Origin of the sequence: Roseovarius albus (assembly GCF_900172335.1) — a bacterium.
Taxonomy (GTDB): domain Bacteria; phylum Pseudomonadota; class Alphaproteobacteria; order Rhodobacterales; family Rhodobacteraceae; genus Roseovarius; species Roseovarius albus.
On the sequence record NZ_FWFX01000007.1, the window covers coordinates 55,502 to 110,512 of the forward strand.

60 protein-coding genes (2 of these 60 only partly in view) are annotated in these 55,011 nt (G+C 54.9%); 35 read left to right on the plus strand and 25 right to left on the minus strand.

The annotated features are described in order from the left end of the window. The 15 genes from ROA7450_RS12055 to ROA7450_RS12125 form a co-directional block, all read left to right on the plus strand. A protein-coding gene (locus ROA7450_RS12055; RefSeq protein ID WP_085806078.1) for a hypothetical protein crosses the window boundary here: on the plus strand, positions 1 to 74 show its 3' end. 256 nt of this gene lie to the left of the window's left edge; only the last 74 of its 330 coding nucleotides appear in the window; its start codon lies beyond the left edge, outside the window; the stop codon is at positions 72 to 74. Between the two features lie 127 nt (positions 75 to 201). After that, positions 202 to 603 carry a DUF5333 domain-containing protein gene (locus ROA7450_RS12060; protein WP_085806080.1) on the plus strand — a complete coding sequence of 134 codons (402 nt, stop codon included), beginning with the start codon at positions 202 to 204 and terminating at the stop codon, positions 601 to 603. 6 nt (positions 604 to 609) lie between these two features. Next, on the plus strand, positions 610 to 2,628 hold the full coding sequence (gene nuoG / locus ROA7450_RS12065) for an NADH-quinone oxidoreductase subunit NuoG (RefSeq protein WP_085806082.1): 2,019 nt from the start codon (positions 610 to 612) through the stop codon (positions 2,626 to 2,628). 111 nt (positions 2,629 to 2,739) lie between these two features. Continuing rightward, complete coding sequence (nuoH, locus tag ROA7450_RS12070; protein ID WP_085806084.1) at positions 2,740 to 3,777, plus strand: NADH-quinone oxidoreductase subunit NuoH; 1,038 nt, start codon at positions 2,740 to 2,742, stop codon at positions 3,775 to 3,777. Between the two features lie 3 nt (positions 3,778 to 3,780). Then, on the plus strand, positions 3,781 to 4,275 hold the full coding sequence (gene nuoI / locus ROA7450_RS12075) for an NADH-quinone oxidoreductase subunit NuoI (protein ID WP_085806086.1): 495 nt from the start codon (positions 3,781 to 3,783) through the stop codon (positions 4,273 to 4,275). Beyond that, positions 4,272 to 4,685, plus strand: a complete 414-nt coding sequence (locus ROA7450_RS12080; protein WP_085806088.1) for a carboxymuconolactone decarboxylase family protein — start codon at positions 4,272 to 4,274, stop codon at positions 4,683 to 4,685. Before nuoI ends, ROA7450_RS12080 begins: the two co-directional genes overlap by 4 nt. A 2-nt stretch (positions 4,686 to 4,687) precedes the next feature. Then, on the plus strand, positions 4,688 to 5,290 hold the full coding sequence (locus ROA7450_RS12085; RefSeq protein ID WP_200812958.1) for an NADH-quinone oxidoreductase subunit J: 603 nt from the start codon (positions 4,688 to 4,690) through the stop codon (positions 5,288 to 5,290). Positions 5,291 to 5,292: 2 nt separating this feature from the next. After that, a complete protein-coding gene (locus ROA7450_RS12090) occupies positions 5,293 to 5,682 on the plus strand; it encodes a hypothetical protein (RefSeq protein WP_085806092.1) in 390 nt (129 codons plus the stop codon). 4 nt (positions 5,683 to 5,686) lie between these two features. After that, positions 5,687 to 5,992 (plus strand): NADH-quinone oxidoreductase subunit NuoK, encoded by a 306-nt coding sequence (gene nuoK, locus ROA7450_RS12095; RefSeq protein WP_073032336.1) that lies wholly within the window; start codon positions 5,687 to 5,689, stop codon positions 5,990 to 5,992. A 10-nt stretch (positions 5,993 to 6,002) separates the two neighbouring features. Next, positions 6,003 to 8,153, plus strand: coding sequence for an NADH-quinone oxidoreductase subunit L (gene nuoL, locus ROA7450_RS12100; protein ID WP_143534443.1), 2,151 nt, complete (start codon positions 6,003 to 6,005; stop codon positions 8,151 to 8,153). Continuing rightward, complete coding sequence (locus ROA7450_RS12105; RefSeq protein WP_085806096.1) at positions 8,153 to 9,703, plus strand: NADH-quinone oxidoreductase subunit M; 1,551 nt, start codon at positions 8,153 to 8,155, stop codon at positions 9,701 to 9,703. The genes nuoL and ROA7450_RS12105 overlap by 1 nt, the downstream gene beginning before the upstream one ends. 14 nt (positions 9,704 to 9,717) lie before the next feature. After that, positions 9,718 to 11,151: an NADH-quinone oxidoreductase subunit NuoN gene (gene nuoN / locus ROA7450_RS12110; protein WP_085806098.1), complete on the plus strand. Its 1,434-nt coding sequence runs from the start codon at positions 9,718 to 9,720 to the stop codon at positions 11,149 to 11,151. Then, positions 11,141 to 11,893, plus strand: a complete 753-nt coding sequence (locus ROA7450_RS12115; protein WP_085806100.1) for a biotin--[acetyl-CoA-carboxylase] ligase — start codon at positions 11,141 to 11,143, stop codon at positions 11,891 to 11,893. The genes nuoN and ROA7450_RS12115 overlap by 11 nt, the downstream gene beginning before the upstream one ends. 11 nt (positions 11,894 to 11,904) lie before the next feature. Next, on the plus strand, positions 11,905 to 12,675 hold the full coding sequence (locus tag ROA7450_RS12120; protein WP_085806102.1) for a type III pantothenate kinase: 771 nt from the start codon (positions 11,905 to 11,907) through the stop codon (positions 12,673 to 12,675). A gap of 6 nt (positions 12,676 to 12,681) precedes the next feature. Then, the gene (locus ROA7450_RS12125) at positions 12,682 to 14,352 is read left to right on the plus strand and encodes a ribonuclease J (RefSeq protein WP_085806104.1); all 1,671 of its coding nucleotides are present in this window, start codon (positions 12,682 to 12,684) and stop codon (positions 14,350 to 14,352) included. 2 nt (positions 14,353 to 14,354) lie between these two features. Here the strand turns inward: ROA7450_RS12125 and ROA7450_RS12130 are convergent, their stop codons facing one another. The 6 genes from ROA7450_RS12130 to ROA7450_RS12155 all read right to left on the minus strand — a co-directional run bounded on the left by ROA7450_RS12130 (position 14,355) and on the right by ROA7450_RS12155 (position 21,957). After that, a complete protein-coding gene (locus ROA7450_RS12130; RefSeq protein WP_085806106.1) occupies positions 14,355 to 15,902 on the minus strand; it encodes a phospholipase D family protein in 1,548 nt (515 codons plus the stop codon). Between the two features lie 107 nt (positions 15,903 to 16,009). Then, complete coding sequence (locus ROA7450_RS12135; protein ID WP_085806108.1) at positions 16,010 to 17,362, minus strand: DEAD/DEAH box helicase; 1,353 nt, start codon at positions 17,360 to 17,362, stop codon at positions 16,010 to 16,012. A gap of 174 nt (positions 17,363 to 17,536) precedes the next feature. Beyond that, on the minus strand, positions 17,537 to 18,520 hold the full coding sequence (locus tag ROA7450_RS12140) for a glycosyltransferase family 2 protein (RefSeq protein WP_085806110.1): 984 nt from the start codon (positions 18,518 to 18,520) through the stop codon (positions 17,537 to 17,539). An 85-nt stretch (positions 18,521 to 18,605) separates the two neighbouring features. Further along, a complete protein-coding gene (locus tag ROA7450_RS12145) occupies positions 18,606 to 19,265 on the minus strand; it encodes a hypothetical protein (protein ID WP_085806112.1) in 660 nt (219 codons plus the stop codon). 31 nt (positions 19,266 to 19,296) lie between these two features. After that, the gene (locus ROA7450_RS12150; protein WP_085806114.1) at positions 19,297 to 20,904 is read right to left on the minus strand and encodes a peptide chain release factor 3; all 1,608 of its coding nucleotides are present in this window, start codon (positions 20,902 to 20,904) and stop codon (positions 19,297 to 19,299) included. A gap of 45 nt (positions 20,905 to 20,949) precedes the next feature. Then, entirely contained in the window at positions 20,950 to 21,957 is a 1,008-nt protein-coding gene (locus ROA7450_RS12155; protein ID WP_085806116.1) for a Hint domain-containing protein, read from the minus strand. Positions 21,958 to 22,122: 165 nt separating this feature from the next. Between ROA7450_RS12155 and ROA7450_RS12160 the strand changes: the two genes are divergently transcribed. Both ROA7450_RS12160 and ROA7450_RS12165 read left to right on the plus strand, forming a co-directional pair. Further along, positions 22,123 to 22,902, plus strand: a complete 780-nt coding sequence (locus ROA7450_RS12160) for an SDR family oxidoreductase (RefSeq protein ID WP_085806117.1) — start codon at positions 22,123 to 22,125, stop codon at positions 22,900 to 22,902. A 3-nt stretch (positions 22,903 to 22,905) separates the two neighbouring features. Then, the gene (locus tag ROA7450_RS12165; RefSeq protein WP_085806118.1) at positions 22,906 to 24,024 is read left to right on the plus strand and encodes a YhaZ family DNA alkylation repair protein; all 1,119 of its coding nucleotides are present in this window, start codon (positions 22,906 to 22,908) and stop codon (positions 24,022 to 24,024) included. Between the two features lie 10 nt (positions 24,025 to 24,034). On the opposite strand, the gene ROA7450_RS12170 is transcribed toward ROA7450_RS12165, so the two are convergent. Continuing rightward, entirely contained in the window at positions 24,035 to 24,622 is a 588-nt protein-coding gene (locus ROA7450_RS12170; RefSeq protein ID WP_306372432.1) for an SGNH/GDSL hydrolase family protein, read from the minus strand. Positions 24,623 to 24,930: 308 nt separating this feature from the next. Between ROA7450_RS12170 and ROA7450_RS12175 the strand changes: the two genes are divergently transcribed. Continuing rightward, the gene (locus ROA7450_RS12175) at positions 24,931 to 26,301 is read left to right on the plus strand and encodes an SLC5/6 family protein (RefSeq protein WP_085806120.1); all 1,371 of its coding nucleotides are present in this window, start codon (positions 24,931 to 24,933) and stop codon (positions 26,299 to 26,301) included. Between the two features lie 41 nt (positions 26,302 to 26,342). Here ROA7450_RS12175 and ROA7450_RS12180 read toward each other — a convergent pair whose 3' ends face one another. Continuing rightward, a complete protein-coding gene (locus ROA7450_RS12180; RefSeq protein ID WP_085806121.1) occupies positions 26,343 to 27,017 on the minus strand; it encodes a cupin domain-containing protein in 675 nt (224 codons plus the stop codon). Between the two features lie 11 nt (positions 27,018 to 27,028). Then, positions 27,029 to 27,649, minus strand: coding sequence for a glutathione S-transferase (locus tag ROA7450_RS12185; RefSeq protein ID WP_085806122.1), 621 nt, complete (start codon positions 27,647 to 27,649; stop codon positions 27,029 to 27,031). Between the two features lie 98 nt (positions 27,650 to 27,747). Here ROA7450_RS12185 and ROA7450_RS12190 point away from each other — a divergent pair, with 98 nt between their 5' ends. Together ROA7450_RS12190 and ROA7450_RS12195 are read left to right on the plus strand one after the other, a co-directional pair. After that, positions 27,748 to 28,278, plus strand: a complete 531-nt coding sequence (locus ROA7450_RS12190; RefSeq protein ID WP_085806123.1) for a TetR/AcrR family transcriptional regulator — start codon at positions 27,748 to 27,750, stop codon at positions 28,276 to 28,278. Between the two features lie 182 nt (positions 28,279 to 28,460). Continuing rightward, a complete protein-coding gene (locus ROA7450_RS12195; protein WP_085806124.1) occupies positions 28,461 to 29,138 on the plus strand; it encodes an outer membrane protein in 678 nt (225 codons plus the stop codon). A 72-nt stretch (positions 29,139 to 29,210) separates the two neighbouring features. Here the strand turns inward: ROA7450_RS12195 and ROA7450_RS12200 are convergent, their stop codons facing one another. Continuing rightward, positions 29,211 to 30,518: an HlyC/CorC family transporter gene (locus ROA7450_RS12200; protein WP_085806125.1), complete on the minus strand. Its 1,308-nt coding sequence runs from the start codon at positions 30,516 to 30,518 to the stop codon at positions 29,211 to 29,213. A 70-nt stretch (positions 30,519 to 30,588) separates the two neighbouring features. On the opposite strand from ROA7450_RS12200, the gene ROA7450_RS12205 reads away from it, so the two are divergent. Further along, the gene (locus tag ROA7450_RS12205) at positions 30,589 to 31,407 is read left to right on the plus strand and encodes a metallophosphoesterase family protein (RefSeq protein WP_085806239.1); all 819 of its coding nucleotides are present in this window, start codon (positions 30,589 to 30,591) and stop codon (positions 31,405 to 31,407) included. Here the strand turns inward: ROA7450_RS12205 and ROA7450_RS12210 are convergent. The 3 genes from ROA7450_RS12210 to ROA7450_RS21180 are packed head-to-tail and all read right to left on the minus strand — an operon-like array spanning position 31,344 to position 33,983. Continuing rightward, positions 31,344 to 32,315 (minus strand): site-specific tyrosine recombinase XerD, encoded by a 972-nt coding sequence (locus tag ROA7450_RS12210; RefSeq protein WP_143534440.1) that lies wholly within the window; start codon positions 32,313 to 32,315, stop codon positions 31,344 to 31,346. The genes ROA7450_RS12205 and ROA7450_RS12210 overlap by 64 nt on opposite strands. Beyond that, the gene (locus ROA7450_RS12215) at positions 32,312 to 33,847 is read right to left on the minus strand and encodes a hypothetical protein (RefSeq protein WP_085806127.1); all 1,536 of its coding nucleotides are present in this window, start codon (positions 33,845 to 33,847) and stop codon (positions 32,312 to 32,314) included. Before ROA7450_RS12215 ends, ROA7450_RS12210 begins: the two co-directional genes overlap by 4 nt. Then, complete coding sequence (locus tag ROA7450_RS21180) at positions 33,834 to 33,983, minus strand: hypothetical protein (RefSeq protein ID WP_200812959.1); 150 nt, start codon at positions 33,981 to 33,983, stop codon at positions 33,834 to 33,836. Before ROA7450_RS21180 ends, ROA7450_RS12215 begins: the two co-directional genes overlap by 14 nt. Before the next feature lie 175 nt (positions 33,984 to 34,158). Between ROA7450_RS21180 and ROA7450_RS12220 the strand changes: the two genes are divergently transcribed. The 3 genes from ROA7450_RS12220 (at position 34,159) to ROA7450_RS12230 (ending at position 36,199) form a co-directional block, all read left to right on the plus strand. Beyond that, positions 34,159 to 34,668: a shikimate kinase gene (locus ROA7450_RS12220; protein WP_234999510.1), complete on the plus strand. Its 510-nt coding sequence runs from the start codon at positions 34,159 to 34,161 to the stop codon at positions 34,666 to 34,668. Next, a complete protein-coding gene (gene aroB, locus ROA7450_RS12225) occupies positions 34,665 to 35,780 on the plus strand; it encodes a 3-dehydroquinate synthase (RefSeq protein WP_085806129.1) in 1,116 nt (371 codons plus the stop codon). Before ROA7450_RS12220 ends, aroB begins: the two co-directional genes overlap by 4 nt. A gap of 212 nt (positions 35,781 to 35,992) precedes the next feature. Next, positions 35,993 to 36,199 carry a cold-shock protein gene (locus tag ROA7450_RS12230; RefSeq protein ID WP_085806130.1) on the plus strand — a complete coding sequence of 69 codons (207 nt, stop codon included), beginning with the start codon at positions 35,993 to 35,995 and terminating at the stop codon, positions 36,197 to 36,199. 56 nt (positions 36,200 to 36,255) lie between these two features. On the opposite strand, the gene arsH is transcribed toward ROA7450_RS12230, so the two are convergent. From arsH to tyrS, 6 genes are all read right to left on the minus strand, one after another. Then, entirely contained in the window at positions 36,256 to 36,972 is a 717-nt protein-coding gene (gene arsH / locus ROA7450_RS12235; RefSeq protein ID WP_085806131.1) for an arsenical resistance protein ArsH, read from the minus strand. Continuing rightward, positions 36,969 to 37,388, minus strand: coding sequence for an arsenate reductase (glutaredoxin) (arsC, locus tag ROA7450_RS12240; RefSeq protein WP_085806132.1), 420 nt, complete (start codon positions 37,386 to 37,388; stop codon positions 36,969 to 36,971). The genes arsH and arsC overlap by 4 nt, the downstream gene beginning before the upstream one ends. 4 nt (positions 37,389 to 37,392) lie before the next feature. Then, a complete protein-coding gene (locus ROA7450_RS12245) occupies positions 37,393 to 38,061 on the minus strand; it encodes an MIP/aquaporin family protein (RefSeq protein WP_085806133.1) in 669 nt (222 codons plus the stop codon). 5 nt (positions 38,062 to 38,066) lie between these two features. Then, complete coding sequence (locus ROA7450_RS21285) at positions 38,067 to 38,564, minus strand: arsenate reductase ArsC (protein WP_085806134.1); 498 nt, start codon at positions 38,562 to 38,564, stop codon at positions 38,067 to 38,069. Positions 38,565 to 38,591: 27 nt separating this feature from the next. Beyond that, a complete protein-coding gene (locus tag ROA7450_RS21290; protein WP_085806135.1) occupies positions 38,592 to 38,924 on the minus strand; it encodes an ArsR/SmtB family transcription factor in 333 nt (110 codons plus the stop codon). A gap of 117 nt (positions 38,925 to 39,041) precedes the next feature. After that, entirely contained in the window at positions 39,042 to 40,292 is a 1,251-nt protein-coding gene (tyrS, locus tag ROA7450_RS12260) for a tyrosine--tRNA ligase (protein ID WP_085806136.1), read from the minus strand. A 63-nt stretch (positions 40,293 to 40,355) separates the two neighbouring features. On the opposite strand from tyrS, the gene ROA7450_RS12265 reads away from it, so the two are divergent. From ROA7450_RS12265 to ROA7450_RS12275, 3 genes are read left to right on the plus strand one after another with little or no spacing between them, the layout of a single operon-like run. Next, the gene (locus ROA7450_RS12265) at positions 40,356 to 41,465 is read left to right on the plus strand and encodes an anhydro-N-acetylmuramic acid kinase (RefSeq protein ID WP_085806137.1); all 1,110 of its coding nucleotides are present in this window, start codon (positions 40,356 to 40,358) and stop codon (positions 41,463 to 41,465) included. Beyond that, positions 41,465 to 42,196 (plus strand): maleate cis-trans isomerase family protein, encoded by a 732-nt coding sequence (locus ROA7450_RS12270; RefSeq protein WP_085806138.1) that lies wholly within the window; start codon positions 41,465 to 41,467, stop codon positions 42,194 to 42,196. The genes ROA7450_RS12265 and ROA7450_RS12270 overlap by 1 nt, the downstream gene beginning before the upstream one ends. Further along, positions 42,193 to 43,335 (plus strand): trans-sulfuration enzyme family protein, encoded by a 1,143-nt coding sequence (locus tag ROA7450_RS12275; RefSeq protein ID WP_085806139.1) that lies wholly within the window; start codon positions 42,193 to 42,195, stop codon positions 43,333 to 43,335. Before ROA7450_RS12270 ends, ROA7450_RS12275 begins: the two co-directional genes overlap by 4 nt. Before the next feature lie 5 nt (positions 43,336 to 43,340). On the opposite strand, the gene ROA7450_RS12280 is transcribed toward ROA7450_RS12275, so the two are convergent. Further along, positions 43,341 to 43,790 (minus strand): nucleoside deaminase, encoded by a 450-nt coding sequence (locus ROA7450_RS12280; RefSeq protein WP_085806240.1) that lies wholly within the window; start codon positions 43,788 to 43,790, stop codon positions 43,341 to 43,343. 61 nt (positions 43,791 to 43,851) lie between these two features. On the opposite strand from ROA7450_RS12280, the gene ROA7450_RS12285 reads away from it, so the two are divergent. Beyond that, positions 43,852 to 44,649 carry a pseudouridine synthase gene (locus ROA7450_RS12285; RefSeq protein WP_085806140.1) on the plus strand — a complete coding sequence of 266 codons (798 nt, stop codon included), beginning with the start codon at positions 43,852 to 43,854 and terminating at the stop codon, positions 44,647 to 44,649. Here the strand turns inward: ROA7450_RS12285 and ROA7450_RS12290 are convergent. Further along, on the minus strand, positions 44,646 to 45,644 hold the full coding sequence (locus ROA7450_RS12290; protein WP_085806141.1) for a GlxA family transcriptional regulator: 999 nt from the start codon (positions 45,642 to 45,644) through the stop codon (positions 44,646 to 44,648). The genes ROA7450_RS12285 and ROA7450_RS12290 overlap by 4 nt on opposite strands. 100 nt (positions 45,645 to 45,744) lie before the next feature. Here ROA7450_RS12290 and dtd point away from each other — a divergent pair, with 100 nt between their 5' ends. Both dtd and ROA7450_RS12300 read left to right on the plus strand, forming a co-directional pair. Then, positions 45,745 to 46,182 carry a D-aminoacyl-tRNA deacylase gene (gene dtd / locus ROA7450_RS12295; protein WP_085806241.1) on the plus strand — a complete coding sequence of 146 codons (438 nt, stop codon included), beginning with the start codon at positions 45,745 to 45,747 and terminating at the stop codon, positions 46,180 to 46,182. 18 nt (positions 46,183 to 46,200) lie between these two features. Next, positions 46,201 to 46,704: a DUF2244 domain-containing protein gene (locus ROA7450_RS12300; protein WP_085806142.1), complete on the plus strand. Its 504-nt coding sequence runs from the start codon at positions 46,201 to 46,203 to the stop codon at positions 46,702 to 46,704. Between the two features lie 3 nt (positions 46,705 to 46,707). Here ROA7450_RS12300 and ROA7450_RS12305 read toward each other — a convergent pair whose 3' ends face one another. Then, positions 46,708 to 47,175, minus strand: a complete 468-nt coding sequence (locus ROA7450_RS12305) for a GatB/YqeY domain-containing protein (protein WP_085806242.1) — start codon at positions 47,173 to 47,175, stop codon at positions 46,708 to 46,710. Between the two features lie 184 nt (positions 47,176 to 47,359). Between ROA7450_RS12305 and carA the strand changes: the two genes are divergently transcribed. Continuing rightward, positions 47,360 to 48,508, plus strand: coding sequence for a glutamine-hydrolyzing carbamoyl-phosphate synthase small subunit (gene carA, locus ROA7450_RS12310; RefSeq protein WP_085806143.1), 1,149 nt, complete (start codon positions 47,360 to 47,362; stop codon positions 48,506 to 48,508). Positions 48,509 to 48,575: 67 nt separating this feature from the next. Next, a complete protein-coding gene (locus ROA7450_RS12315; protein ID WP_234999506.1) occupies positions 48,576 to 50,525 on the plus strand; it encodes a glycosyltransferase in 1,950 nt (649 codons plus the stop codon). Here ROA7450_RS12315 and ROA7450_RS12320 read toward each other — a convergent pair. After that, the gene (locus ROA7450_RS12320; protein WP_085806145.1) at positions 50,466 to 51,110 is read right to left on the minus strand and encodes a GntR family transcriptional regulator; all 645 of its coding nucleotides are present in this window, start codon (positions 51,108 to 51,110) and stop codon (positions 50,466 to 50,468) included. The genes ROA7450_RS12315 and ROA7450_RS12320 overlap by 60 nt on opposite strands. A 119-nt stretch (positions 51,111 to 51,229) precedes the next feature. On the opposite strand from ROA7450_RS12320, the gene ROA7450_RS12325 reads away from it, so the two are divergent. The 3 genes from ROA7450_RS12325 to ROA7450_RS12335 all read left to right on the plus strand — a co-directional run bounded on the left by ROA7450_RS12325 (position 51,230) and on the right by ROA7450_RS12335 (position 53,418). Further along, the gene (locus ROA7450_RS12325) at positions 51,230 to 51,877 is read left to right on the plus strand and encodes a pyrimidine 5'-nucleotidase (protein WP_085806146.1); all 648 of its coding nucleotides are present in this window, start codon (positions 51,230 to 51,232) and stop codon (positions 51,875 to 51,877) included. Positions 51,878 to 51,957: 80 nt separating this feature from the next. Beyond that, complete coding sequence (locus tag ROA7450_RS12330; protein ID WP_085806147.1) at positions 51,958 to 52,206, plus strand: hypothetical protein; 249 nt, start codon at positions 51,958 to 51,960, stop codon at positions 52,204 to 52,206. Between the two features lie 9 nt (positions 52,207 to 52,215). Next, positions 52,216 to 53,418, plus strand: a complete 1,203-nt coding sequence (locus ROA7450_RS12335) for a UbiH/UbiF family hydroxylase (RefSeq protein ID WP_085806148.1) — start codon at positions 52,216 to 52,218, stop codon at positions 53,416 to 53,418. Positions 53,419 to 53,450: 32 nt separating this feature from the next. Here the strand turns inward: ROA7450_RS12335 and ROA7450_RS12340 are convergent, their stop codons facing one another. Further along, a complete protein-coding gene (locus ROA7450_RS12340; protein WP_085806149.1) occupies positions 53,451 to 54,578 on the minus strand; it encodes an aminotransferase class V-fold PLP-dependent enzyme in 1,128 nt (375 codons plus the stop codon). A 123-nt stretch (positions 54,579 to 54,701) separates the two neighbouring features. Then, positions 54,702 to 55,011 carry the 3' portion of an Lrp/AsnC family transcriptional regulator gene (locus tag ROA7450_RS12345; RefSeq protein WP_085806150.1) on the minus strand. 149 nt of this gene lie beyond the right edge of the window, so 310 of the gene's 459 nt are visible here — the last part of the coding sequence; its start codon lies off the right edge, out of view; its stop codon occupies positions 54,702 to 54,704.

Consider the following 55,011-nt stretch of genomic DNA (forward strand, 5'->3'; position numbering starts at 1 on the left):
CGGATGCGGAGAACGGGACGCTGAATTTGTCCGGTAGCGATCTGAAGCTGACGGGGTCTTGTGTGACGTGGTAAGAAATGTTGCGATATCAGGAGGATACATGCGTTGTTATTGCATAACCAACGTATGTTACACCATCTGCATGTCAGCAGAAGGGCGGAACTCACCGTTACCTTCTGCCTGTCATATAGGAGATATCAAATGCGTATGATTGCACCACTCGTTTTCGCAGCTATGTTGAGCAGCACAGCGGTTCAGGCGCAGGCCGGACTAAAGAATGAAGATGACATAAATCACGGGCTGCTGATTGTGGCAGTGGCAGAAAAGATCAACCGTGCCTGCGACAGCATTGGCGTGCGTGTGTTTGCTGCTCGGGGCTATGTCAATGACCTTAAGGACATCGCGCGCGAGCGCGGGTACAGCGAGAAAGAGATCCGCTCGTACCTCAATAACAAGCAGAACAAGGCCGAGATGCGTGAGCGCCGGAATGCGTTCTATAAAAGCCGGGGCGCCAGCAATCTGGACCATGCGTCCTTGTGCAAACTGGGGCACGGAGAGATCAAAAAGAACAGCCAAATTGGCGTGTTACTGAGAGCAAAGTGAGAACCGATGACTGACCTTCGCAAAATCATCATCGACGATAACGAGATCGAAGTGGACGGGGCGATGACCCTGATTCAGGCGTGCGAGCAGGCGGGCATTGAAGTGCCGCGCTTTTGCTATCACGAGCGGCTGTCGATTGCGGGAAATTGTCGGATGTGCCTTGTTGAGGTCGTTGGCGGGCCGCCGAAACCGGCGGCCTCTTGTGCTATGCAGGTGCGCGATTTGCGCCCCGGTCCCGAAGGCCAGCCGCCTGTGGTGAAGACCAATTCACCAATGGTCAAAAAGGCCCGCGAAGGGGTGATGGAATTTCTGCTGATCAACCATCCGCTGGATTGCCCGATTTGCGATCAGGGTGGCGAATGCGACCTGCAGGATCAGGCGATGGCTTATGGCGTGGATTTCAGCCGCTTCCGCGAAGCCAAACGCGCGGTGGATGATCTGGATCTGGGGCCGCTGGTCGAAACCCATATGACACGCTGCATTTCCTGTACACGCTGCGTGCGGTTCACGACCGAGGTCGCAGGTATTACCCAGATGGGCCAGACGGGTCGTGGCGAAGATTCTGAGATCACGTCTTACTTAGGTGAAACGCTGGATAGCAACCTGCAGGGCAACATCATTGACCTGTGCCCTGTTGGGGCGCTGGTTTCAAAACCCTATGCCTTTACCGCGCGCCCGTGGGAGCTGACCAAGACCGAAACCATCGATGTGATGGACGCTTTGGGAAGCAACATTCGTGTGGATTGCAAGGGCCGCGAAGTGATGCGGATCGTGCCGCGCAATCATGATGGTGTGAACGAGGAATGGATTTCCGACAAGACACGTTTTGTCTGGGATGGTCTACGCCGTCAGCGTTTGGACCGGCCATATGTGCGTGAAAATGGCAAGCTGCGCCCTGCAAGCTGGGGCGAGGCCCTGTCGAAAGCAGCTGAGGCGATGACCGGCAAGAAGATTGCCGGTTTGATTGGTGATTTGGTCCCGGTTGAAGCGGCCTTTGCACTGAAGCAGATGGTTGAAGGGCTAGGAGGTAAGGTGGAATGCCGCACTGATAATGCGCGCCTGCCGATAGGCAATCGCTCGGGCTATGTCGGCACCGCCAGCATCGAAGAGATTGATGATGCCAAGTACATCATGTTGATCGGCACGGATCCACGGATTGAGGCACCGGTTCTGAATGCACGCATTCGCAAGGCCTGGACCAAGGGGGCCACGATTGGCCTGATCGGCGAAGCTACTGATCTAACCTATGATTACGCTCACGTCGGCTCGGACCGTGCGGCGCTGTCTGGCCTGCTGGGCAAGGAACATGGTGCAGTCATGGATCAGCCTTCTGCCGTGATTGTCGGGCAGGGTGCCTTGCGGGAAGCGGACGGGCTCGCCGTTCTGGCAGCAGCGCAGCAATTGGCAACGGAAACAAATTCCGAGCTGATGGTCTTGCACACAGCCGCCTCACGTGTGGGCGCGATGGATGTGAGTGCGGTGACCGAGGGTGGCATGGAGGCGGCGATTGAAGGCGCTGAGGTGATCTATAACCTTGGTGCAGATGAGGTCGAAATCGATGCCGGTAGCATTGTCATTTATCAAGGTAGCCACGGTGACCGGGGTGCCCATCGCGCTGATGTGATCCTACCGGGGGCTGCTTATACCGAGGAATCCGGATTGTTCGTCAACACTGAAGGGCGGCCACAGTTGGCCTTGCGCGCGGGGCATGCGCCGGGTGAGGCCAAGGAGAATTGGGCCATCCTGCGGGCGTTGTCGGGTGAACTGGGCAATGCATTGCCGTATGACAGCATGGCGCAGCTGCGTCAGGCGCTGGTGACCGAAGTGCCACATCTGGCAAAACTGGATACGGTGCCAGAAAACGAATGCCAGGCGATCGAAGCGGATAATCTGGGTGATGCCGATTTCCGCAGTGCGGTGAAAGATTTCTATCTGACCAACCCAATCGCGCGATCCAGCGCGCTGATGGCAGAGTTGAGCGCCGGTGTGAAAGCGCGCGGTGGTAAACCACTGGCGGCGGAGTAATCTGCGCCAGCACTGATATGAATACGCCAAAGCCGGGCGGCGACCGGCTGGGCAAATGAACACAAGCCGCATAACAAGCGGCAAACGATTGATCGAGGGTGCGAGGACCTGATGGCTGAATTCTTGACGACCCCATTTGGGATTGCGGTACTGATCGTGGCACAGTGCTTGGCCGTGGTTGCGTTCGTGATGATCTCGCTGTTGTTCCTAGTTTACGGTGACCGCAAGATCTGGGCGGCTGTTCAGATGCGCCGCGGCCCCAATGTGGTAGGGGTCTACGGCCTGCTGCAATCGGTGGCTGACGCGCTGAAATATGTGGTCAAAGAGGTAGTGATCCCAGCGGGAGCCGACAAACCGGTGTTCATGCTGGCCCCAATGACCAGCTTTGTTTTGGCCATTATGGCTTGGGCTGTCATTCCGTTCAACGAAGGCTGGGTGCTCAGCGATATCAATGTTGCCATTCTGTTTGTGTTCGCGATGTCCTCGCTCGAGGTTTACGGCGTGATCATGGGTGGTTGGGCGTCAAACTCCAAATACGCTTTCCTTGGCTCGCTGCGCTCTGCCGCGCAGATGATTTCTTATGAGGTCTCGCTGGGTTTGATCATCATTGGTGTGATCATTTCGACCGGTTCGATGAACTTCGGTGCCATCGTAGCCGCGCAAGACGGCGATTGGGGGCTTTTCAACTGGTATTGGCTACCGCACTTCCCGATGGTGTTCTTGTTCTTCATCTCGGCATTGGCTGAAACCAACCGTCCGCCGTTTGACCTGCCAGAAGCGGAGTCGGAACTGGTGGCGGGCTATCAGGTGGAATACTCCTCGACACCCTTCCTGTTGTTCATGGCCGGGGAATATATTGCGATCTTCCTGATGTGTGCGCTGATGTCGCTGCTGTTCTTTGGTGGCTGGCTGTCACCCATTCCGGGGCTGCCCGATGGCGTGTTGTGGATGGTGGCGAAGATGGCGTTCTTCTTCTTTATCTTCGCCATGGTCAAGGCGATCACCCCGCGCTATCGCTATGACCAGTTGATGCGGATCGGCTGGAAAGTGTTCCTGCCGCTGTCCATTGGCTGGGTGGTGATCGTGTCGTTCCTGGCAAAATTCGAGGTGCTTGGCGGCTTCTGGGCCCGCTGGGCGATTGGGGGATAATCCATGACACAGATCGATTATAACCGGGCCGCGGGCTATTTCCTGCTCAAGGATTTCATCAAGGGCTTTCAACTGGGGCTGAAATACTTCTTTGCTCCCAAGGCGACGCTGAACTACCCCCATGAAAAGGGGCCGCTGTCACCACGTTTTCGGGGTGAACATGCGCTGCGCCGCTATCCCAATGGCGAGGAACGCTGTATTGCCTGTAAACTGTGCGAGGCGATCTGCCCGGCGCAGGCGATTACCATCGATGCCGAGCCGCGCGATGACGGCAGCCGCCGCACCACGCGCTATGACATCGACATGACGAAATGCATTTATTGCGGATTCTGCCAAGAGGCCTGCCCAGTAGATGCCATCGTCGAAGGGCCGAACTTTGAGTTTGCCACCGAAACCCGCGAAGAGCTGTTTTACGATAAGGAAAAACTGCTCGACAACGGAGAACGTTGGGAGGCCGAGATTGCCCGCAATCTGGAAATGGATGCACCGTACCGATGACCGATCCTAAAAACCCTTTTGAACAAATGATGGCGCAGGCGCAGGAGATGGCGAAAAGCCTGAACCCGACGCTCGAGTCGTTTTCACCCAAAGGGTTTGAAAAGCTGTGGCCCACCATGCCCAAGGAATTCATGGAAATGAGTTTCGGCAAAGGGGTCAACAAGGACGGTCTGGACGCCAAGACGCGCATGCTTCTGACGCTTGCTGGTCTGACCATGCTGGGGGCGCAGAGCGACAGCCAGATCCGCCTGACAGTGCGCCACGCCCTTGAGGCTGGTGCCACCAAAGATGAAATTGCTGAAACCATTGCCCATATGGCGATGTTTGCTGGCATCCCATCCATGAACCGCGCGATGGATTACGCGCGCGAGGTTCTGGATGAGGCCGAGCCAAAAGACAAAGAGGGATAACCATGGCCGCATTCTGTTTCTATCTGTTTGCGATCTGTCTGTTGACCGGGGGGCTCTTCACCGTGATCAGCCGCAACCCGGTGCATTCGGTGCTGTGGCTGATCTTGTCCTTTTTGAGCGCGGCGGGGCTGTTTGTCCTGCTTGGGGCGGAATTCGTCGCGATGCTACTGATCATCGTTTACGTTGGCGCGGTCGCGGTGCTGTTCCTGTTCGTGGTGATGATGCTGGACATCGATTTTGCCGAACTCAAAGCTGAGATGGCGAAATACATGCCGCTGGCGCTACTGATCGGGATCGTATTGCTAATGCAGTTTGGCATGGTCTTAGGTGCGTGGCACGAATCCGAGGGGGCAGACGCCGCACGTCAGGCCATAGTACCAGAAGGCGTGGAAAATACCGCCGCACTTGGATTGCTGATCTACGACAAATACTTTCTGCTGTTTCAGCTGTCAGGTTTGATCCTGCTGGTGGCAATGATTGGTGCGATTGTACTGACTCTGCGCCACCGCAAGGATGTCAAACGTCAGGATGTGCTGGCGCAGATGTACCGCGATCCGGCCAAAGCGATGGAGTTGAAAGACGTCAAACCGGGGCAGGGGCTGTGATCATGAGAGCTTATCTGAACATCACAAATAAGATTGTCGCGGCGCTTTCTGCCCTACTGATAGCAAGCCATGTGTCTGCCGCGGAAGATGAGATTTTGAACCCGCTCGATGTTGTGAACCAGCATTTCGAAGCGGCGAGTAAGGATTTCGGTGATGGCATGGTGCAATTGCACAGCCGCAAAGAGGGGGCCGAAGGCACTGAGCATCTGATTTATCATTTTGACTGCTCAGAAAAGAAATATGGGCTGGCTTATGAGGGCGCTGATGCCCCCACCAGCTTGCCCGAACTGCCCGATGAGCCACTTTCGCATGGCTTCGCGGCGGATGATGCGGTTGCGCCACTGGCGCAACATACTTGTAGGAAACACGGATATCCCGGGCTGGAGTGGTAAGACGATGATCGGACTTGAACATTACCTGACGGTGGCGGCGGCCCTGTTTGTCATCGGGATTTTCGGGCTCTTTCTGAACCGCAAGAACGTGATCATCCTGCTCATGTCGATCGAGCTGATGCTACTGTCGGTGAACATCAATCTCGTCGCCTTTTCGGCGCATCTTGGTGATCTGGTCGGGCAGATCTTTACCCTGTTTGTCTTGACGGTTGCCGCGGCTGAGGCGGCGATTGGCCTGGCGATCCTTGTCTGTTTCTTCCGCAATCGGGGCACGATTGCCGTGGAAGACGTGAATGTGATGAAAGGCTGAGCATCCGATGATTTACAAGATTATCCTCTTTGCGCCTCTCATCGGGGCCATCATCGCGGGCTTTGGCTGGCGGGTGATCGGCGACAAGGGTGCGCAGTGGCTAACCACGGGCCTGCTGATGCTGGCGGCTTTGCTGAGCTGGGTTGTGTTCTTGCAGGGTGCAACCGAGGCCGAGGCCGTGCATATCATGACGTGGGTGCAGTCGGGCACGCTTGATACGTCATGGTCCATCCGTGTGGACCGGCTGACCACGATTATGTTGATTGTAATCAATACCGTGTCGGCCTTGGTGCATCTCTACTCTATGGGCTACATGGCGCATGATGAGAATTTTGGCGACAACGAGAGCTATCGGCCCCGGTTTTTCGCCTATCTGAGCCTCTTTACCTTTGCGATGCTGATGCTGGTGACCGCTGACAACCTGCTGCAGATGTTCTTCGGCTGGGAAGGGGTTGGTCTGGCTTCATATCTGTTGATCGGCTTTTATTTCCGTAAGCCTAGCGCCAACGCGGCCGCGATCAAGGCTTTTGTCGTCAACCGTGTGGGTGACTTTGGTTTTGTTCTGGGTATTGCTGGTCTCTATTTCATGACCGACTCGATCAAGCTCGACGAGATCTTTGCCATGGCGCCGGAATTGGCGAACATGACATTGACGTTCTTGTGGGCTGACTGGAACGCTGCAAATGTGCTGGCCTTCCTGCTGTTCGTCGGAGCGATGGGCAAGTCGGCACAGCTGTTCCTGCACACTTGGCTGCCGGATGCGATGGAAGGCCCAACGCCGGTATCGGCGCTGATCCACGCGGCGACCATGGTCACGGCCGGGGTTTTCCTTGTCTGCCGCATGTCTCCACTCATGGAATACGCGCCTGAAGCCACGGGATTCATCACCTTCATCGGTGCGTCAACTGCGTTCTTTGCCGCCACCGTTGGTCTGGTGCAGAACGATATTAAGCGTGTGATCGCCTATTCAACGTGCTCGCAGCTGGGGTACATGTTCGTGGCCGCCGGTGTTGGGGTCTACTCAGTCGCGATGTTCCACCTGTTCACCCACGCGTTTTTCAAGGCGATGCTGTTCCTTGGGGCCGGTTCGGTCATCCACGGGATGCACCACGAGCAGGACATGCGGAACTATGGCGGGCTGCGTAAAAAACTGCCCTATACCTTCTGGGCGATGATGATCGGTACATTGGCTATCACCGGGGTCGGCATCCCGCTGACCACCATTGGCTTTGCCGGTTTTCTATCCAAGGACGCGGTAATTGAAAGCGCCTATGCCGGCACAAACGGCGGCTATGCCTTCTGGATGCTGGTGATCGCGGCGTTGTTCACCAGCTTCTATAGCTGGCGTTTGATGTTCCTGACGTTTTATGGCGAGGCGCGCGGCGACAAGCATACGCATGAGCATGCCCATGAAAGCCCAACTGTAATGTTGGTTCCGCTTGGCGTGTTGGCAATGGGTGCGGTGTTTGCGGGGATGCTTTGGTACAACGATTTCTTTGGCAAAACCGAGAAAGTCGCCAAGTTCTTTGATGTGCCTTACCACGCGGAGGAGCATCATGGGGAAGAGCACGGTGATGATCATGCTAAGGCGGATGATCATGGAGACGATGCCGGGCATGATGATCATGCTGAAGAAACCAATGTTGCTGATAAAGCGGATGATCACGGCAAGGACGCCAAGCCCCACTATGTGCTGGCAGGTGAGCCCGGCGAAGGCGCGATCTATGCGGCGATGGGTAATGATGTTTTGAATGAAGCTCATTACGTACCCAAGTGGGTCAAAACGAGCCCGTTTATTGCCATGTTGATCGGGTTTGTCATTGCCGTCTGGTTTTACATCTGGAACCCATCTCTGCCCGGTCGTCTGGCCGAGGTACAGCGGCCGCTGTACCTGTTCCTTTTGAACAAATGGTACTTTGACGAGATCTATGACTTTTTGTTTGTGCGTCCGGCCAAGCGTATCGCTCATTTCCTATGGAAACGCGGGGACGGAACAGTCATCGATGGCACGTTGAACGGCGTGGCCATGGGCATTGTGCCGTTCTTCACCCGTCTCGCTGGGCGGGCACAGTCAGGATATATCTTCACCTATGCCTTTGCGATGGTGATCGGAATTGCGGTCTTTGTGACCTGGATGACGCTCAGCGGAGGGGCGCACTGATGGAATCTCATCTGCTGTCATTTGTTACGTTCATCCCGCTGGTCGCAGCCGCCATTCTGGCGATATTTCTGCGTGGTGAGGATGCAGCGGCGCAGAGCGTTGCCAAATGGGTTGCCCTTATCGCGACTTCGGCAACATTTCTGATCTCGCTGTTTATCCTGTTCGACTTTGACCCCAACAACACCGGTTTCCAGTTTGTCGAAACCCATGCGTGGATCTTTGGCTTGCAATACAAGATGGGCGTTGACGGGATCAGTGTGCTGTTTGTGATGCTGACGACCTTCATGATGCCGTTGACGATCGCCGCATCTTGGCATGTCGAAAACCGCGTTAAGGAATACATGATCGCGTTTCTCATGCTGGAAACGTTGATGCTGGGCGTGTTCATGGCATTGGACTTGGTGCTGTTTTACCTCTTCTTCGAGGCGGGGCTTATTCCGATGTTCCTGATCATCGGGATCTGGGGGGGCAAAGAACGTATTTATGCATCGTTCAAATTCTTCCTCTACACGTTCCTTGGCTCAGTTTTGATGCTGATCGCCATGGTGGCGATGTATTTTGATGCACAGACCACTGATATTGTGAAGTTGATGGGGCATGAGTTCGATTCAGAGAGCTTCAGCCTGCTGGGAATACAGATCATCGGTGGCATGCAGACCATGATGTTCGTCGCCTTCTTCGCAAGCTTTGCAGTTAAGATGCCGATGTGGCCTGTGCACACTTGGTTGCCAGATGCGCACGTGCAAGCTCCGACGGCGGGTTCGGTTGTGCTGGCGGCGATCCTGTTGAAGATGGGCGGTTATGGCTTCCTGCGGTTCAGCCTGCCGATGTTCCCGGTGGGGGCGGACGTGATGACGCCGCTGGTGCTCTGGATGTCAGCGATTGCGATTGTTTACACCTCGCTTGTTGCTCTGGCACAAGCAGATATGAAAAAGCTGATTGCCTATTCCTCGGTTGCGCACATGGGGTATGTTACCATGGGAATCTTTGCCGCAAACCAGCAAGGGATTGATGGTGCAATCTTCCAGATGCTGAGCCACGGGTTTATTTCTGGCGCGCTCTTCCTTTGTGTGGGAGTGATCTATGATCGGATGCACACACGCGAGATTGATGCTTATGGCGGGTTGGTCAATCGAATGCCGGCCTATGCACTGATCTTCCTGTTCTTCACCATGGCTAATGTTGGCTTGCCGGGCACATCCGGATTCATCGGTGAATTCCTGACCTTGATGGGGATTTTCCAGGTCAACACTTGGGTAGCTTTGGTGGCGGCGTCCGGTGTGATTTTGTCGGCGGCATATGCGCTTTGGCTCTATCGTCGGGTCGTGATGGGCGATCTGATCAAAGAAAGCCTGAAGTCGATCACCGATATGGGTAAACGCGAGCGCTCGATCTTTGCGCCGCTGGTGGTGATGACCTTACTGCTGGGGGTCTATCCCAGCCTGATCACCGATATCATTGGCCCCTCGGTCGAGGCGCTGATTACAAACTATGACACGGCACTGGAGGCAGCAGGCGCTGCCAACCAGGTTGCCGAAGCGTCGCACTAACGGAGGGCGTGACAATGCAGGCGGATCTGAATGTTATCCTGCCCGAGATCATTCTCTCGGTTTATGCGATGGCGGCGCTTTTGGTCGTGGCCTATACCGGCAAAGACAAGTTTGCCGGGTTTCTAACCTGGGTCACGGCGGGGTTGTTTGTGGTCTTGGCACTTTGGATTGGTGTCAATGGCGACGGCGCGCGCTCGGCCTTTGATGGTATGTTTTATGACGATGGGTTTTCACGTTTTGCCAAGATTGTGATCTTGGTGAGTGCTGCTGCAGTTCTGCTGATGGGGCAGGAATACATGCAGCGTCGCGATATCCTCCGGTTTGAGTATCCGCTGCTGATCGCGCTGGCGACCGTCGGCATGATGGTAATGGTCAGCGCAGGTGATCTGATGGTGCTGTACATGGGGTTGGAACTGCAATCTCTTTCGCTCTATGTGGTCGCCAGCTTGCGTCGCGATAGCAGCAAATCGACCGAAGCAGGACTGAAGTACTTCGTGCTGGGTGCGCTGAGTTCAGGCCTATTGCTGTACGGAGCTTCGCTGACTTACGGCTTCGCCGGAACAACGCTGTTCTCGGGCATTCTTCAAGCGGCTGAGGGGCAAGCGCCGATTGGGTTGCTGCTGGGATTGGTTTTCGTCATCTCGGGGCTGGCGTTCAAGGTTTCTGCCGTGCCGTTCCACATGTGGACACCTGACGTCTATGAGGGTGCCCCAACACCGATCACAGCCTTCTTTGCTACCGCACCAAAAGTGGCGGCGATGGCTTTGTTCGCCCGCGTTGTGCATGACGCATATGGTGGCGTTGTTGGGGATTGGCAGCAGGTCGTCGCGTTACTGAGTGTGCTCTCAATGTTCCTGGGGGCCATCGCTGCGATTGGCCAGCGCGATATCAAGCGCCTCATGGCCTATTCATCGATTGCACATATGGGATACGCATTGATGGGACTGGCTGCGGGGTCGCTTTTTGGTGTGCAGGCCATGTTAGAATACATGGTCATCTATGTGACGATGAATATTGGGGCCTTTGCATTCATTCTGACACTAGAGCGGGATGGGCAACCCGTAACGGATATCGACAGCTTGAATATGTATTCGCGCACGCATCCGGGGCGGGCTTTGGCGATGCTGGTTCTGATGTTTAGCTTGGCTGGTGTGCCGCCGATGCTTGGTTTCTTTGGTAAAATCTTTGTGCTTAAGGCGGCCTTCGATGCTGGTTTAGCCTGGCTGGCAATCGCTGGCGTCATCGCTTCGGTTATTGCCGCATTTTACTACCTGCGCATTGTCTACTTCATGTACTTTGGTGAAGAACGTGAGCCACTGGGGGCAGGGCGGTCACCGGTGCTTTGGGTGTTCTTGATGGTCCCTGCTGCAATCATGGTTGTGGGCATCGTTAACTTCTTCGGCATTGAGGGAGTGGCGGAAGCCGCTGCGGCATCTCTTGTCAAATAACTGGCCCGATGGCTATGGCCGACGTGTTCTGGCCGAGGTGGACAGCACCAACGCCGAGGCAGCACGTATCGCTGCTGATCTGAGTGGACCTGAGTGGATCCTTGCACTGCGGCAAACTGCCGGGCGGGGCCGTCGAGGGCGCGTCTGGGCAAACCCAGAGGGTAACTTTTCAGCAACCTTGGTGATGCGCCCAAGTGAACGACCAGACGTGATTGCTCTGCGGTCCTTTGTAGCCGCGCTGGCCTTGCATGATGCTTTGGTCGCCGCGACGGGGCGGGTCGAGATTTTTAGCCTGAAGTGGCCCAATGATGTGTTGCTGAATGGCGGTAAGCTGGCGGGCATCTTGCTGGAAAGCTCAGGTTTTGGTGAACAACTGACTCATTTTGCCATCGGAATCGGTGTTAACCTAATGTCTGCTCCAGATGTGCGTGACCTTGAAGCAGGGGCAACCCGGCCTGTATCACTGATGTCCGAAGCGGGTGCAAAGGTAACGCCAGAAGAGTTTCTGGACCTTCTCGCGCCGGCCTATGCACGCTATGAAGCGCAGTTCACGACCTATGGGTTTGAGCCCATTCGCACCGCATGGCTGGACCGCGCTGCACGGTTGGGTGAGGTGATAACAGCACGCACCACGCGCGAAACACATACCGGCACGTTCGAGACGGTGGACGCCACCGGCAATCTTGTACTATCCACGGCAAAATCCCGCATCGCCATTCCGGCAGCGGATGTGTTTTTCTGACGGGGGTTGCCATGCTTCTGGCGATTGATTGCGGCAATACGAATACGGTGTTTTCGATCTGGAACGGAACGGAGTTCCTGTGCACGTTGCGCACCTCGACCCACCATGCGCGCACGGCGGATGCCTATTTTACCTGGTATTCGACGCTGGTGAAGCACTATGGCATCGACGTGGACATCACCGATGTAATCATCTCGTCCACCGTGCCGCGCGTGGTATTTAACCTGCGTGTCTTCGCTGACCGATTTTTCGGCTGCCGCCCGTTGGTCGTCGGCAAGCCCGAGTGCGACTTGCCGGTGGAGCCGCGCGTGGACGAGGGCACACAGGTGGGGCCGGACCGGCTGGTGAATGCGGCAGGCGCCTATGACCGCCATGGTGGTGATCTGATCGTCGTGGACTTTGGCACGGCGACAACTTTTGATGTTGTCGCTGGTGACGGGGCCTATATCGGTGGCGTGATTGCCCCAGGCGTGAACCTTTCTCTAGAAGCCTTGCACACCGCAGCTGCAGCATTGCCTCATATCGATGTGACGATGCCCCAACATGTGATCGGGAAGAATACTTTGGACTGCATGCAATCGGGTGTGTTCTGGGGCTATATCGGATTGGTCAACGGAATTTGCGAACGTATCCGCGCCGAACATGACGCACCGATGCGCATCGTTGGTACAGGTGGGCTGGCACCACTCTTTGCGCAGGGCGATGCGCTGTTTGATGTGATCGAAGATGATCTGACAATGCATGGACTGACGGTAATCCATGCCCATAATTCGAAAGGCTAAAAAGCCATGAGTAACGAGCGGTTGATTTATCTGCCTTTGGGCGGAGCAGGCGAAATTGGCATGAATGCCTATGTTTACGGCTATGGTAAGCCGGGCAAAGAGCGGCTGATATTGGTCGATCTGGGCGTGACCTTTCCCGATATGGATGGTACCCCTGGGGTAGATCTGATCTTGCCAGACATTCAGTGGTTAATTGAGCGCAAAGACCAGCTTGAGGCCGTCATTGTCACTCACGGTCACGAAGACCATATCGGTGCAATCGCGCACTACTACGGCCAGTTGGGCGCCCCCATTTATGCACGGGCTTTCACGGCCAATCTGGCACGCCGCAAAATGACGGACCAAGGTCATTCTGAGCAGGCGGTTAAGACAGTCTCGGCTTGGCCTGAGGTCGTGGAATGCGGGCCTTTCACGGTGGGTTTTGTGCCGATCTCTCATTCCATCCCGGAAAGTTCGGGGTTGGTAATTGATACACCCAATGGGCGTTTGGTGCACTCGGGTGACTTCAAGATGGACCGAGATCCGATTGTCGGTGAGGCTTTTGATGAAGATCTGTGGCGCAGTCTAGCGGAGCCGGGTGTTCTGGCTCTGATGTGCGATTCCACCAACGTATTTAATCCGCATCCGGGCCGCTCGGAAAGCGAGATCGGTGGGGAAATTGAAGGGCTGGTTGCTGGGGCGACTGGTATGGTCGTGGCGACGACATTTGCCAGCAACGTTGCGCGTGTCAAAACACTGGCTGAGGCTGGCGCGCGGGCTGGGCGTTCTGTCTGTCTTCTGGGTCGGGCAATGCGGCGAATGATTGAAGCCTCGATTGAAACTGGCGTTCTGACAGATTTCCCCAAAACCATCAGCCCTGAAGATGTGACAGCGATGCCGCGCAGCAATGTCATGTTGATTGTTACCGGTAGCCAAGGCGAGCGCCGCGCAGCGAGCGCGCAGCTGGCGAATGGAAAGTACCGGGGCATCACGTTGAAGGATGGCGATACGTTCCTGTTTTCCTCGAAAACCATTCCGGGCAATGAGCGTGGTGTGATCCGCATCATCAATAGCTATAGCGAAATGGGTGTTGATGTCGTCGATGACAGCAGTGGCAAATACCATGTGTCCGGGCACGCGAATCGCCCCGATCTAAGTGCATTGCATGAGATGATACAGCCGACCTACGTTGTGCCGATGCACGGTGAACACCGGCATTTGCGCGAGCATGTAAAGCTGAGCCAGAGCAATGGGTTCAAAGGCGTGCTGGCGGTCAACGGCACGATGGTCGAGCTGTCCGAGGACAAGGCCGGGATCGTTGACTATGTCGAGACTGGTCGCACCTATCTGGATGGCACAGTGAAAATTGGTGCTTTAGATGGTGTGGTGCGGGATCGCATTCGCATGGCGTTAAACGGACATGTCATGGTTAACGTCATCCTTGACGAGGATGATGAACCACTAGGAGAACCCTGGTGCGAGGTGAAGGGCCTAGCCGAAGAGGGTGCCAGCCGTGCGCCGCTTGTGGACGTGCTTGAAGAAGACCTGAGCCAGTTTATTGGCCGGGCAGGGAACAAGACCCTGCTGGACGATGACAAACTGGAGGAAGGCCTGCGCCGGGTGGTACGCAACACCACTCAGGCTGAGATCGGCAAACGCCCTGAGGTGACGGTGATCATCAGTCGGCTAAGCGCCTAGTCTCAGAGCAGCCATTCAATCGGTAGAAACCCAATCATCACCAGCGCGATCTGGTCAAACCAACTTGCGCCGGGTTCTTCCTGATAGATAGTGACATCACCGTTCTCGAGCGGTTCACGCCAGATCATTTTACCTTCGGGCGTCAGTTCAGGCTCATAGGTGAGGGTGGTCAACCGATTGTCAAACTCCATGCTGACAAGTTGCGCCATGGTGGGGCTATCAATCAGGAAGCCCATTTCGCAATTGAGGATGGCCGAACGAGGGTCAAAATTGAACGAGCCGATAAAGATGCGTTTACCATCCACCGCAAAGGTTTTAGCGTGCAGGCTGGCACCTGAGAGACCAAAAGGCGGCATTTTGCCACCCTTTTCGGGCGGGTCGCCGCGGAGTTTTAACTCCAGAAGCCGTGTGTCGGATTCAAGTAAATCACGCCGGTACTTGGTATAGCCCGAATGGACTAGAAGCACATCGGTGGTATTCATCGCATTGGTCAGCACCCGGACATCGATCCCGGATTGCGATAGGTTCGACAGGTATTCCGTGCCTTTTTTGCCGGGCACAAAATAAGCTGAGACCAGATCGAGCCGCATGCCGATATCACCTAGTATGGCGCCCAGGCGGGTGATCATCAGTTGGTCTTTGCTCGCCCCGCCAAGCCCCTTGGAGGGGTCGTCCACAACCAGCTTTACATCAGTCCATTCCAGGCGTGCTTCACCTTTGATATATTTTGTTGTGCTGTTTTCGTATTTTGACAGGAAGTCCTTAGCTGCGGCGCTGTCTTTTACTTCCGCGATGCGGGCCTCGAACTTGCCGATGTCGCCAAGGTAGGGGACGATGGTTTTCACGTCGAATACCGACTGGCTGTTCCAGTAAAGGTCAAAGGCCGCTGCTGTTTCGAGCACGATTGCGCCAGTCGCCAGAACATCCAGGTCGATATAGAACTGGTCGTCGCCAACCTGAAAATATTCATCACCAATGTTGCGCCCACCGATGATCGTTGCTGCCCCATCGACGATCAGGGATTTGTTGTGCATCCGGCGGTTCATACGGAAAAAGTCGAAACTATAGCCCACCAGTTTGGGGCTGCGGATGGTGGATGGATTGAACAGACGGATTTCAAAATTGTCCCGTGCGTTCAGGGCGCTCATAAATGAATCCAGCCCCGGCACGCCGTTGTCATCCAGCAAAAGGCGTACTCGGACGCCACGTTTTGCGGCCCGGTAAAGCGCATCCAACATCAAGATGCCGGACGTGTCATCATGCCAAATATAATACTGTGCATCGACGGAACGCTCTGCCGCATTGATCAGCGCCAGACGGCTTGCAAGGGCGTCATGATTATTGAGCAGTTGAGCCACGCCGGATTTGTCTGGGTGTAATGCCTGATCGGCCAGCATATGTTGACCCAAAGTGGTATCGAGCTGAGCAGGAATAGAAAGGCTTTCGGTGCGATCCGAAATGTCGGGCAACGGAAATATCGCTCGTGCAATGAAAATGGAAACCGCACAGAGTGTGATCAGGATGAGCAGCCGTTTGACAAATCTATTCATAGAAGCAGCTTACGCGGGAAGCGCCGCTGCGCACACCTAATAATTGCAAGCTTTCCGGTGATCGCATATCGAAATATACGATCCACCATAAACTTCACAACTAGAGCTTAACTCGCGCGGCGCTCTTCAAAGCTAAGAGCGATGAACTGGGGCAGGTGATCGCCCATGCCAATGACTTGATTTCCACCCGAACGGTCCGGCTTGCGTGGGGTGCGCTTTGCCGGTTTATCGTGCTTCGCATTTGGCCGAGGTTTTTCCGCTGCCTCTTCGACGGGGGCTTTAGCCTCTTTGCGTGGCTTGGGTTCCTCGGGTTTGACAGGATTGTCGATCCGAGGGATCTGTTTCTGGATCAAGTTTTCGACAGCGGCCAATGCTTTTTCGTCACGCGAATTGCAGATGGTAATTGCCTTGCCTTCACGGCCCGCTCGTCCGGTGCGACCAATGCGGTGCACGTAATCCTCAGCGTGTCCAGGGACGTCAAAGTTGAACACGTGGCTGACCGAGGGCACATCTAACCCGCGTGCTGCAACATCGGAAGCTACCAAGATGCGCAGTTCCCCGTTCCGGAAAGATTCAAGCGTTCTTGTTCTCTGAGACTGATCCAGATCACCGTGAATGGCGGCAGCATCATAGCCGTATTTCTTCAAGCTCTTGGTGCAAATATCAACATCGGTTTTGCGGTTGCAAAAGATGATCGCGTTTGTGCATTTGTCACCTTCGGTATCGATCAGCGCGCGCAAAACCTTGCGCTTTTCGCTGTCGGCGCGATCACGGCGCTTGTGTTTGAAGATCACTACGTTCTGTTCGATGGTCTCGGATGCGGTGGCCTGACGGGCAACCTCGATCCGTTCGGGCGCAGAAAGGAAGGTATTAGTGATACGTTCAATCTCAGGCGCCATGGTAGCCGAGAAAAACAGGGTTTGACGGGTGAATGGGGTCAGTCCAAAGATGCGCTCAATATCGGGTATGAAACCCATATCCAGCATCCGGTCGGCTTCGTCCACAACCATGACCTTCACGTCTGACAGGATCAGTTTGCCACGTTCGAAATGATCCAACAGGCGACCTGGCGTGGCGATCAGGACATCCACACCTTTGTCGATGATGGCCTCTTGTTCTTTAAAGCTGACCCCACCTATGAGCAGTGCTTTGGTCAGTTTGAGGTGCTTTGAATAGGTGTCAAAGTTCTCTGCCACTTGGGCTGCCAGTTCGCGCGTGGGGCAAAGTACGAGGCTTCTCGGCATACGCGCGCGCGCGCGGCCACGGGCCAGCAATGAAAGCATAGGCAGGGTAAAACTGGCGGTCTTGCCGGTGCCAGTTTGGGCAATGCCCAATACATCGCGGCCTTCCAAAGCCGGAGGAATGGCGCCCGCCTGAATGGGGGTCGGTATTTCATATCCTGCTTCACCAACAGCTTTAAGCACCTTGGGATTCAGGTTCAAATCAGTAAACTTGGTCATAAGTGTCCGTTTGTTGCGGACACTGCTCTGGCCCGCGCGTCTGGTCAGGGTCAGGCCCGTATGGCCTACGCATAATCACGATTTGTGACCCATCGTGAAGCACCATTTAGCCCAACTAAAGGCTTGGGTCAATGGAAGGAGCCTAAACCCCATTATTTCAAGGAAACTGGTGGTTTATTGGCCATTGCTGACCACTTGGGCGATCTTGGGGAAGTGATGATTTCGCTTCGAATCTAAATCCAGAGAGATGGCGTGAAGATGATCAAGGGTTTCCAATTTTTCGCGCAATTCTGGCGTTGCAACGCAGACTTCCGTAAAAAACTCCTGCAATGCTGCTTCTCCACCGGATTCTTCTATGGTTGAAAACAGCTCGTTCATTGTGATTTTTTGCTGGCTTTGGCGTGCATTGCTGGTCAATTCAGCGCGATAAGATCCCTTTTGCAGTCGAAAGCGATAGCTGCGACGCCAATGGGCCCAACTAGGGGCATGCAAGTGTAGCAAACGCATCCCAGTCAGTTCGTGGGCGTTTGCCATCCGTTTGCCGTTCACGAAGGCGTTGTGAATTCTTATTCGAATCCCGGGTCGACCGGTGCGCACAAAGATTTTTCCGGCAACATGGCTCAGGAATCCGCCATTTAGCTGTTCGCCAAAGTTTGGATAAATTTTCAGTGTTTCTTTACGGCGTAAGGCTGGGCGGGTATTGCAGCCTTTCGCCCATATTTGTCCTTCTGGGGGAGGATTGAACGGATCGGGAGCCAGAGCTTCGATTGGGCGCACCTGTGCGGTGGTGACCCCGTCTGGAAGCTGCGCAAGCTGCTCTGAAATGGAATGAGTGGACGATAGAAATTCATCAACATCTATATGCGCCAGCCAGTCGACATCTGTCGCGCGCCGGTAGCAATGCGTTGCGTTAATCGATTGACGGGGCTGGTGTTGGTCAGGTCGCCCTTTACGTTGGTGCCAATAGGCATCGTCACAAAAAATGGCGCTGCAATTGGGGTGCTCACTCAATGCGGTACGCGCGACGGGATCATCTTCATCCAGATAAACGTGAACCCGGCTGGCTCCCAGGTCGAGATGATAGGCGGCGAAATTCAGGATATCTTTTGTCGGGGCTTTGATCGTCGCGACGACGCCCCAGCTTGGATTACTGCTCATGCGGGAAAAATGCCTGTCATATTGGGCATGTGCAAGCCGGATATTGGATTTCTTGGCAGGTTGTCACAAATTTAGTGACTAGACTCTAGGTTTTGCTGGATAGAGTTTTGCTCATCGCATGAGGCGCGGCTGGCATGTAACCGGCTCGCAACACGTGTAGAGTCGCTAGAGGGGTTAAGACTGTAACTTCCCCACCTCTTGGGCGAATAAAGGTCCTGTCATATCCGCGCGGAGTATACCGTAGCAGACTGTCATCCCAAACCAAATGAGGGTGGCCCTCAAACAGTATGAAAGCGCCGTTTGGCAAATTATCCAGTACTGCAGTGTGCCGGACCTGTTCACGCCTACGATTGACCCGATCACGGTGCATTTGTTGGTCAATTGATTTCAAGTCAGTTGCAGGGCCGTGAGCGATATCCCAGTATTTCCGGAAACGCCGGTAATCCTCAAGACGGCACTCTCCGCAGGGGCGATGCCCTGCTGCGAGTGCAACTGCCTCGTCCAAGAAGAACAATTCGGTGTATCGGCGTGGCGCCATGATCTCGCGGTGGCGGTTCTTGAATTCCAAGACACAAGTGACCCACGCTTGATGGGTCCAACGCGAGACTCCAAGGCACCGGTCCCAATCGTGCAAAATGCCACGATTACCCATCAGTGTTCCACGGGCCGAATTGACCACGATCTCGCCCGTAGGTAAGACGCGGTTTTGCAGCGGTTTTTGCCGATCCTCGTGGGGCTGTGTCATAGCCCCATGTTAATCAGCACGAGTGCAAAGTTTAAACCATCATTTCCTTGGTCGCGGACAGGGTCACGTCCGGGTAGTCCCTGGCGATGCGGTCAATGTCCCACTGCAGTCTTGTCAGATAAACTGTGTCGCCATCGTGATCATGAGCGATGTGCTGTTTGTTCGCGTTGATGAAGGCATCAAGCGGTTGTTTTTCACCTGTGGCCCAGCGGGCCGAGGTGAATTGTGACGGCTCAAACCGCACGGGTAAACCGTATTCCAGCTCAATCCGCGAGCCGAGGACCTCGAATTGCAACGCGCCAACGACGCCGACAATAAAGCCAGAGCCAAAGGTAGGTTTGAAGACCTTGGCGGCCCCCTCCTCAGCAAACTGCATCAGGGCTTTTTCCAAATGCTTGGCTTTCATGGGATCACCCGCGCGACAGCTTTGCAGCAGTTCTGGCGCAAACGACGGAATGCCCGTGGCGCGCAGAGCTTCGCCTTCAGTTAGCGTATCGCCAATACGCAGCTGTCCGTGGTTTGGAATGCCGATAATATCGCCGGCCCAGGCTTCTTCGGCCAATTCTCTGTCAGACGCGAGGAATAGAACAGGGTTTGCAATCGCCATGGGCTTTTTTGTGCGCACGTGCGTCAGTTTCATTCCACGTTTGAAGTGGCCTGATGCCAAGCGGACAAACGCCACTCGATCGCGGTGCTTGGGATCCATATTGGCCTGCACCTTGAAGACAAAACCAGTGACTTTCTTTTCTTCGGGTGCCACATGTCGGGGATTGGCTTGCTGGGGTTGAGGCTCAGGGCCGTAGGTGCCAATACCATCCATCAGTTCCTTGACGCCGAAAGAATTGATGGCCGAACCGAACCAGATCGGCGTCATATGCCCTTCCAGAACGGCCTGCGGGTCAAGCGTTGGCAGCAGTTCACGGGCCATTTCCAGCTCTTCCTTGAGCTGGTCAATCAGTTCTGCGGGGACATGTTCGGCCAGTTTCGGATCATCCAGGCCATTAATCTCAATGCTTTCAGCAACCTTGTTGCGGTCGGCCCGGTCCATCAGTTCCAGCCGATCATTGAGCATGTCATAACAACCAATGAAGTCGCGTCCCTGACCAATCGGCCAGCTGGCAGGGGTAACGTCAATGGCCAGATTTTCCTGAATCTCGTCAATAATCTCAAAGGTATCGCGGCTTTCGCGGTCCATCTTGTTACAGAAGGTCAGGATCGGAAGGTCGCGCAGTCGGCACACCTCGAACAGCTTTTGTGTCTGGCTTTCTACACCTTTCGCCCCGTCGATGACCATGACAGCGGCGTCAACGGCTGTTAGTGTGCGATAGGTGTCTTCGGAAAAGTCCGAGTGGCCAGGTGTGTCGACAAGGTTAAAACGAAATTCGCGAAAATCGAACGACATCGCCGAGGCGGATACGGAAATGCCGCGGTCTTTTTCCATCTGCATGAAATCGGATCGGGTGCGGCGTGCCTCACCCTTGGCGCGAACCTGGCCGGCCATTTGAATAGCCCCACCAAACAGCAGGAACTTTTCAGTCAGGGTTGTTTTCCCGGCGTCGGGGTGCGAAATGATCGCAAAGGTCCGGCGGCGAGCGATTTCTGACGGTAGATCGGGGCGGTTTGAGGCTGTATCCAACATGCGCGCCGTATAGAGCGAGAGAGGCTAAGGTGCAATAAAGATTGCCTACATGGTCGAGGCACGTTTGAGCATATTTGCAGCGTCGGGATGTGACAGCAGGTCTTTCGCAATTTCAAAATCGAGATGTGGCCGGTGTTCATGCACAGCACAAGGTAAGGCATCATCCAGATCTGCAGGCAGGGCCGCGCGTGTGCGTGGATCCATCATCAGCGTTTCTGCGGCAATTCCCTCGGCGAAAATAATCTGATGTTCATCAAACAAGAGTTGGAAATACTCGATAAATCCGCCGTCATGTTGCACCACAGTTGTGCCATTGATCAGATGCCGGGCCCGCACCAAAATTTCGGCTCGGCCCGCACCGATTGTATCAGAGCGTTGATAGATGAATAGGCGATGGTCCGGGCTGACAATCAGGTCATTTGAATTGTGTAAGGCACCTGCTTTGATCCGAACCGGTGCAAATTCGCCTGCAGCACGTACGGTGGTTTGGCCAATCCAACGTATGGGTTGCACTCCGTCATAACGTGTCAATACTCGGTCGCCTGCTTTAAGATCTTGAACAGATTTCTGCGCGCCACTTGCCAAGGTGATGCGTGTATCACGGGCAAAAGAAACACAAGAAAGCTCAGCAAACTTCCGGATCGCCTTGTCGCGATCAATGCCGATCAGGGTATATCCGGTTTTCGTTATGAATGGGGCCAACGGCATTACATAGATTTCGGCGATGTGCCCTTGAGCATCTACTTCAACCCAGATCAAAGCTTCGATAACATTTCCCGTCGCGCACATTAATGTCAGGCAACTGTCCATGCACACCTGTGCACCGGGTTGGCCTAATGCGCTGTCTGCGCTGACCTTGAAATTCAGTTCGCCGTCGGTTGACAAATTGAGCTGAGACAAAGTTGCATTCGTACCCAATTCGTAAGTGTCATCGAGATCGAGTTCATTTGCGAAGGAGATCGGGTCACCGACATTTGCGCCTGCAACAACAAAAAAATCCTTGGAACGATATACAGGAAGCGCTTGTTTTGGATTGTGGGTACTATAATTCATACGGATAAGAGCTTTACACATTGAGAAGGTACTAACGTAGCACGTTAATATTAGTTAAATTCGTCACAATTAGGGGTCAATTGTGACGTGGCGGATTTTCTCATTTGTGAGGCAGAAGCCAGAACTTGTGGCACAGAAACACCCGAATACACGGTGAGGAAGAACATGGATCTTGGAATTAACGGAAAGCGGGCTTTGGTCTGCGCATCAAGTAAAGGTTTGGGGTTGGGGTGCGCTCGTGCATTGGCGCAAGCGGGTGTGCATCTGGTGATGAATGCACGCGGCTCTGAAGCACTCGAGGTTGCAGCGCAGCAAATTCGTGATGAATTTGATGTAGACGTTCGGACGGTTGCTGCGGATGTGACCACACCTGAAGGGCAAGAGGCTGTTTTGGATGCCGCAAAAGATGCCGATATCTTAGTTAATAACGCTGGTGGGCCCCCTCCAGGTATGTGGACCGATTGGGACCGGGAGGATTTCATCAAGGCACTGGATGCCAATATGCTGACGCCAATCACTTTAATCAAAGCATTGGTGCCTGGCATGATGGAGCGAGGCTGGGGGCGGGTGGTGAACATCACCTCGCAGTCCGTGAAGGCACCTATTCCTGTTTTGGGCTTGTCAAACTCAGCGCGCGCAGGCCTAACCGGATATGTTGCGGGTACGGCGCGCCAGGTTGCGGGACACGGCGTGACAATAAACAACTTACTACCGGGAATTCACGCGACTGATCGTGCTGTTTCGTTGGATAGCGGCGTGGCGCAGGCTCAGGAGATCAGCATGGAAGAGGCAAAGGCACAACGGTGCAAGACGATTCCAGCGGGAAGGTATGGTACGGCCGAAGAATTTGGTGCCGCTTGCGCATTCTTGTGCAGCCAGCATGCCGGGTTCATTGTTGGTCAGAACATTCTGCTGGACGGCGGCGGCGTCAACGCGACGTTGTAATCCATGGCCGAGCGGTTTTCTCTCAAGGATCATCTGTTTAATCCGCAAAGCTTGTCGGAATTGGCCGCCGAATATGCGGCTGCTTTGCCGGATTTCGATTCCAAGGCGTTTATGACGACGGTCATACCGGGGCTGGACAGTCGGGAGCTATTGGAGCGGTTGGAGTGGATTTCGGACTGCATTCAGGGGCAACTGAATGCGGATTTTTCAGGGATGGCAGACCAGCTTGAGGTGGCTATGCCGGTAGAGTTGAATCCCGACCTGACCGATGATGATTTCGGTCGTTTCATCCATGCGGTCCCCGGCATACTTGCTGTCCGTCATGGGCTTGAGGAGCACCGCGAACGTGCGTTGGACTTGATCCATGAAGCAACCAAGCGGTTTTCAATGGAGTTCTATATTCGCCCGTTCCTGAACCGGTGGCCCGATGAAACCTGGGAGCGTCTGATAGGCTGGGCAAAAGATCAAAACTACCATGTCCGACGTTTGGTGAGCGAAGGCACGCGCCCTAAGTTGCCTTGGGCAAAGGGAATCACGATTGACCCGCTTCGACCTTTGGAACTGCTCGACATACTATATACAGACCCGACCAGATATGTGACGCGGTCCGTTGCAAATCATCTGAATGATATCTCAAAGATTGAACCAGACGCTGTGCTTGCACGTCTAAAGTCTTGGCGAAAGGAGGCAAGGCAGACCAAGGTTGAGTTCGATTGGATCGAACGCCATGCCTTGCGCACCTTGATTAAACAAGGGCATGCAAATGCGTTGGCACATTTGGGATATCGCAATGATTTGGATTTCGAGGCCGCGTTGCAGCTTGATGCAAGGCAAGTTGCCATTGGCGATGCAATTGAGTTGTCATGTGAGGTTTTCTGTAAGGAGACCGTGCCGGTTCTTATAGACTATGTCATGTATTTCCACAAACCGGGTGGCGCTGAAAGACGCAAGGTTTTCAAGTGGAAGCAAGCGCAATGCGAGGCAGGGACCCCCCTGCAATTGCGCAAACAGCACCGGTTGAAAAAAGATGCTTCGACTTTCACTATTTACCCCGGCCCGCACCGGGTCGAATTGCAGATCAACGGGCAGATTGTTGCGGATACCGTGTTCACTGTTCGGTAAAGCGGCGTATTCACTGATTTGAAATCAACGTGGCGATCCGATGAGCGATCGCCTTGCTGGCCTTCGCTGATGGATGAACCATGTCCAATCCATGATAGCTTCGGTCCCCGTAGGGAACCATATCGGCGATGGACAAAAAGTGGATGCCGTCATCAGTTTCAGAGAGAAGCGCGATCCGTCGTTCCAACTCGTCGCCTTCATTCTTACATCTTTCGATTGGGGAACCTAAACCCGGACTGCGCAAGTATCCAACATAAACCACCTGTGCACCTGTGGCGCGCAGTTTGCGGACAAGGGTGGTGATTTTTCCGGAACTTCCATCTTCAGTAATCAGCTGATTCATTTTTCGGTCGCAATTATTGCACCCGCACCCAAAGACCAGATCATTCCCGCCACCATTCAGGATGATCCATTCCCAATTTCCCGCGGCATACTGTTTCCCAATGTTCAGGCCCATACTGCCCGTTATCGGCAGGATGTAGGAAATCCTGACACCCGGTACCGAGCGGTCAATGACAGGTTTCCTCAAAATCCTGTCCACGTTGTCTGGGACCGATTGCCGGCCCAAACTATTGGTCGAAAGTAATGAATCTCCCATTGTCAGGATATGTGGCGACTTTTCACGGCTGACTGTGTCTCCGCATGATACAAGGAGTAAACTGCTGAATATGGCTGCGAGTACGGGGAGCTTCATTGGAATGTACTTGGGACTCGGAAGTTAAGATTCGCTCGCACGTTATGCGTGAAATGTGACGTATCTTTGCCTGTTAAGTAGGCGATCTGCACCTTTGTTGTTTTGAGTATTCTATAACGGGCCATCACATTCGCGTTGGGTGATGGTGGGAAGCTGGATTGCAAGAAAATGTCCTGTTAGGCGGAGATAACTGTCAATCAGGGATATAGCGCATGCAATCGACCGCCATTATACTCGTATTTGCCGCCGTTATCGTGGCAAGTCTCCTCGCGGCCCCTCGTAAAGCTTCGGTTGACGGGTTTTTCAGCGGGTTAGGCCCGCAGGGACAAGCACCTGGGCTGTGGACGTTAGTGCTGAGTCAGGTGACCACTTGGATCTTTGCGCGGTCCCTGATGAATTCGGCGATTCTGGGCTATTATTATGGGATTTGGGGGGTTCTGGCTTATGCTGCTTACTACGGCTCATTCCTGACCGGTGGTTTCATCGTCGCGAGACTGCGCAAAGCGGGCGCAGGCTCTGTTCAGGATTGGCTTGGCGCGCGGTTCGGGCAAAGTGGTGTCCAATGTTACAACGTGGTCATTGCGCTGCGCCTACTCTCCGAAGTTTTTGCGAACCTGTTGGTCGTCGGACTTATTTTTTCCGCGATCTTGCCCGAGGTCGGAGTTGCCAAGAACGCCTCGATCATTTTCGTTGCCCTGTTGGGGCTGGCCTACAGTGCCTGGGGTGGGTTGAGTGCTGCGCTGCGCACTGACGTGGTGCAGATGCTGGTGTTTCTTGTTGTATTTTTTGCCGCCTTTATCGCGCTGATCACAAGTCCGGGCTTTGATATTATGGCTGTCGTAACGGCACAGGGCGTCTCTGGCTCATGGAATGGTCAAGTTCTTCTATTGGTGGCATTCTTGCAGGTATTTTCCTATCCGGCGCATGATCCGGTGATGATGGATCGCGGTTTCCTGGCAGATCGCGGCACAACGCGGGCGGCGTTTCTACACGCCTTCTGGCTTTCGAGCATCTGTATCATTGCCTTTGGAGTCTTCGGGATTCAGGCGGCCCTGAGCGGGGCAGAGTACGAAGGCCAGTTGCTGGGGACCTGGGCCAATATTTTCCCAACATGGATTTTTGTCGCATTGCTGCTGTCTTTGTTGATCAGTGCAATCAGCACCTTGGATTCCGCACTGGCAAGTGCCGCGCGTCTGGTGGTGGATGAGCTGAAACTCAGCCCGCGCACCCTGAATGGCGGACGTGTTGCTATGGTCGTCTTTATGGTGTTGGGCGGGGCGCTGACGCTTTGGGGCAATCAAACATTGTTTGATGCCGTTGCCGTCAGCGGCACGGCCAGCATGTTTCTGACACCCGTGCTATTTGTTGGCTTGGTACTTGGGCGGTCTGTTGCCCTGTGGTCCTACATGGTAGCGTTTGGCGCTGCCATGTTTGGCGCATTTCTTTACTTCAAGCGCGGCAGTGAATGGGCGATTCAAATTCTGCCAGAAGGGCACAAGTATGAGCAGCTTCTGGTGATCTGTGTCGCTGTATTGGTCGTGGGGTTTGTCGCCGTCTTGGCGGGAATGCGCAAACGCTCCTGAAACAGCGCCCCGGATCACGCGATGTAATCCGGGGTGTTGGTTTATACGACCGGGGCTTGTGGCTCCTGCGCAAGGTGATTGCGTTTGATCCAGACCCGCGCGCCGTTTTCACCAGCTTTCAAAGAAGTGCTGCCACCTTTGGGCAGGCGCAGCCAGCTTTGCGGTCTGAAATTTTCCCCAGACTCGTCAAAGCCACCGTCCAACACCAGCAGTTCTGCACCATTTGGAGCCTCGAGGTGAACATCGGCATTTGGAGCCCATCGTTCGAGCGCAACATCCTCTTGCCCGTCTGAAAACAGGGGCATGACTTCGATCTCGTCAGTCAGCCGGACAAACCGCATCTTGTTTGTATCGACCCGCATATGCGTGCGATCCGCCATATCAAACTGCCAGAGTTTGACGAAAATCACACAGCCCGGGGCAGTGCTGGGGGTGTGAGATGACTCCGGCGGGTTACGAATATAGCTACCTGCCGGAAAGTCGCCGTGTTCGTCCTGAAAGACTCCTTCGAGCACAAAGAATTCCTCACCGCCAGTGTGGACATGCGGGGAAAAGGCACTGTCTGGCGCAAAGCGAACGATCGTGGTGGCGCGCGCCACTTCGCCACCAATTCGGTCCAGCATGCGCCGATCCACGCCGGCGATTGGGGAGGCCGCCCATGGTTCATCTGCGCTGTGAACGGCAACGCGCTTTGAAAAGTCGGTATTGAGTTCCATCAGTGTTCTCCTCAGGCGGCTAAAGATGGGCGCGATGCTACACGGGCACGCCAGTTTTTGAGGTTAGCACAATCTTCAGGAATGGCGATCTGCGCAAAATCCGCGAATCCCAGCCCTGCAAACGCGGTGATATCGGCCATGCTGAATTTATCCCCAGCTATGTAATCCTGATCCGCCAGAACGGTGTCAAAATAGCGCATTCCCTTGATGGCAACGTCCTTTTGGTATTGTCCCCACTCAGAGCATTGGTAGACCTCAATCTCTTTGCCCAATCCGGGGGTGGCGTGATGGAAGTAGGTTCCGACAGCATCAAGCAATCCAGCCTCGGCACGGCGTTGCATCATATGGATTTTCGCCCGCTCCTTTGGTGTTTTGCCAGTAAGGGTTGGGTCCCCGTTCATGTGATCCAGGTACTCAGTGATGGCCGTGCATTCTGAAATGCAGGTTCCGTCTTCCAGCTCCAGCAGCGGGACGGCAGCAGAGGGGTTTTTGGCACGGAATTCTGGTGTTTGATGCTCGCCTTTTGGCACGTTGATCGAAACAAATTCCACCTGATCAGTCAGATTCTTTTCTGCTAGGGCAATGCGGATGCGTGCGGGGTTCGGGAAGCCTTCGAATTCATAGATTTTCATTTTTCGATTCCAGTCTATCTAGTGATAGGTAGATTGATGGCATTGCGCTTTGCTACTGTCAAGCCTATCTAGTGGTAGGTAACAAATCGGTGAGAGCGATGACTGACACCCGAATGCAAATCCTTAATCTTGCAGAGCGCGCAATTCGGCTGCGCGGCTATCACGCGGTGAGCTTTCGCGACATCGCGGATGAAATGGGGATCAAGTCAGCCAGCATTCACTATCATTTTCGACAAAAGCAGGATATGGGGCTGGCCGTGGTTGACCGCTATGCCACGCGTATCGCCGAATGTCTGGGGCCAGCGGGAGAGCTTGGATGGCCAGATGCCCTGAGCGCGTTTTGCGATGTGTACAAAGACGCATTGCATCAAAGCGATCTGCAGTGTCTTTGTGGGATGCTGGCGGCTGAAAGCCTAGGCTTGCCGGATATCGTTTCAGACCGGGTGGCGATGTTTTTCCGTGATAACGTCGCGTGGCTCATGGCCTCCATGTCTGACCAGATCTCGGACAAACGAGCGCAAGCATTAGCCGTGCAAACGGCGGTGCAGGGGGCGATGACGATTGCTGTCAGTCTGAAGGACCACTCAATCATGGATTCGACAATTCAAGATCTTCAAGAGCGCTTTTAACCGTAAGATCAGGAAACAAAAATTCAGAAACGCCTCTACCTATCCGTAGTGCTCGCGTCCCGGTTCTCGGGTCATTACGTGTTCGTGAAGCTCCGTGTGCAAATTTTCCTGCCTTTCATCTGTTTAGCCTCATGACCTGTCGCGTGACGGGCAGACCATGAAAGCATCACAGGAGTGAGGACATGAACAAATTGAAGGCATTTGCCGTTGCGGTTTCTGCGGCTGTTGTATCATCATCAGCCACCGCACAGGAGCAGTTTTACCTGCATGGAACGCTGGGTTTTAATCAGCTTTTGGACACGGATCAGACCGGAGCATCTGGACCCGGCGGTACGCAAGCCAATGTCGATTCGGACTATGACGGTGGGTATAATCTAGGGATTGCGGTTGGCACCAAGATCCCGGCGTGGTCGGGCATTCGGGCAGAGTTGGCGCTGTCCTATGCGCAAAACGATGCGGATTCGATCGATTTTTCTGGAAATGGCGCGGGAGAAGAGGGGAATGTCGATGGGGATATCAGTTCAACCTCGATCTTTGCCAATGTTCTCTATGACATCGAAACATCTCATGAACGCTTCACACCTTATATTGGCGCTGGTATTGGGGCATCGTTCATCGATTCCAGCATTTCCTATGGCGGCTTGCCCGTGCGCATCGATGATGATGACGAGGTTTTTGCTGCACAGTTGATTGCAGGTGCGGCGTATAAGCTGAATGACCGGTTGGATCTTACGGTTGACGCCCGTTACAGCCGTGCCTTTGATGTCGAATTAACGCGAGTTGGACCGGCAGGGCCAGCGACCGTTTCGGACGACTTTGACAATCTAAGCCTCAATGTCGGATTGCGCTTTGGGTTCTAAAGCGCAACTAGCTTCCTCCGGCTAGCCGATATTGATGTCCGCTGCCAGGTTATGTCTTTGGCGGCGGACACATCAGAGTTTGCGGATTTTCAACCGGGTGATACGGTTGTCCTTGCGGGCGACGATCTGAAAGCGGAAGCCGTGGAAATTGAACACCTGATCGACCGAGGGGATCATCTGCGCCTCGTGGATCACCAGACCGGCCACGGTGTTGGCGGCATCATCGGGCAGGTTCCAATCTGTCGCGCGATTAAGATCGCGAATGGTCATGGCTCCGTCAATCAGGAACTGATTGTCTTCGCTTTTGCTAATGGGGTGCTCTAATGCCGGGTCGAATTCATCGGTTATTTCGCCAACAATTTCTTCCAAAATATCTTCAAGCGTGATCAGACCTTCGAGCGTGCCATATTCGTCAACGACCAAGGCAAAGTGGCTGCGTCGGCGCAGGAACTGGCGCATCTGGTCATCCAGCGTCGTGGTTTCAGGAACGAAGTAAGGCGCGCGGGCAACCTTTGCGATGTCAAAGTCTTTAGCAAGCTTTGGTGTGGCTTTCTTCCCCTCGGATGATCCCAGCATATAGCGCAGTAGGTCTTTGGCGTGGATCACGCCGATGATGTTGTCGGGGTCATCCTGAAACACGGGCAGGCGGGTGTGGTTGCTGCGCAAACATTGATCCAAGATATCCTGAGGATCCGCGCTGGCATCGATCATTTCAATGTGCGACCGATGAAGCATGATTTCCTCGACCGCGCGATCAACCAGATCCAACGCGCCCAGGATGCGGTCCCTGTCTTCCTTTTCGACGATACCTTCTGAATGGCCAAGGTGAAGTGCGCCTGCAATTTCTTCGCGGACGGCTAGGATGTGACTATCTGGGTCGATCTTTACTCCAAAAAGCCCCAGTACGCCGCGAACTAACCAGCGAACGGCTGACACGATGGGAGAAAACACCAAGATCACAACACTGATGATAGGTGCCGTACGCTCCGCTGCAGCCTCTGCATTGGTGATGGCATAGGTCTTGGGCAGAACCTCGGCAAAGATCAAAACCAGCATTGTCATGACCAACGTGGCCATCGCCACGCCGCTTTCGCCAAGCGCACGGGTAAACAGTGCGGTCGCCAGCGACGTCGCCAGAATGTTCACAAGGTTGTTGCCCAGCAAAACTGAGCCGATCAGGCGTTCGCTGTCTTCGGTGATCTTCAACGCGCGGTTGGCGCGCCGCTCGCCCTTGTCGGCACGGGCGCGCAGCTTTCCACGTGACGCAGCCGTCAGCGCGGTTTCACTGCCCGAAAAGAATGCGGAAAGGACCAGCAGGCCCATTATTGCCCCGGCGGTGAGCCAGAATGCACTATCAAGTATCGGTGATGACGGTTCCATTGACCTTAATGCCTTTGTATTCCCTTGGGTTATGGGCATTGCGGGCCCGGCAATCAAGGGAACAATCATTATGATCGTACAAGATCTGGGGCAATTGCGGGGTCCAATCTTGCTGTTTGGTGGGCCTTATTCCAACCTGCAAGCCCTGACCGCATTACGAGCCGGCGCCCAAGAACTGGGAATCCCTAACAGCAACATGATCTGTACCGGCGATGTTGTTGCCTATTGCGCATCCCCGATCGAAACCATCGCCATGATCCGCGATTTGGGGTGCACGGTGGTGGCGGGTAATTGTGAAAAACAACTGGGCGAAGGACGTGACAATTGTGGGTGCGGTTTCGAAGAGGGCAGCAGCTGCGATGTTCTCTCTGTCGGATGGTTTGCACATGCGAGTAAGCAGGTTGGCAAAGATGATCGCGCATGGATGCGCAGTTTACCGGATGTTGTGACATTTACCCTCGAAGGTCTTCGCTATGCGGTCATACATGGTGGCTTAACCGATATTAGCCGGTTCGTTTGGGCGACATCAGCAGAAAAGACGTTTGAAGAGGAAATTGTTGAAATCATCCGGGCCGTTGGTGACGTCGATGCCGTGATCGCAGGCCACAGTGGCATCGCGTTTCAGCGGCAGATTTTAGGTGTGACATGGATTAACGCCGGGGTAATCGGCATGCCACACCACGCTGGAACGCCTGAAACACAATTCGTCGTATTGGATGGTGGTCAGGCACATGTTCGTGGTTTGAGATATGATAGTGGCGCAGCGCATGACGCGATGCTGGCTGCCGGGCTTACTCAGGGCTATCACACAGCGCTATTGTCAGGTTACTGGCCGTCCGAGGATGTGCTGCCCCCGGAATTGCGCCGCGCTGCGATGGCTAAGGGGTGATTGTCCTCGACCAGTTCACGCAAGCGTTCCTCTAGCACATGCGTGTAGATCTCGGTTGTCGCAATATCTGCATGGCCCAAAAAGGTCTGGATCACCCGTAGGTCCGCACCATTGGCCAAGAGATGGGTGGCAAAAGCATGGCGCAGGGTATGCGGGGTGACAAGTGAAGGTGTGACACCAGCTGCCACTGCCAACTCCTTGATCAGCAAGTAAAACCGGTGCCGAGTTAGGTGGCCTAATTTACCCGAAGAAGGGAACAAGAAAGCAGAGGCAGGTTTGCTTTCCAAACTCGTGGCCTCTTCCTTTTTGTCCCGCACCACAATCCAAGCAGCCAAGGCTTCGCGAGCTGGCGGAGAGAGGGGGACCATGCGCTCCTTGTCACCTTTGCCACGGATCAACAGCATATTGGGATCGCCGCGTGTAGCGGCGACGGGCAGTGAAACCAGCTCCGTGACCCGCATGCCAGTGGCGTAGAGCAATTCCATCAGACAGGTATTGCGCAACTTGTCCGTATCTGTGCGGCCTGTCGTTCGCGCAGCGACAAGTAGATCGTCAACTTGTTCCTGGCTGAGTGTTTTGGGAAGGTGTTTAGCCTTGCGCGGGCCACGGATGCGGATGGCGGGATTGTCTGTTCTGAGACCTTCATCGAAAGCGAAGCGATAAAGTTGTTTGACCGCCGAAAGGCGGCGGGCGCGCGTCGAGATCGCCAATCCCTGCACCTCGCAATCAATCAGGTAAGATTCGATGTCGCTTTGTTCGGCTTTCGCCATGGTCACCTTGTTTTTGCGAAGCCAGTCGCAAAAGCCCCCAAGATCGCGGGCATAGGCGGCTAGTGTGTTTTGCGCGGCCCCAACTTCAGCGGCTTGCGCTTCCAGGAATGTGGTGATCCAGGTGTGATCTTGGCTCATGATCGCTCGGGCAGCAAAATGAGCTGAAGCGCGGCGCGCCGGGCGGTGTCCTCCAGCCCTAGTGCGCGCAAAGTCGACAGGGCGCTAGTGATATCACCCAGCTGATTGCGCCCGGCCTCGTCCAGTTCTTGCGCCACGGCCAGAATTGCTTGCCCCAGTTTGCCCGAGTCCAACAATTCCTGATGCTCCGGTGACGTTGATGTCGCTGTAAACGCACTGGCAATGGCTTGCTCTAGCGGCGAGCGAGCGGCACTGCGCGGTGGATCACCCTTGGCCAGCCCTGTAACAAAGGCCACATCAAGATCGTCCTTGCTCATGGATTGTGCTGCGGTTTCATAGGCGGGTGATAACAAGGCAATTGTGTAGGCCAGTTCTTGTGCCTGACCCGTCAGATTTGCGCTGTTCAACGCCGAGGCAAATTGCTCTGCAAATGGAATGGCGAGCCCGGCATTGCGCATGGCAGCCCACGCGGGGTCCAATGCCGCAGCGACATTAGCGGATTTTCCTGACTTTAGCGCATTGTCAAGCTTTTGTACTGCAGCGATGCGATCCCAAACACTGCCAGACGCCGCGGGTTTACGCGCCGTGTAGAGCCCCAATAACCGATTGGCAGGAAGCGCGCTGGTGCGGGCTAACCGCTCTGCGGCTTCCACTTCTGCTCTCCAGCCAGAATTCCCGCGTAAATCGGCCATGGCATAGGCGCGGGGCAGGTTGCCCGTTGGCAGCGGGCTTCCCACCGATTCGTATAGGCGAAACAAAAGGGGTGTCATCTTTCCTGGCGGGACCTGTGGCGGGGTCCCATCTATGAATTCTGGGTCAAGAAACTGCGCCAGCAATGTTTCCTCAATAGAGGAGAGGACGTTGAGCGTAACAGCTGTGTCATAGATCAGTGCTGCGGTCGCCCAGTCACCTGCACGCGCAGTACAGAAAATGCGATTGGCATAGCTTTGACTCAATGACGGAGTTTGGCTCAACGCTTTGCATGGGGCATCTTCAGCACCGTCTAGAAGCGCAAGATCAAACCAATCATCAAACAACGCAGGCGTACTTGAACCAGCCCGCTCCAATAAAGCCAGTGCGGCATCCACAGCCCCAAATTCGGTCAGGGCATGTGTCCGCGCTTTGAGAAAAAGCGCATCCGATGAGGTATCACGTGGGGCGTCTGCTTCGGCTAACAGCAAGGTGTAATAGAGCGCCTGAACTGCGGGTAATGGTTCGGACGAAAGCTGGGAAAGGCTGTAGACCAAATCCTTGGTCTGACTGTTACGCCAGAGCGTTGCGGGCAGTCCGGTTGTTGCAGGAGGCAACAGGCCGACGGCATCGCTACGTTGATTGTCAAGCGGCATCACCACCACATTTGGTGTGATCACACCCGTCGAAGTGTCGCCAGACGGTTCTTGGAACGTGTTCGGTGCGATGGAGGTCACAGGTAACGGCTGCTCCAGCCAGTCAATGGCCGACAGTGGCTGTTGCGCCGTCAAAGGGGGGGCGCTCAGACAAAAGAGGAAGCAAATCGCTTTATTGAGTTTCAAGCAGGATTTCCTGTCGGATCTCTTGTTGCGGTGCAGAAAAATCTGCTCCGAAAAACGGGCCAATGTAAGCGTAGCCTGTCAATGCCACAAATGCCAATAAGCCCATGTAAACCAGAAGTTTCAGAAGTCGATACATTTATGTCCTGCCCAATTTAATGCCCGATTTTGCATTGGTTTTGTTTAACTTATAACTGGCCTTTTACATAAGATCACGTCATTCAGGCGCAATAGGGTGAATTTTGGCAGGGGAGCGCCGAAAAGTGGCAGCTGCAACAAGTTGGAAGCTGAAAAAGACCGTTGTTTTGGTCGGAATGATGGGCGCGGGTAAGACTGCGGTTGGAAAAGCGCTCGCCGCCATGCTCGATGCGCCATTTCTTGATTCGGATGCCGAGATAATAAAAGCAGCCAATATGACCATTGCCGAAATCTTTGAACGTGATGGGGAGCCGTTCTTCCGGGATCGGGAAACCGAGGTTATCGACCGGCTGCTGGAAGAGGAATGTGGTGTTCTGTCGACAGGTGGTGGCGCCTTCCTCGCCGAGCGGAATCGTGATCTCATTTCGAACAAGGGTGTCTCGGTTTGGCTAAATGCCGATCTTGAGTTGCTCTGGTCGCGGGTACGCCACAAAAACACCAGACCGCTTCTGCGTGTTCCGGATCCTTATGCCAAGCTGAAAGAACTATATGATCAGCGCGTTCCCTTATATGCGCAAGCAGATCTGAGTGTGTCGGCGCATCCGGATTATTCAATTGAGACGATGGCAGATCAGGTCTTGCATGCGCTAAGTGCGCGGGCCGATGTGATGGAGAAAAAAACATGACCCAAGTCGTACATGTTGGTTTAGGTGATCGTGCCTATGATATCCATGTTGGTCCGGGCCTTTTGGCCCGATCCGGTGCATTGATTGCACCACTTCTGCCGCGCTCACGTGTTGCGATCATCACGGATGAAAATGTGGCGGCGCTCCACCTGGCAACTTTGCAAAAAGGTCTGTTGGCTGCGGGCATCGAATCGTCGGCTTTGACCTTGCCTGCCGGTGAAGCCACCAAATCCTGGCCGCATTTTGAACGCGCAGTCGAGTGGCTGCTGGAACAGAAGGTTGAGCGCCGCGATGTGGTCGTTGCATTTGGCGGCGGGGTGATTGGTGATCTGGTCGGTTTTTCAGCCTCTGTATTGCGTCGAGGCGTGCGGTTCGTACAAATCCCGACCAGCTTGCTGGCACAGGTCGATAGCTCGGTCGGGGGGAAAACCGGCATCAACGCACCTCAAGGTAAAAACCTGATCGGTGCATTTCACCAACCCTCTTTGGTCTTGGCCGATACCGAAGTTCTGGGCACTTTGACACCGCGTGATTATCTGGCGGGTTACGGCGAAGTCGTGAAATACGGCCTGTTGGGCGATTCGACTTTCTTTGAATGGCTGGAGAAAAATGGCCCGTCAGCGGCCGGGGGAGACATGACCGCTCGAATTGCGGCAGTCAAACGTTCGGTCGAGATGAAGGCCGAGATTGTGGTGCGAGACGAGACCGAGCAGGGTGACCGGGCTTTGCTCAATCTGGGGCACACATTCTGTCATGCGCTTGAGGCGGCAACGGGTTATTCTGATCGTCTTTTGCATGGCGAAGGTGTGGCTATTGGCTGCGCTTTGGCGTTTGAGTTGTCGTCACGGATGGCGCTGTGTTCACAAGAAGATCCAAGCCGTGTGCGCGCGCACCTTCGCGATATGGGCATGAAAGTGGACCTCAAGGACATCAAGGGCGATTTGCCAGATGCCGAAGGTCTTTTGGCCCTGATGGCGCAGGATAAAAAGGTGGTGGATGGTCAGCTACGCTTTGTTCTGGCGCGCGGCATTGGTGATGCCTTTGTCAGCGCGGATGTTGATCCGACACTGGTGAAAACGATTTTGGCGGAGGCTCTTCAAGAGCGGCAATAACCTAGAATATGTTAAACTCAACCGGTGGTTAATTGCCGATTTTCCATGCAAAGCCTTGCAAATTCGAGAGCTTCCCTCCATATGGAAACTGCTAACGTTATTCTATTTCGACCCACTGTCTCCCGATCTTCGGCCTTCAGTCTATCGATCCAGACCAAACGCGCCGAGTTGCCGCACTAACGCGGGCAGCACTAAACTAGGAGACTACGGATATGGCCACTGGCACCGTAAAATGGTTCAACACAACTAAAGGCTACGGCTTCATCGCACCTGAAGGTGGCAGCAAAGATGTATTTGTACACATCTCAGCTGTTGAGCGTTCAGGCCTGACAGGTCTGGCTGACAACCAAAAAGTAACCTTCGACATCGAAGCAGGCCGTGACGGCCGCGAGTCGGCTGTTAACATCTCGGTTGACTAAGCTTTTAAAGCTCTAAGTTAGTGAAACGCGGTCCAACTGGGGCCGCGTTTTTCGTTTCAGGTCGCGGCTTTCATGTTGACGCGTTTTGAAAGCTCTTCGCGGCTCTCCACCCGCTCAGAGTAGCGATCTACCAGATAATCCTTCTGCCCACGTGTAAGCAGGGTGAACTTGACCAGTTCTTCCATTACATCAACGATCCGGTTGTAAAAGGGCGATGGTTTCATGCGGCCATCGTCCTCGAATTCCAGAAAGGCCTTGGGCACAGAGGACTGATTGGGAATGGTCAGCATCCGCATCCAGCGCCCCAAAATACGCATCTGGTTCACGGCATTGAAGCTCTGCGATCCTCCGCACACCTGTGCAATGGCGAGCGTCTTGCCCTGTGTCGGGCGGATGCCACCAATCGGGGCCAAGGGGATCCAGTCGATCTGTGACTTCATCACGCCGGTCATGGTGCCGTGCCGTTCGGGTGAGACCCAGACCATGCCTTCGGACCACATAACCAAGTCACGCAGCTCTGCGACCTTGGGGTGATCGGCGTCCTCATCATCCGGCAGGGGCAGGCCCGAAGGGTTGAACATGCGGGTTTCAGCACCAAAACGTTCGAGAATGCGCGCGGCTTCTTCGGCCATCAGGCGCGAATAGGACCTGTCTCGCAGGCTGCCATAGAGCAGAAGAATGCGCGGGCCGTGCAGTGAGCGCTCCTGTAGGAACAGCTTTGCGTCGTCAATGGGATGAAGGGCCTCATCATTGATGTTTGGTGTATCACTCATACGCGGTTGCCATCCTCGTCCAGGATCATCTCACCGTCTTTCTTGTAAACCGGGCCCGCAGGCCAGTTTTGCAGCAGGTCGAGGATCTTCTCGCTCGGGCGGCACAGGGCCACGCCCTTGTTACTGCAGACAATCGGGCGATTGACCAGCACCGGATTTTCAACCATCGCATCAAGCAAGGCCTCATCTGACACTGACGGATCGGTCAGGCCCAGTTCTTCGGCATTGGTTTTATAGGTGCGCAAGGCACCACGCGGCGTCAGGTCAGCGGCGGCAAAAAGCCCCTGAAGCTGCTCTTTGGTCCAACCCGTGTTTAGGTATTCAACCACGACCGGATCGTACCCTGCCTGACGGATGATATCGAGCACATTGGTTGATGTCCCGCAACCGGGATTGTGATGGATGACAATGCTCATGTGATTAGTCCTTTTGGGTGTCTTGCAAGAGCCAGCCAAAAAACAGCGTGGCGATAACGGCGCCGATCAGTTCGGCTGTGACGAAGCCCGGCAGATCGACGGGGCGAATTCCGGCGAATGTGTCGGTGAACGAACGGGCAATAGCGACGGCGGGATTAGCAAATGACGTTGACGCCGTGAACCAATAGGCGGCTGTGATATAAAGCCCGACCAGCATGGGAACCGCCTCGACCCGGAATTTGATCCCGGCCAAGATCGTTCCAACCAGACCGAAAGTGGCCACAACCTCTGCGAACCATTGCGGTGGCCCGGTGCGGATGGTTTGTGAGGTCTGGATCAGATCAAGGCCGAACATGCCATGCGCGACAATGCTGCCCAAAATACCGCCGATGATCTGCGCCGCGATATAAGGAACCGCCTCAGCAACGGAAATTTCGCGGCGCAGGGTAAAGGCGACGGTCACAGCAGGGTTGAAGTGTGCGCCCGAAATGGGCCCCAGCATGGTGATCAGCACCACAAGAATGGCACCTGTCGGAATGGTGTTGCCCATTAGTGATACGGCAACATCGTCACTTAGCATATCCGCCATAATACCCGAGCCGACGACAGTGCCGACAAGCATTGCAGTGCCGAGCGTCTCGGCTGCGAGGCGGCGGGGAAGGTCAAACGTCATAGATTTCAGTCCTTTGTCTGGCCAATTTCGTTTAGTTTTTCTTGCAAAGAGAGCTTGCTCAGTTCTGCCAATGGCAGATTCACAAACACAGAAATACGGTTGCGCAGCATGCGATAGGTGTCGGCAAAGGCGAGTGCGATTTCGGCGTCACTTCCCTCGACTGCCGCTGGATCAGGTAATCCCCAGTGGGCCGATGCAGGGTGGCCGGGCCAAATCGGACAGGTTTCATTCGCGGCATTGTCACAGACGGTGAAGATGAAATCCATCTGTGGTGCATCAGGGCCAGAAAACTCATCCCAGTTTTTAGAACGCAATCCCGAAGTGTCGTGGTTCAGGTTTTCAAGCAATTGGATTGCGTAAGGATTTGGCTCCCCGGCTGGGTTGGATCCTGCGGAATAGCCTTTGAACCGGCCCATGCTTTCGCGGTCGATGATGGCCTCGGCGAGAATGGACCGAGCGGAATTGCCCGTGCATAGAAAGAGCACATTGAGAGGATCAGACATCTGAGGTTCCTTGTCAGAATTAAAGTGTCAGCAGTTGCAGGCGATCTCATCGATCAAGGGTTTGCATTGTTCCGGCCGTCCGCCGCAGCAATCCTCCATCAGGAAAGCGAGCAGACCGCGCATGCCGTCCATATTGGCGAAGTAGCGAACCATTCTGCCTTCGCGAGTGTTGCGCAAAAGGCCGGCCTGCGTCAGCACGGCCAGATTGGCGGACATGGTGTTTTGTTTGACGGTGAGCGCTTCACCTATTTCTCCAGCCAGCATGCCATCTGCGCCTGCTTTGACCAGAAGTCGAAACACGTCCAGCCGAGTTGATTGTGAGAGGGCCGCAAGGGCGAGGAGGGCGTTTGACTTATCCATATATCATGAATTATTGATATATCAGCATGCGTCAATCCGAAAAACGCTGTGTCATATAAAATTCACGAAGCTGAATCGAACTGCGGGATGGATTTTCATCCCGCAGTTTCAAAAATGTTAGCCGAGTTTAACGAGTGCATGGCGTTTTTTGCCTGCGCTGAGCTTGATCGGGGAAGCCAGCGCCGATGCATCCAGCATTAGCCCGGCGTCGGTCAATGGTTCGTCATCTAGCTTGGCGCCATTTTCGTTGATCAGGCGTTTGGCCTCTTTGCCGGACTTCACCAGACCGGATTTGACGATCAACTGAACGATGGAAATGCCGTCGCCAAGTTCATCAGCGCTCAACTCGTACGTTGGAAGGTCGTCGCCGACGCCACCTTTTTCGAACACTTCGTGTGCTGTCGCTTCAGCCGCCTTCGCCGCATCAGCACCGTGCAACAGTGCCGTAACCTCGTTGGCCAGAATGATTTTGGCAGCGTTAATTTCCGATCCTGCGAGTGCCGCTAAACGATCACATTCATCCACGGGCAGTTCGGTGAAAATCTTCAGGAATCGACCGACGTCTGCATCGGTTGTGTTCCTCCAAAACTGCCAAAATTCGTAGGGCGAGAGCATGTCTCCGTTCAACCAGATTGCACCACCCTGAGATTTACCCATTTTGCGCCCGTCGCTGGTCGTGAGTAGAGGGGTCGTGAGGCCATAAATCTCGTGGTCCAGAACACGACGCGTTAGATCGATTCCGTTGACAATATTGCCCCATTGATCGCTGCCGCCCATTTGGAGCACACAGCCGTAGCGGCGGTTTAGTTCCAAAAAGTCATAGGCCTGCAGAATCATATAGTTGAACTCGAGGAAGGACAGGGATTGCTCCCGGTCCAGTCGTGATTTGACCGATTCAAAGGACAGCATCCGGTTGACCGAAAAGTGCCGCCCGATGTCGCGCAGAAATTCGAGATAGTTCAGCCCATCCAGCCATTCAGCATTGTTGAGCATCAAGGCGCCGTTTTCGGCATCGTCATACGACAAGTACTTTGCAAAGACCTGCTTCATTCCGTCGATATTGGCGTCGATTTGTTCAGGCCCTAGCAACGGGCGTTCGTCTGATCTGAAGGAGGGGTCCCCTACCTTCGTTGTTCCGCCGCCCATCAACGTAATCGGCTTGTGACCTGTCTTTTGCAACCAACGCAGCACCATGATGTTCATCAAATGGCCAACGTGCAAAGACTGGGCCGTCGCATCGTACCCGATATAAGCTGTTTGCACCCCACTGGTCAGCGCCTCATCAAGGCCCTGATAATCGGTGCAGTCGGCCAGAAAGCCGCGTTCAATCATGACGGTCATGAAATCCGATTTGGGGTGGTAGGTCATTATGCTTGTCCCAGTGTTGATTGCGGGGCATGTATAGGCAGGGTTTTGGCAAAGGAAAAGACCATGATGAAGGCTGGACCGATTTGGGCGCTGGGCGCGATGTCGGGGACATCATTGGATGGTGTCGATGCGGCGATGGTTCAGACCGACGGCGAAAAAATCTATGCCTTTGGCGATAGCGGCTATCGCGCCTATTCCGAGGCCGAACAATTGGTCCTGCGATCAGCCCTGGGAAAGTGGCACGATGATGATTGTTCCGAAGCTTTGCAGGTGATCCAACAGGCGCACGCCGGTCATCTGAGCTCCTTTGGGGATGCAGATCTGGTGGGTTTTCATGGCCAGACCCTGGCGCATGATCCGCATGGCCGGGGGACACATCAGATTGGCGATGGAGCGGCTTTGGCCAATGACCTGGCCTGTCCCGTGGTTTGGGATTTCCGGACTGCAGATGTACAGCTTGGCGGGGAAGGCGCACCATTGGCACCGTTCTATCACTTTGCCTGCGCCAAATGGATCGGGGCGGAGAGGCCTATTGCGTTTTTGAACCTTGGCGGTGTTGGCAACCTGACGTGGATTGATCCGCAACAGGGCAAACCCGACGATCCGGGGGCGCTGTTGGCCTTTGATACTGGCCCGGCGAATGCGCCGATCAACGACATGATGATGCAACGACTGGGTCGCGCTTACGATCAGGATGGCGCTTTGGCAACGCAGGGCGGTGTGGCGGTAGACGCGGTTGAGCAATTCCTGATGCACCCGTATTTCGACCGTCCGGCCCCGAAATCATTGGACCGGGATGAATTCGTTGACGTTTTGGAACTGGTGGCCGGGTTGTCCGACGCAGATGCTGCGGCAACCTTGACCATGATGAGCGCAGCTGCGGTGGCGCGGGGTTTAAAACGCTGCCCCTCTACGCCCGGGCGTGTGCTGGTAACGGGCGGCGGCCGCAAAAACCCTGTCATGATGCACATGTTGAATGGTGTGTTGGACACGCAAGTCGACCCGGTCGAGGCCGTTGGTCTTGATGGCGACATGTTGGAAGCACAGGCCTTTGCTCATCTGGCCGTCCGGGTGCAACGGGGCCTGCCCACTTCGGGGCCGGGCACAACAGGCGTGCGCGCGGCCGTGTCTGGCGGTACGATCAGCAAGCCAGCGGGGAAGGGAGCAAACTGATGGACTATCAACTGGATGACGGGGCCGCAGGGGGACAAAAGCTGGGGGCCATCGTACTCAGCACGGATGAGACGCTTGAATTTGAAGCGCGTCAGGTGTTGGAAGGGCAGGGTATCAACCTGCTGCATGCACGTATTCCTGCCATGGCAGATGTGACACCTGAGAAGTTGACAACCATGGCGGAGGGGATGACCGGCACGGCGTCGCTGTTGCCTGACGGTATGAAGGCGATTGCCTATGCTTGCACGTCGGGTGCCACAGTGATTGGCCCAAAGGAAGTTGAACGTCTGGTCCAGCAGGCGCATCCTGATGTGCCTGTGACCAATCCGATGACGGCAGTGATCGAAGCACTTCGGGCTGTTGGAGCCACACGCATCGCCTTGGTGACCCCTTATGTGCCCAGCGTCACCGCCCCGATGCGTGCCTATTTGGCCGAGCATGGGATCGAGACGGTGAGCGAAGAAAGCTTTGGCGAAAGCGAAGATTCCACAGTTGCGCGGATTGCCGAGTGCAGCACTCAAACGGCAATGCTGAAAGCCGCGCAAACTGAGGGTGTGCAAGCAGTCTTTGCCAGTTGTACCAACTTACGTTCCTTTGGAGTGATCGAAGAGGTCGAAGCAGAGTTGAACCTCCCCGTGATCAGCTCAAACTCCGCTTTGGTCTGGCATTTGCTGAAGCTTGCTGGAATTGATGCCAAAGACTGGGGGCCCGGGCGGCTGTATGCGCTGTGAGTAAACCGCCTTTGAAACCAGAAACCATCGCGGCACAGGCGGCAGGGGCAGTCGACCCTGCCGGGGCTGGCGTAGTACCGGGCATCCAACCCGCGACCACGTTTTTGCGAGGTGCGGATAATGCTCTGCTGAAAGCTGACAAGATATATGGCCGGGATGACAATGATACCGTGCGTCACGCTGAAGAGGTGCTGCGACAGTTGGAAGGTGCGGCAGGCACATTGCTTTTCCCGTCGGGCATGGCGGCGGTGGTCGCTTTGTTTCGTACCGTTCCCAATGGCGGGCGTATTGTCATGCAAACCGGGATCTACTGGGGCGTGACAAAATGGGCGCAGGATTTTTGTGCGCGCCGGGAGATCACTTTGGATCAGGTCGATTGTTCTGATCTTGCGGCTTTGCAGACAGCTTGTGAAGGCCCAGCCAATTTGGTTTGGATCGAAGTACCATCAAACCCATGGCTGAAGATCACGGATATCTCTGCTGCTGCAAATCTGGCGCATCGCACAGGTGCGATTTTGGCCGTGGATGGCACAGCAGCCCCGCCGGGCATGACCAATGCGCTGGAACTGGGCGCAGACATCGTAATGCACTCCGCAACCAAGGCCATCAACGGCCATACAGATGTGTTGGCCGGGGTGCTTTCGTGCGCTGACGTGGAAAGCGCAACATGGCAGGCCATCGCCTTGGACCGTCATGACGCCGGGGCCATTATCGGGCCGTTTGAGGCGTGGCTGTTGATGCGCGGCATGCGGACCTTGCCATTGCGACTGGAGCGCATGAGCCAGAATGCGCAGGCCATTGCGGAATTTCTGACGACACATGAAAACGTAGAGGCGGTATGGTATCCGGGTCTGCCTGACCATCCGGGTCACGACATCGCCAGACGCCAGATGCTGGGTGGATTTGGCTATCTGCTGTCAGCCATTGTCAAAGGCGGCGAACCTGCCGCACTGGCCGCCATTGGACGATTGAACCTGTTTCATCGTGCCACGTCATTGGGTGGGGTCGAAAGCCTTGTAGAACATCGCCACTCGATCGAGCCGCATTCTGGTATTCCACCGGGCCTACTGCGCCTGTCGATTGGGATCGAGCATGTGGATGATCTGATCGCGGACCTGCAGCAAGCCTTGGAAGGTTAAATCGTTCATCGCTTTGCAGCAAAGAATTCCTTGAGCAGGGCCTCGCATTCGGCTGCGGACAATCCGTCATATATTTCTGGTGCATGATGACATTGCGGATGGCTGAATACCCGCGCGCCATGGGTGACGCCGCCCGACTTTGGATCAGAAGCGCCAAAATACAACCGATTGATCCGCGCGTTCGAGATGGCCGCCGCACACATCGGGCAAGGCTCCAACGTGACATAGAGGTCGTAGCCGGTCAGCCGCTCTTGCCCTAACGTGTGGCAGGCCTCACGGATCGCCAATATTTCGGCGTGTGCTGTCGGATCGTTCAACTCGCGGGTGCGATTGCCCGCCTGGGCGATAATCCGCCCCTCTGCACTGGTAATCACAGCCCCCACAGGCACTTCACCTCGCTTTGCGGCGGCACGGGCCTCACTCAAGGCCGTCTGCATATGGCTGTTAAAACGCATGGGACGTGATTGCCCTGTCATCAGGTCTTTCGCAAGAGAAGATGATAGGGTAAGCGGGGCCATGACACAAAAAACTCCCGAAGGTGAACGTATCGCAAAGGTGATCGCCCGCGCTGGATTGGCCAGCCGCCGCGAAGCTGAGCGTTTGATCGAAGCCGGCCTTGTTAAGGTTAACGGCAAGGTGATTGAACGCGCTGCGCTCAACGTGACGGCCAAAGATCAAATCACTGTTGATGGAAAGCCACTAGCCGCAGCAGAGCCTGCCCGGATGTGGTTGTACAACAAACCAACAGGTTTGGTGACTAGCACTAGTGATGAGAAAGGGCGTGCAACCATCTATGATGAGCTGCCGCCGGAATTGCCGCGTGTAATGAGTGTGGGGCGCCTGGATCTCAACTCTGAAGGCCTGTTGCTTTTGACCAATGACGGTGAGCTGAAGCGTAAGCTTGAACTGCCCTCAACCGGTTGGCTGCGCAAGTACCGCGTGCGGGTGAACGGACGACCCACGGACGAGACGTTTGCCCCTTTGCGCAAAGGCTTGGCGATCGGTAGTGAGATGTTTCAGCCTATGAACGTGTCGTTGGATCGCCAACAAGGTGCCAATGCATGGGTCACTGTTGGCTTGCGCGAAGGTAAAAACCGCGAGATTCGTCGCGCCATGGAGGCGGTTGGATTGGCGGTGAACCGGTTGATCCGAGTGTCTTATGGGCCGTTTCAGTTGGGGCAGTTGAAATCCGGCGAGGTCGAAGAAATTCGCTCGCGGGTGCTGCGCGATCAGCTAGGAATGAAGCCCGAGCCGGAAGAGGACAAGAAACCCGGCCCCAAACGCACGCGTCGCCGCCCAAATCGCAAACCCTAACCCTTGCGATAGGCGTTGGGTGGCTTACCATAGCGTTTCCGAAACCGTGTTGAAAACTGCGATGAACTGCCAAAGCCAGTGGCCGCGGCAATCTCGGCAATGCTGAGGCTGGTTTCATTCAACAGGGCGTGTGCACGGTTGATCCTCATCTCCAGATAAAACTGCGCCGGGGTGGCCGAGACATAGCGCTTGAAGTGGCGCTCAAGCTGGCGGCGCGAAATGCCGATTTCATCTGCAATATCAGTGATCTCCACGGGGTATTCAATGTTCTGCGCCATGAAGTCCATGGCAGCAATCAGATGCGGGTTTCGGCTGCTAAGCGCATGAGCATAGGCGGATTGCTGTGGCACGCTACCGGTTGTGTTGCGGGTGTGTAATCCCATGTCCGCGACCAACGCCGCCAGATTGGCACCATGGTCGTTTTCGATAATATCCAACATCATATCTGTCGCAGCACTGCCACCGCCGCAGGTCAGCAAGCCATTATCGTTTTCGTAAATCGTGCCGGTGGGCGTGAGATCCAGAAACATTTCCTCAAACCCCGGCTGGTTTTCCCAATGCAGGGTAAAGCGCCGGCGCTTGAGCAGCCCTGCCTTGGCCAGCGCAAACGCCCCGGTGCAGATGCCGCCGACCTTGGCCCCATTGGTGATTTGCCGACTGATCCAGGTGGTCAGTTGCGGCACCAGCGTTTCAGCCGGTTCAATGCCGGAGCAAATGAACGCACTGGCGTGGCGTGAGATATCGATCAGCTCGGAATCTGGGGTGATCGTCACCCCACAAGAACAGCTGACAGGCTGTCCATCCCGGGTCATCAGATGCCACCGATAGAGCGTGCGATTAGTGATCTGATTGGCAATCCGCAACGGCTCAATCGCTGAGGTAAACGCCAGCAGCGTCAGCTTGGGCAGCAGGACAAAATAGTAGTCCTTGGGTGGACCATCATAGTCTACCTGATAGCTTGCTGCACCGCGTGGAATGAAAGACCGGTTTTCCATTCGCGTGACTTACCATCTGTTTGGGACAATTACCAAATGCTTCTGTTCTGGTCATTGTCATGGGCGGCAGGTATCGATGTTAGCAGTGGAGGGCCAAGAAATGCGAGCATTGATACAGCGCGTGAGCCATGCGGCTGTGCAAGTTGAAGGCGAAATGGTGGGGCAATGCGGACGGGGACTGTTGGTCTTGATTTGCGCCATGCGAGGTGATGCAGAGGCACAAGCGGAGCAACTGGCCGCTAAAATCTCAAAACTGCGCATCTTTCAGGATGACGCGGGCAAGATGAACCTATCGCTACGCGAAATAGAAGGTAGTGCATTGGTGGTGAGCCAGTTTACATTAGCCGCTGACACCTCGCGCGGTAACCGGCCTGGATTTTCTGAGGCCGCACCACCAGACGAGGCGAAGCGCCTTTATGAGTATTTTGCCGACCAACTCGCCGCGCAGGAGATCGCGGTCGAGCGAGGGCAGTTCGGAGCCGACATGAAAGTTGAATTGCTCAATGATGGGCCCGTGACCATCTGGATGGATACCTAAAGGGTTGGATCATCAGGCATGTCTTATGAATGGAGCGATACAGGTAATCCTTCAGAGCGCAGGTTAGTAGCACAACCGTATCGCTCATTGTCCCGGCGCGGCTTTGCCGGGTTCATTCTGATCACCTTTGGTGTCATCACCATACCGCTTTATCCATTGCTGGGAACTTTCGTTCTTTGGGGGCTTTTGCCCTTTCTTCTGCTTGCGGTGGCTGGGTTGTGGTGGGCGCTGGAATACAGTTATTTCACCGGTCGTCTGGTGGAAGAACTGACCATCACGCCGAAAATCACCCACCTGCGCCGGATGGAACCGAATGGAACAACGCGAGAATGGAAGAGCCAGAGCTATTGGGTGAAAGTCACCCTGCACCAAAGCGGCGGGCCGGTGGAAAATTATCTGACCCTCAAGGGAAACGGACGTGAAGTCGAGCTTGGCGCTTTCCTATCAGAGGATGAGCGCAAAGCCCTATACGTTGAGCTTTTGGATGTTTTAAACAAGGCTAAGGCCGCAAACCGACCGTGATACTTATCCTACGTTGCACAGGCGGTTTTTGACAATCGGTCCAACCGCGCCAAAATCCATCTGGCCAGTGTATTTTTCTTTCAACTGGCCGATGACCTTGCCCATGTCACGAATCGAGCTCGCACCGATATCGCTGATCGCTTTCTCAATCGCTGCCTCGACCTCGGCCTCATCAAGCTGGCGTGGCAGAAACTCTTCGATGATCTTGATCTCCGAGCGCTCGCCTTCGGCCAGATCAATCCGACCACCTTCTTCGTAGGCGCGTACGCTTTCGTTGCGTTGCTTGGTCATTTTTCCAAGGATTGCAAGAATTTCGTCGTCATTCACACAGGCGTCATCATCGCCACCACGTTTGGCGATGTCCTGATCTTTGATGGCAGCATTGATCAGTCTGAGGGTTGTCAGACGTGCACTGTCTTTGTCTTTCATGGCCTGTTTCAGGGCCGTATTTACCTGCTCGCGTAATCCCATGATTTCCATCCCCATGGTCAGTCACAAGTTACGTCGTATACCGAAGTGTTCAACCAGAGGCAACCGTCCGAAAGGTGAGGCTGAAAAGGCGCGAAATATGGCGCGTTCTGGTGGATCTTCAGGGTTGACCCTCGGCGGGGGCGGGCATAGGTTCGCGCAAATTTGCGCTCCGGAGATTCCCGTTATGGCTACTGCGTCCTCATCCCGCCCGACTGCCTGCCTTGCCTTGGCTGATGGAACCGTTTTCTACGGACAGGGGTTCGGAGCAACAGGGGTAGTGACTGCCGAGCTGTGCTTTAACACTGCGATGACAGGCTATCAGGAAATTATGACCGACCCATCATATGCCGGGCAGATCGTGACCTTCACCTTTCCGCATATCGGCAATGTTGGTGTGAATCCCGAGGATGACGAAACCGGTGATCCGGTGGCCGAAGGTATGGTGGTGAAGTGGGACCCGACCGACCCAAGCAGCTGGCGCGCGACCGAGCATCTGGCAAGCTGGCTGGCCAGTCGTGGGCGGATCGCCATCGGTGGTGTGGATACCCGCCGCCTGACGCGCGCCATTCGTCAGCAGGGTGCGCCGCATGTCGCAATGGCCCACGATCCAGAAGGAAACTTTGGCGTTGACGCGCTGGTCGAACAGGCCCGTGGTTTTGTCGGGCTCGAAGGGTTAGATCTGGCCAAAGACGTCACCTGCGCGCAATCTTATCGCTGGGACGAGATGCGTTGGGCTTGGCCGGGTGGTTTCGAACGCCAGGAAAATGCCAAACACAAGGTAGTTGCCGTGGATTATGGTGCCAAGCGCAACATCTTGCGCTGCCTCGCGAGTGCGGGGTGTGAAGTGACTGTTTTGCCTGCGTCCGCCACCGCCGAAGAGGTTCTGGCGCACAATCCTGATGGCGTGTTCCTGTCAAATGGTCCGGGTGATCCGGCGGCAACAGGCGAATATGCCGTGCCGATGATCAAAGAGGTTCTGGAACAGGAGATCCCCGTGTTCGGGATCTGCCTCGGACACCAGATGCTTGCGCTCGCCCTGGGTGCGCAGACGATTAAGATGAACCACGGCCACCACGGTGCAAACCACCCGGTTAAGGATTTGGAAACCGGCAAGGTAGAAATCACCTCGATGAACCATGGTTTTGCAGTCGATAGCCAAACCTTGCCCGAAGGCGTGGTTGAAACGCACGTCTCTTTGTTTGACGGCTCCAACTGCGGTATCCGGATCAAGGATCGTCCAGTCTTCTCGGTTCAACACCACCCCGAAGCCAGCCCCGGACCACAGGACAGCTTTTATCTGTTCGAGCGGTTTGCAGCCTCGATGGCAGGTTAACCTTCGTTAACCACGTTTTCATGTTTCATTAACCCTACCGCGCCATTCTCTTTCTGTTTGGAAGAGGATGAGGCGCAAGATGGGCATTTCGGAACTTCGTCAACTGGATACGCCTATGGTCGAGGGCGAAGATCAGCGTGCCCGGTTCGAGCAGGCTTTGACCGATTGTGCGGGTTTGAGCGAAAAAGACCTGTCTTTGGCGCGAATTGTTGGCCGCTATTGTGATGCCTCGTTGGATCGCATACTGATGGCGGAGGATCTGGCGACACAAGATGACCTGCTGCGCGCCCATGCTCGGCAATTCAGGTCGCGCACGCTGCAAAAGCAAGATCTCAAAACGCTTCCTTTTCGGGATATGGGCCTGCCACCCCAAGATATGCTCAAACATGCAATGTTCCCCCTGACAGATCAGGATCAAAAACCGGCACTGGCTTGTGGCGATATAGAGGGGCTGCAGTGTATTCAGGACCGACTGGCGATTGATCCTCAAACATCTCGCATTTTACCCGCTACACGTAACGATGTGCAAAACCGGATAGTTTCACTGTTCAAAGATGCGCTGACCGACGCTGCGGCCAAACGCGTGGCTTTGCATGAAAGCAGTCGCAGTTGGGCTGATCGGCGGGGATTGCGGATTGCGGTGGCTATGGGAGTAATGACTCTGATCATCGCCGCAGCTTTCTGGGCTCCTACTGCAACCTTTTGTGCCTTCATGTTGTGGGCCGCGTTTACTTTAATTGTGTCGGCAACGCTTAAGGCCTCTGCTTTTGTGGCCAGTCTGGTTGCGCCGACTTCTCAAGAGAGGCGGGCAGAAGGAGAGGGGAGGCAACCCTTGCCTAAGGTTTCGATCCTTGTGCCGCTCTTTCGCGAAACCGAAATTGCACATGCCCTTGTGGCGCGGCTTAGTCAGCTGACTTACCCAAAATGTCTTTTGGATGTGGTACTGGTGTTGGAGGAGGAAGATGAAACAACGCAGGCCACACTGGCCGCCATCGATTTACCGCCATGGATGCGCGCTATTGTGGTTCCGGACGGACAACCCCGCACCAAACCACGCGCGATGAACTATGCGCTCGATTTTTGCGAGGGTGAAATCATTGGCGTCTTTGATGCAGAAGATGCTCCAGATCCGGATCAGATCACGACAATCGCGCGCCGCTTTCAACAAGCCCCGTCAAATGTCGCCTGCTTGCAAGGGGTGCTGGATCATTACAATGCCCGGCAAAATTGGCTCTCGCGGTGTTTTACCATCGAATATGCGAGCTGGTTTCGTCTGATCTTACCCGGCATGGCGCGACTGGGGTTCGCCATCCCTCTGGGGGGCACAACCCTTTATTTTCGACGTGAAGCACTGGAAGAGTTGGGGGCTTGGGATGCCCATAATGTGACGGAAGATGCGGACCTTGGCTTTCGACTGGCACGGCATGGCTATGAGACTGAGATGATCAAAACGGTCACTCAGGAAGAGGCGAACTGCCGGCCATGGGCTTGGATCAAGCAGCGCTCACGCTGGCTCAAGGGGTATATGACCACCTACCTCGTGCATATGCGTCGACCGGGTGTGCTGTACCGCCAATTGGGACGTTGGAAATTTTGGGGTTTTCAGGCGCATTTCATTTCGGCACTCTCGCAGTTTTTGTTGGCCCCGTTTTTATGGTCATTTTGGTTGGTTGTGTTCGGGCTGCCGCACCCCTTGCAAGGCGTTGTGTCCCCCACTGTTTTGACACTGTTTGCCAGCCTGTTTTTAAGTATCGAGTTGCTGAACATCACCATTCATGCCAGCAGCGTGTCAGGCCCAAGGCATAGACATCTAATGCTCTGGGCGCCGACAATGCATTTCTACACGCCGCTTGGTGCGATTGCCGCTTACAAGGCGCTCTATGAATTGATTTTTAAGCCGTTCTACTGGGATAAAACCGCGCACGGGTTGTCCTTGGGGAAGGAAACAACCGACAGATCAGACGACGCTACTCACCTCGCCAGAATCGAGCTTGAGGCGAGTCACAAAGGCCTTTGAAATATGCGCCTTCAATGCGGTCGCTGCACTTTCAGAGTCGCGCGCCTCGATGGCGGTAACGATGGCATTGTGTTCATCCAAGGCATCCTTGTCGCGCCCTTCGGCCGCAAGTGATGTGATCGCCATCAGGGCCATTGAACGGTGTACAAGATCTAGTTGCTGTACAAGAAAGCGGTTATGCGACGCCAAATGGATCTGTTTGTGAAAACGACGGTTGGCTTTGGCCATGGCTTCGGGATCTCCCAAAAGCGCTTGGTCGCCTTCGACCATGTCACGTAGTACTTTGACTTCTTCATCGGTCGCATGTCGGGCTGCAAGACTAGCCGCAAGTCCCTCAAGCTCAGCGCGAACCACATAAAGTTCGGCGAGCTGGTTGTGATCCAGCGACGATACGATCAGGCTGCGGCCATCCCGCGTCAGTAGAGATTGAGTTTCCAATCGTTGCAAGGCTTCCCGGATGGGCGTGCGCGACACACCAAACCGATCAGCTAGATCGCTTTCCACCAACCGGTCGCCGGGTTTGAAAGTGCCCAGATCAATCGCTTCCAAAATCAGGGCATAGGCGTCTTTGGGTGGAGATTTCATAGGTTTTCCATGTCTTTGCGTTTGGCGTTGCCTTCACGGACAGTAGACATGCCTGTGCTTTACAATCAAGCACTCTTGGGCGGATTGCCTAAAGCCATGGCCTGAAGTACACAGAGCGCATGCCAAAGCAACACTTCACACATGTGGACACCTGGGTTTTTGACCTCGACAACACACTTTACCCGCCGCGGGTAAAACTGTTCGATCAGATTGAAACGCGGATGACGCAATATGTGATGGAACAGCTGCAGGTCCCCCGGGATGAGGCCGATCGGATTCGATATAATTATTGGCGCACACACGGCACTACGCTGGCAGGGTTGATGCGTGAACATGACCTCGACCCCGGGCCGTATCTTTCGCATGTGCATGACATTTGCTTTGATGAACTGGAGCCTGATCAGGATTTGCGCGGGCGTATTGATGATCTGCCAGGCCGCAAGATTGTTTATACCAATGGCTGTGCACCTTATGCGCAAAAGGTGTTGGAGCGCAGGGGGTTAGGTGGCGCATTCGATGCGGTTTACGGTGTCGAAAACGCAGGGTTTCTGCCGAAACCGGAACGCGCTGCATTTGAAGCGATTTTTACTCAAGACGGCGTCGACCCATCAAAGGCCGCAATGTTCGAAGATGACCCGCGCAATCTCGCGCAACCCTACGCCATGGGAATGCGCACAATTCTGGTGGCTGAAGCGGAAGAGGATGCAGACTTCATTCACCACCACACCGATGATTTGACTAAATTTTTGTCAGTACTCACCGGTTGATCCTAAGCTTAGGACAATTTGGCGCATACCGTTTCGAGGGTTGTGCGTTATCTGAAAGGCAAGCGTTCGAAAGGGGCACCATGGACACGACCTCTCACTCTCATCGCCCGCCAATTTGGCAGCGGCTGTTTTTCATGATCCCGATCATCGGCTGGATGGCGCGAGATTTAATGTACGGATCATCTGATCACATCTGGTATGCTTTGGTCACCGTCATTTCACTGTGGGGCATTGCCATTCTGAAATTCGGGGTGCTTGGGCTTTACCTGCCTGCCGTTGCCATGGTGCCGGTGATGTTTGTCGTTCTCATCCTGATCTCACGTGGCTAAACAGAGGCCATGGCAGATACGCAAATTGACATTCTAATTGCCGGGGGCGGGGTTGCCGGGCTGACAGCAGCCATTCTTTTTGGTAACGCCGGTTTTTCGGTGATCTGCGTTGATCCCGCGCCACCCGTGACTGAGCGCAATGCGCAAGGCTCAGATCTGCGTACAACGGCGTTTTTGCAGCCTGCACAACAGACGTTGGAGGATGCAGGTCTTTGGGCCCGGCTTGCACCCTTTGCTGCGGATTTGCAGATCATGCGTATTGTCGATGCCGGCGGAGTTGAGCCCGCGCCGCGCGTGATCAAAGAGTTTGACGCCAGCGACATTTCCGATCTGCCTTTTGGGTGGAACTTGCCAAATTGGCTGCTGCGTCGCGAAATGCTGACTCACATCGATGGTTTGAGCAATGTGACATTCCAACCGGGTGTAGGGGTCACGTCGCTCTTTACCCGTACATCAGAGGCGCGTGTTGGTCTGACCAACGGGAACCGCATCCGGTGCCAGTTGGCCATCGCCGCAGACGGGCGCAACTCAACCTTGCGGCAAGCTGCGGGGATCGATGTGAAAACAACACGTTACGGACAAAAAGCCCTGGCGTTTACGGTCACGCACCCCACACCACATGAGCATGTCTCCACTGAAATCCACCGGTCAGGCGGCCCATTTACGCTGGTGCCATTGCCGGATTTCGAAGGGCTGCCCTGTTCGGCAATCGTATGGATGGAGGATGGGGCGGAAGCACAGCGTCTGGCTGCACTGCCCGAGGCAGAGTTTGAGGCGGCTATGAATGAACGCTCGTGCCTACTTTATGGCCCACTAAAATTGGTGTCGCGCCGTACGGTTTGGCCGATTATCAGTCAGCAGGCAAAAAGCCTTTGTGGCGAACGTCTTGCACTGGTGGCAGAGGCTGCACATGTGGTGCCCCCCATCGGGGCACAGGGGCTGAACATGTCTTTGGCTGATATGCGCGCGTTGCTAGATTTGGCGCAGGCCGCGCCGGATTGCCTGGGCGATGCACAAATGCTGGAGCAGTATCATCGCCAGCGCCATACCGATATCGCCACGCGTGTGGCAGGCATTGATCTGCTCAATCGGGCATCGCAAATGCATGCGCAGCCTTTGCGAGATCTGCGGGCGATGGGATTGAATGCGATTTACGGGATGGCCCCGGTGCGCAAGGCTCTGATGCAAATGGGCCTTGGCATGCGCGGCTAAAAAAATGCCCCGCCGAGGCGGGGCATTGAAGATCAAAGAACCTGATCCAGAACCGTCTCAAGGCGTTTCAGCGTCGCCGGGACATCATAGAGCTTATCAAGACCAAAGAGACCCAAACGGAAGGTCATGAAACCTTCGGGCTCGTCACAGGCCAATGGGACGCCTGCCGCAATCTGCATGCCAAGGGCCGCAAACTTCTTGCCATTTTGGACGTCAGGGTCTGTGGTGTAGCTGACAACAACGCCGGGGGCGCCAAAGCCTTCGGCCGCAACCGATTTAACGCCTTTGGCCGCCAGCATTGCACGGACACCGTTGCCCAGCTCCCACTGTGCGTCGCGCAGTTTCTCAAAACCGTAATCGCGGGTTTCAACCATCGTGTCGCGGAAGGCACGCAGTGCGTCTGTCGGCATGGTTGCGTGGTACGCGTGGCCACCGTTTTCATAGGCCTGCATGATCGAATGCCATTTTTTCAGATCAATGGCAAAGCTATCGGAACTGGTGTTTTCCATACGCTCCAACGCGCGTTCGGTCATCATGACCAGACCGGCGGATGGGGACGCGGACCAACCTTTTTGCGGGGCCGAGATCAGCACGTCAACGCCGGTGGCCTTCATGTCGATCCAGGCACAGCCGGAGGCAATGCAATCCAGCACCATCAGCGCGCCAACTTCATGCGCGGCCGAGGCCAATGCGGTGATGTAATCGTCAGGCAGGATCAGACCGGCAGAGGTTTCAACATGCGGAGCAAAAACCACATCGGGCTTGGCTTCGCGGATTTTGGCGGTAACCTCTTCGATCGGGGCAGGGGCAAACGGTGTCTGCGGGTCATTGCCGTTCTGGCGCGCCATACAAACCGTTGTGTCCGATGTGAACTGTCCCGCGTCAAAGATCTGCGTCCAACGGAACGAGAACCAGCCATTGCGGACGATCAATGCATGAGCGCCGTGGCCGAATTGACGTGCAACGGCTTCCATCGCGTAGCTGCCACCACCAGGGACCAGCGCCACGGCATCGGCGTTGTAGACATCTTTCAGCATGCTGGACGTGTCGCGCATCACTTCTTGGAAGGCTGCGGACATGTGGTTTAGCGAGCGATCGGTGAAAACGACGGAAAATTCCTGCAACCCATCTGGGTCAATATGGTCGAGAAGAGCGGACATTTGGTGTCTCCTGTTGCGTCATGCGAGTGTATTTACATGTGCCATAGCAGCCACATGCCATAAGACAACAGCGAAAAGACGCCAAACAGGGGGTGAGAACCGACATAGCCTTGTGTCAATGGCTCAACCAATCGGGCCGGGGCGGCGTTCCTCACTTAAAAGTACGTTTGCTTCAACGTCACCCACACCGGGCATCATCATGATCCGGCGACGTAAAACCCGTTCAAAATCCGATATGTCGCGGGCGACCACACGTAAGCGATAGTCATAAACCCCAAGGATATGCTCAACGGTTTGAACTTCGGGGATTGCGGCGACGGCCCGTTCAAAGTCATCTAGACTGACGCGGCCTTTGGTTGCCAATTTGATGCCCAGAAAAACAGTGACACCAAAGCCAAGTTTCTCACGATCCAAATCCAGCCGTTGCCCCTTG

Coding starts and splice junctions, on each gene's coding strand:
- ROA7450_RS12060 (WP_085806080.1), top strand. CDS start 202: ATGCGTATGATTGCACCACTCGTTTTCGCAGCTATGTTGAGCAGCACA.
- nuoG (WP_085806082.1), top strand. CDS start 610: ATGACTGACCTTCGCAAAATCATCATCGACGATAACGAGATCGAAGTG.
- nuoH (WP_085806084.1), top strand. CDS start 2,740: ATGGCTGAATTCTTGACGACCCCATTTGGGATTGCGGTACTGATCGTG.
- nuoI (WP_085806086.1), top strand. CDS start 3,781: ATGACACAGATCGATTATAACCGGGCCGCGGGCTATTTCCTGCTCAAG.
- ROA7450_RS12080 (WP_085806088.1), top strand. CDS start 4,272: ATGACCGATCCTAAAAACCCTTTTGAACAAATGATGGCGCAGGCGCAG.
- ROA7450_RS12085 (WP_200812958.1), top strand. CDS start 4,688: ATGGCCGCATTCTGTTTCTATCTGTTTGCGATCTGTCTGTTGACCGGG.
- ROA7450_RS12090 (WP_085806092.1), top strand. CDS start 5,293: ATGAGAGCTTATCTGAACATCACAAATAAGATTGTCGCGGCGCTTTCT.
- nuoK (WP_073032336.1), top strand. CDS start 5,687: ATGATCGGACTTGAACATTACCTGACGGTGGCGGCGGCCCTGTTTGTC.
- ROA7450_RS12105 (WP_085806096.1), top strand. CDS start 8,153: ATGGAATCTCATCTGCTGTCATTTGTTACGTTCATCCCGCTGGTCGCA.
- nuoN (WP_085806098.1), top strand. CDS start 9,718: ATGCAGGCGGATCTGAATGTTATCCTGCCCGAGATCATTCTCTCGGTT.
- ROA7450_RS12120 (WP_085806102.1), top strand. CDS start 11,905: ATGCTTCTGGCGATTGATTGCGGCAATACGAATACGGTGTTTTCGATC.
- ROA7450_RS12125 (WP_085806104.1), top strand. CDS start 12,682: ATGAGTAACGAGCGGTTGATTTATCTGCCTTTGGGCGGAGCAGGCGAA.
- ROA7450_RS12130 (WP_085806106.1), bottom strand. CDS start 15,902: ATGAATAGATTTGTCAAACGGCTGCTCATCCTGATCACACTCTGTGCG.
- ROA7450_RS12135 (WP_085806108.1), bottom strand. CDS start 17,362: ATGACCAAGTTTACTGATTTGAACCTGAATCCCAAGGTGCTTAAAGCT.
- ROA7450_RS12140 (WP_085806110.1), bottom strand. CDS start 18,520: ATGAGCAGTAATCCAAGCTGGGGCGTCGTCGCGACGATCAAAGCCCCG.
- ROA7450_RS12145 (WP_085806112.1), bottom strand. CDS start 19,265: ATGACACAGCCCCACGAGGATCGGCAAAAACCGCTGCAAAACCGCGTC.
- ROA7450_RS12150 (WP_085806114.1), bottom strand. CDS start 20,904: ATGTTGGATACAGCCTCAAACCGCCCCGATCTACCGTCAGAAATCGCT.
- ROA7450_RS12155 (WP_085806116.1), bottom strand. CDS start 21,957: ATGAATTATAGTACCCACAATCCAAAACAAGCGCTTCCTGTATATCGT.
- ROA7450_RS12160 (WP_085806117.1), top strand. CDS start 22,123: ATGGATCTTGGAATTAACGGAAAGCGGGCTTTGGTCTGCGCATCAAGT.
- ROA7450_RS12165 (WP_085806118.1), top strand. CDS start 22,906: ATGGCCGAGCGGTTTTCTCTCAAGGATCATCTGTTTAATCCGCAAAGC.
- ROA7450_RS12170 (WP_306372432.1), bottom strand. CDS start 24,622: ATGGGAGATTCATTACTTTCGACCAATAGTTTGGGCCGGCAATCGGTC.
- ROA7450_RS12175 (WP_085806120.1), top strand. CDS start 24,931: ATGCAATCGACCGCCATTATACTCGTATTTGCCGCCGTTATCGTGGCA.
- ROA7450_RS12180 (WP_085806121.1), bottom strand. CDS start 27,017: ATGGAACTCAATACCGACTTTTCAAAGCGCGTTGCCGTTCACAGCGCA.
- ROA7450_RS12185 (WP_085806122.1), bottom strand. CDS start 27,649: ATGAAAATCTATGAATTCGAAGGCTTCCCGAACCCCGCACGCATCCGC.
- ROA7450_RS12190 (WP_085806123.1), top strand. CDS start 27,748: ATGACTGACACCCGAATGCAAATCCTTAATCTTGCAGAGCGCGCAATT.
- ROA7450_RS12195 (WP_085806124.1), top strand. CDS start 28,461: ATGAACAAATTGAAGGCATTTGCCGTTGCGGTTTCTGCGGCTGTTGTA.
- ROA7450_RS12200 (WP_085806125.1), bottom strand. CDS start 30,518: ATGGAACCGTCATCACCGATACTTGATAGTGCATTCTGGCTCACCGCC.
- ROA7450_RS12205 (WP_085806239.1), top strand. CDS start 30,589: ATGATCGTACAAGATCTGGGGCAATTGCGGGGTCCAATCTTGCTGTTT.
- ROA7450_RS12210 (WP_143534440.1), bottom strand. CDS start 32,315: ATGAGCCAAGATCACACCTGGATCACCACATTCCTGGAAGCGCAAGCC.
- ROA7450_RS21180 (WP_200812959.1), bottom strand. CDS start 33,983: ATGTATCGACTTCTGAAACTTCTGGTTTACATGGGCTTATTGGCATTT.
- ROA7450_RS12220 (WP_234999510.1), top strand. CDS start 34,159: ATGATGGGCGCGGGTAAGACTGCGGTTGGAAAAGCGCTCGCCGCCATG.
- aroB (WP_085806129.1), top strand. CDS start 34,665: ATGACCCAAGTCGTACATGTTGGTTTAGGTGATCGTGCCTATGATATC.
- ROA7450_RS12230 (WP_085806130.1), top strand. CDS start 35,993: ATGGCCACTGGCACCGTAAAATGGTTCAACACAACTAAAGGCTACGGC.
- arsH (WP_085806131.1), bottom strand. CDS start 36,972: ATGAGTGATACACCAAACATCAATGATGAGGCCCTTCATCCCATTGAC.
- arsC (WP_085806132.1), bottom strand. CDS start 37,388: ATGAGCATTGTCATCCATCACAATCCCGGTTGCGGGACATCAACCAAT.
- ROA7450_RS12245 (WP_085806133.1), bottom strand. CDS start 38,061: ATGACGTTTGACCTTCCCCGCCGCCTCGCAGCCGAGACGCTCGGCACT.
- ROA7450_RS21285 (WP_085806134.1), bottom strand. CDS start 38,564: ATGTCTGATCCTCTCAATGTGCTCTTTCTATGCACGGGCAATTCCGCT.
- ROA7450_RS21290 (WP_085806135.1), bottom strand. CDS start 38,924: ATGGATAAGTCAAACGCCCTCCTCGCCCTTGCGGCCCTCTCACAATCA.
- tyrS (WP_085806136.1), bottom strand. CDS start 40,292: ATGACCTACCACCCCAAATCGGATTTCATGACCGTCATGATTGAACGC.
- ROA7450_RS12265 (WP_085806137.1), top strand. CDS start 40,356: ATGATGAAGGCTGGACCGATTTGGGCGCTGGGCGCGATGTCGGGGACA.
- ROA7450_RS12270 (WP_085806138.1), top strand. CDS start 41,465: ATGGACTATCAACTGGATGACGGGGCCGCAGGGGGACAAAAGCTGGGG.
- ROA7450_RS12280 (WP_085806240.1), bottom strand. CDS start 43,790: ATGCGTTTTAACAGCCATATGCAGACGGCCTTGAGTGAGGCCCGTGCC.
- ROA7450_RS12285 (WP_085806140.1), top strand. CDS start 43,852: ATGACACAAAAAACTCCCGAAGGTGAACGTATCGCAAAGGTGATCGCC.
- ROA7450_RS12290 (WP_085806141.1), bottom strand. CDS start 45,644: ATGGAAAACCGGTCTTTCATTCCACGCGGTGCAGCAAGCTATCAGGTA.
- dtd (WP_085806241.1), top strand. CDS start 45,745: ATGCGAGCATTGATACAGCGCGTGAGCCATGCGGCTGTGCAAGTTGAA.
- ROA7450_RS12300 (WP_085806142.1), top strand. CDS start 46,201: ATGTCTTATGAATGGAGCGATACAGGTAATCCTTCAGAGCGCAGGTTA.
- ROA7450_RS12305 (WP_085806242.1), bottom strand. CDS start 47,175: ATGGGATTACGCGAGCAGGTAAATACGGCCCTGAAACAGGCCATGAAA.
- carA (WP_085806143.1), top strand. CDS start 47,360: ATGGCTACTGCGTCCTCATCCCGCCCGACTGCCTGCCTTGCCTTGGCT.
- ROA7450_RS12315 (WP_234999506.1), top strand. CDS start 48,576: ATGAGGCGCAAGATGGGCATTTCGGAACTTCGTCAACTGGATACGCCT.
- ROA7450_RS12320 (WP_085806145.1), bottom strand. CDS start 51,110: ATGAAATCTCCACCCAAAGACGCCTATGCCCTGATTTTGGAAGCGATT.
- ROA7450_RS12325 (WP_085806146.1), top strand. CDS start 51,230: ATGCCAAAGCAACACTTCACACATGTGGACACCTGGGTTTTTGACCTC.
- ROA7450_RS12330 (WP_085806147.1), top strand. CDS start 51,958: ATGGACACGACCTCTCACTCTCATCGCCCGCCAATTTGGCAGCGGCTG.
- ROA7450_RS12335 (WP_085806148.1), top strand. CDS start 52,216: ATGGCAGATACGCAAATTGACATTCTAATTGCCGGGGGCGGGGTTGCC.
- ROA7450_RS12340 (WP_085806149.1), bottom strand. CDS start 54,578: ATGTCCGCTCTTCTCGACCATATTGACCCAGATGGGTTGCAGGAATTT.